Annotated in this window: 51 protein-coding genes (1 of these 51 running past the window's edge); 33 read left to right on the top strand and 18 right to left on the bottom strand. The window is 71.2% G+C overall.

Annotation, left to right across the window (positions count from 1 at the left end):
* Positions 1–498: the 3' portion of a DUF3109 family protein gene (locus tag ABD330_RS00255; protein ID WP_344459391.1), read on the top strand. It extends 411 nt beyond the left edge of the window; 498 of the gene's 909 nt are visible here — the last part of the coding sequence; the start codon falls outside the window, past its left edge; its stop codon occupies positions 496–498.
* 111 nt (positions 499–609) lie between these two features.
* Here the strand turns inward: ABD330_RS00255 and ABD330_RS00250 are convergent, their stop codons facing one another.
* Together ABD330_RS00250 and ABD330_RS00245 are read right to left on the bottom strand one after the other, a co-directional pair.
* Entirely contained in the window at positions 610–1,773 is a 1,164-nt protein-coding gene (locus tag ABD330_RS00250; protein WP_344459389.1) for an NADH-quinone oxidoreductase subunit D, read from the bottom strand.
* Positions 1,770–2,783, bottom strand: coding sequence for an SAM-dependent methyltransferase (locus ABD330_RS00245; protein WP_344459387.1), 1,014 nt, complete (start codon positions 2,781–2,783; stop codon positions 1,770–1,772). The genes ABD330_RS00250 and ABD330_RS00245 overlap by 4 nt, the downstream gene beginning before the upstream one ends.
* A gap of 104 nt (positions 2,784–2,887) precedes the next feature.
* Between ABD330_RS00245 and ABD330_RS00240 the strand changes: the two genes are divergently transcribed.
* The 14 genes from ABD330_RS00240 (at position 2,888) to ABD330_RS00175 (ending at position 15,312) form a co-directional block, all read left to right on the top strand.
* On the top strand, positions 2,888–4,087 hold the full coding sequence (locus ABD330_RS00240) for a sensor histidine kinase (protein WP_344459385.1): 1,200 nt from the start codon (positions 2,888–2,890) through the stop codon (positions 4,085–4,087).
* Positions 4,088–4,133: 46 nt separating this feature from the next.
* Positions 4,134–4,823, top strand: coding sequence for a response regulator (locus tag ABD330_RS00235; RefSeq protein ID WP_344459383.1), 690 nt, complete (start codon positions 4,134–4,136; stop codon positions 4,821–4,823).
* A 136-nt stretch (positions 4,824–4,959) separates the two neighbouring features.
* The gene (locus tag ABD330_RS00230) at positions 4,960–5,895 is read left to right on the top strand and encodes a Rossmann-like and DUF2520 domain-containing protein (RefSeq protein ID WP_344459381.1); all 936 of its coding nucleotides are present in this window, start codon (positions 4,960–4,962) and stop codon (positions 5,893–5,895) included.
* Positions 5,895–6,791: a pantoate--beta-alanine ligase gene (gene panC / locus ABD330_RS00225; protein ID WP_344459379.1), complete on the top strand. Its 897-nt coding sequence runs from the start codon at positions 5,895–5,897 to the stop codon at positions 6,789–6,791. The genes ABD330_RS00230 and panC overlap by 1 nt, the downstream gene beginning before the upstream one ends.
* A 93-nt stretch (positions 6,792–6,884) precedes the next feature.
* The gene (gene panD / locus ABD330_RS00220) at positions 6,885–7,337 is read left to right on the top strand and encodes an aspartate 1-decarboxylase (protein WP_344459377.1); all 453 of its coding nucleotides are present in this window, start codon (positions 6,885–6,887) and stop codon (positions 7,335–7,337) included.
* 19 nt (positions 7,338–7,356) lie between these two features.
* Positions 7,357–9,033: an L-aspartate oxidase gene (locus ABD330_RS00215; protein ID WP_344459375.1), complete on the top strand. Its 1,677-nt coding sequence runs from the start codon at positions 7,357–7,359 to the stop codon at positions 9,031–9,033.
* Between the two features lie 4 nt (positions 9,034–9,037).
* The gene (nadC, locus tag ABD330_RS00210) at positions 9,038–10,009 is read left to right on the top strand and encodes a carboxylating nicotinate-nucleotide diphosphorylase (protein WP_344459373.1); all 972 of its coding nucleotides are present in this window, start codon (positions 9,038–9,040) and stop codon (positions 10,007–10,009) included.
* A gap of 27 nt (positions 10,010–10,036) precedes the next feature.
* Positions 10,037–10,828: a type III pantothenate kinase gene (locus ABD330_RS00205; RefSeq protein ID WP_344459372.1), complete on the top strand. Its 792-nt coding sequence runs from the start codon at positions 10,037–10,039 to the stop codon at positions 10,826–10,828.
* 219 nt (positions 10,829–11,047) lie between these two features.
* Complete coding sequence (locus ABD330_RS00200) at positions 11,048–11,755, top strand: hypothetical protein (RefSeq protein ID WP_344459370.1); 708 nt, start codon at positions 11,048–11,050, stop codon at positions 11,753–11,755.
* 234 nt (positions 11,756–11,989) lie between these two features.
* The gene (lysX, locus tag ABD330_RS00195) at positions 11,990–13,597 is read left to right on the top strand and encodes a bifunctional lysylphosphatidylglycerol synthetase/lysine--tRNA ligase LysX (protein ID WP_344459369.1); all 1,608 of its coding nucleotides are present in this window, start codon (positions 11,990–11,992) and stop codon (positions 13,595–13,597) included.
* A 4-nt stretch (positions 13,598–13,601) separates the two neighbouring features.
* Complete coding sequence (locus ABD330_RS00190; RefSeq protein ID WP_344459368.1) at positions 13,602–13,766, top strand: hypothetical protein; 165 nt, start codon at positions 13,602–13,604, stop codon at positions 13,764–13,766.
* Positions 13,767–13,892: 126 nt separating this feature from the next.
* Entirely contained in the window at positions 13,893–14,294 is a 402-nt protein-coding gene (locus ABD330_RS00185) for a BlaI/MecI/CopY family transcriptional regulator (protein ID WP_344459367.1), read from the top strand.
* A gap of 10 nt (positions 14,295–14,304) precedes the next feature.
* Positions 14,305–14,841 (top strand): amino-acid N-acetyltransferase, encoded by a 537-nt coding sequence (locus ABD330_RS00180; RefSeq protein WP_344459366.1) that lies wholly within the window; start codon positions 14,305–14,307, stop codon positions 14,839–14,841.
* A 117-nt stretch (positions 14,842–14,958) separates the two neighbouring features.
* Entirely contained in the window at positions 14,959–15,312 is a 354-nt protein-coding gene (locus tag ABD330_RS00175) for a histone-like nucleoid-structuring protein Lsr2 (protein WP_344459365.1), read from the top strand.
* A gap of 144 nt (positions 15,313–15,456) precedes the next feature.
* On the opposite strand, the gene ABD330_RS00170 is transcribed toward ABD330_RS00175, so the two are convergent.
* Positions 15,457–16,017, bottom strand: a complete 561-nt coding sequence (locus ABD330_RS00170) for a hypothetical protein (RefSeq protein WP_344459363.1) — start codon at positions 16,015–16,017, stop codon at positions 15,457–15,459.
* Positions 16,018–16,524: 507 nt separating this feature from the next.
* On the opposite strand from ABD330_RS00170, the gene ABD330_RS00165 reads away from it, so the two are divergent.
* Positions 16,525–19,041 (top strand): ATP-dependent Clp protease ATP-binding subunit, encoded by a 2,517-nt coding sequence (locus ABD330_RS00165; RefSeq protein WP_344459361.1) that lies wholly within the window; start codon positions 16,525–16,527, stop codon positions 19,039–19,041.
* A gap of 398 nt (positions 19,042–19,439) precedes the next feature.
* Positions 19,440–21,773 carry an immune inhibitor A domain-containing protein gene (locus ABD330_RS00160; protein WP_344460007.1) on the top strand — a complete coding sequence of 778 codons (2,334 nt, stop codon included), beginning with the start codon at positions 19,440–19,442 and terminating at the stop codon, positions 21,771–21,773.
* A gap of 186 nt (positions 21,774–21,959) precedes the next feature.
* On the opposite strand, the gene ABD330_RS00155 is transcribed toward ABD330_RS00160, so the two are convergent.
* Complete coding sequence (locus tag ABD330_RS00155) at positions 21,960–23,150, bottom strand: threonine aldolase family protein (protein ID WP_344459359.1); 1,191 nt, start codon at positions 23,148–23,150, stop codon at positions 21,960–21,962.
* Positions 23,151–23,358: 208 nt separating this feature from the next.
* Positions 23,359–24,969, bottom strand: a complete 1,611-nt coding sequence (locus tag ABD330_RS00150) for an aldehyde dehydrogenase family protein (RefSeq protein ID WP_344459357.1) — start codon at positions 24,967–24,969, stop codon at positions 23,359–23,361.
* 709 nt (positions 24,970–25,678) lie between these two features.
* On the opposite strand from ABD330_RS00150, the gene ABD330_RS00145 reads away from it, so the two are divergent.
* Positions 25,679–26,569: a M23 family metallopeptidase gene (locus ABD330_RS00145; RefSeq protein ID WP_344459355.1), complete on the top strand. Its 891-nt coding sequence runs from the start codon at positions 25,679–25,681 to the stop codon at positions 26,567–26,569.
* A gap of 145 nt (positions 26,570–26,714) precedes the next feature.
* On the opposite strand, the gene ABD330_RS00140 is transcribed toward ABD330_RS00145, so the two are convergent.
* A complete protein-coding gene (locus tag ABD330_RS00140) occupies positions 26,715–27,380 on the bottom strand; it encodes a TetR/AcrR family transcriptional regulator (RefSeq protein WP_344459353.1) in 666 nt (221 codons plus the stop codon).
* A gap of 224 nt (positions 27,381–27,604) precedes the next feature.
* Between ABD330_RS00140 and ABD330_RS00135 the strand changes: the two genes are divergently transcribed.
* The gene (locus tag ABD330_RS00135) at positions 27,605–29,182 is read left to right on the top strand and encodes an MDR family MFS transporter (protein WP_425555387.1); all 1,578 of its coding nucleotides are present in this window, start codon (positions 27,605–27,607) and stop codon (positions 29,180–29,182) included.
* A gap of 146 nt (positions 29,183–29,328) precedes the next feature.
* On the opposite strand, the gene ABD330_RS00130 is transcribed toward ABD330_RS00135, so the two are convergent.
* Positions 29,329–30,222 carry an HhH-GPD family protein gene (locus tag ABD330_RS00130; RefSeq protein ID WP_344459351.1) on the bottom strand — a complete coding sequence of 298 codons (894 nt, stop codon included), beginning with the start codon at positions 30,220–30,222 and terminating at the stop codon, positions 29,329–29,331.
* A 310-nt stretch (positions 30,223–30,532) separates the two neighbouring features.
* On the opposite strand from ABD330_RS00130, the gene ABD330_RS00125 reads away from it, so the two are divergent.
* The gene (locus ABD330_RS00125) at positions 30,533–31,414 is read left to right on the top strand and encodes a hypothetical protein (protein WP_344459349.1); all 882 of its coding nucleotides are present in this window, start codon (positions 30,533–30,535) and stop codon (positions 31,412–31,414) included.
* Between the two features lie 451 nt (positions 31,415–31,865).
* Here ABD330_RS00125 and disA read toward each other — a convergent pair whose 3' ends face one another.
* Both disA and radA read right to left on the bottom strand, forming a co-directional pair.
* Positions 31,866–32,924 (bottom strand): DNA integrity scanning diadenylate cyclase DisA, encoded by a 1,059-nt coding sequence (disA, locus tag ABD330_RS00120; protein ID WP_344460003.1) that lies wholly within the window; start codon positions 32,922–32,924, stop codon positions 31,866–31,868.
* A 171-nt stretch (positions 32,925–33,095) separates the two neighbouring features.
* Positions 33,096–34,631 carry a DNA repair protein RadA gene (gene radA, locus ABD330_RS00115; protein ID WP_344459347.1) on the bottom strand — a complete coding sequence of 512 codons (1,536 nt, stop codon included), beginning with the start codon at positions 34,629–34,631 and terminating at the stop codon, positions 33,096–33,098.
* Positions 34,632–34,815: 184 nt separating this feature from the next.
* Between radA and ABD330_RS00110 the strand changes: the two genes are divergently transcribed.
* Positions 34,816–36,666, top strand: a complete 1,851-nt coding sequence (locus ABD330_RS00110; RefSeq protein ID WP_344459345.1) for a BACON domain-containing protein — start codon at positions 34,816–34,818, stop codon at positions 36,664–36,666.
* 108 nt (positions 36,667–36,774) lie between these two features.
* On the opposite strand, the gene ABD330_RS00105 is transcribed toward ABD330_RS00110, so the two are convergent.
* A complete protein-coding gene (locus ABD330_RS00105) occupies positions 36,775–37,455 on the bottom strand; it encodes a GAP family protein (protein WP_344459343.1) in 681 nt (226 codons plus the stop codon).
* Between the two features lie 48 nt (positions 37,456–37,503).
* The gene (locus ABD330_RS00100) at positions 37,504–38,859 is read right to left on the bottom strand and encodes a DUF1254 domain-containing protein (RefSeq protein ID WP_344459342.1); all 1,356 of its coding nucleotides are present in this window, start codon (positions 38,857–38,859) and stop codon (positions 37,504–37,506) included.
* A gap of 312 nt (positions 38,860–39,171) precedes the next feature.
* On the opposite strand from ABD330_RS00100, the gene ABD330_RS00095 reads away from it, so the two are divergent.
* Positions 39,172–40,185, top strand: a complete 1,014-nt coding sequence (locus ABD330_RS00095) for an NAD-dependent epimerase/dehydratase family protein (RefSeq protein ID WP_344459340.1) — start codon at positions 39,172–39,174, stop codon at positions 40,183–40,185.
* 117 nt (positions 40,186–40,302) lie between these two features.
* Here the strand turns inward: ABD330_RS00095 and ABD330_RS00090 are convergent, their stop codons facing one another.
* The 4 genes from ABD330_RS00090 to ABD330_RS00075 all read right to left on the bottom strand — a co-directional run bounded on the left by ABD330_RS00090 (position 40,303) and on the right by ABD330_RS00075 (position 44,159).
* Complete coding sequence (locus ABD330_RS00090) at positions 40,303–41,352, bottom strand: family 2 encapsulin nanocompartment cargo protein polyprenyl transferase (RefSeq protein ID WP_344459338.1); 1,050 nt, start codon at positions 41,350–41,352, stop codon at positions 40,303–40,305.
* A gap of 148 nt (positions 41,353–41,500) precedes the next feature.
* On the bottom strand, positions 41,501–42,931 hold the full coding sequence (locus tag ABD330_RS00085; protein ID WP_344459336.1) for a family 2B encapsulin nanocompartment shell protein: 1,431 nt from the start codon (positions 42,929–42,931) through the stop codon (positions 41,501–41,503).
* 314 nt (positions 42,932–43,245) lie between these two features.
* On the bottom strand, positions 43,246–43,812 hold the full coding sequence (locus ABD330_RS00080) for a methylated-DNA--[protein]-cysteine S-methyltransferase (RefSeq protein ID WP_344459334.1): 567 nt from the start codon (positions 43,810–43,812) through the stop codon (positions 43,246–43,248).
* Between the two features lie 113 nt (positions 43,813–43,925).
* Positions 43,926–44,159 carry a hypothetical protein gene (locus tag ABD330_RS00075; protein WP_344459332.1) on the bottom strand — a complete coding sequence of 78 codons (234 nt, stop codon included), beginning with the start codon at positions 44,157–44,159 and terminating at the stop codon, positions 43,926–43,928.
* Positions 44,160–44,382: 223 nt separating this feature from the next.
* Between ABD330_RS00075 and ABD330_RS00070 the strand changes: the two genes are divergently transcribed.
* Complete coding sequence (locus tag ABD330_RS00070) at positions 44,383–44,973, top strand: DUF6197 family protein (RefSeq protein ID WP_344459331.1); 591 nt, start codon at positions 44,383–44,385, stop codon at positions 44,971–44,973.
* 193 nt (positions 44,974–45,166) lie between these two features.
* Here ABD330_RS00070 and ABD330_RS00065 read toward each other — a convergent pair whose 3' ends face one another.
* Positions 45,167–45,658: an Lrp/AsnC family transcriptional regulator gene (locus ABD330_RS00065; RefSeq protein WP_344459330.1), complete on the bottom strand. Its 492-nt coding sequence runs from the start codon at positions 45,656–45,658 to the stop codon at positions 45,167–45,169.
* A gap of 187 nt (positions 45,659–45,845) precedes the next feature.
* Between ABD330_RS00065 and ABD330_RS00060 the strand changes: the two genes are divergently transcribed.
* Positions 45,846–47,573: a PLP-dependent aminotransferase family protein gene (locus tag ABD330_RS00060; protein ID WP_344459328.1), complete on the top strand. Its 1,728-nt coding sequence runs from the start codon at positions 45,846–45,848 to the stop codon at positions 47,571–47,573.
* A gap of 130 nt (positions 47,574–47,703) precedes the next feature.
* A complete protein-coding gene (locus ABD330_RS00055) occupies positions 47,704–48,267 on the top strand; it encodes an HD domain-containing protein (protein WP_344459326.1) in 564 nt (187 codons plus the stop codon).
* On the opposite strand, the gene ABD330_RS00050 is transcribed toward ABD330_RS00055, so the two are convergent.
* The gene (locus ABD330_RS00050; RefSeq protein ID WP_344459324.1) at positions 48,255–48,722 is read right to left on the bottom strand and encodes an NUDIX hydrolase; all 468 of its coding nucleotides are present in this window, start codon (positions 48,720–48,722) and stop codon (positions 48,255–48,257) included. The two genes, ABD330_RS00055 and ABD330_RS00050, sit on opposite strands and share 13 nt — an antisense overlap.
* Positions 48,709–49,479 (bottom strand): XRE family transcriptional regulator, encoded by a 771-nt coding sequence (locus ABD330_RS00045; protein ID WP_344459322.1) that lies wholly within the window; start codon positions 49,477–49,479, stop codon positions 48,709–48,711. The genes ABD330_RS00050 and ABD330_RS00045 overlap by 14 nt, the downstream gene beginning before the upstream one ends.
* Positions 49,480–49,574: 95 nt before the next feature.
* Between ABD330_RS00045 and ABD330_RS00040 the strand changes: the two genes are divergently transcribed.
* The 8 genes from ABD330_RS00040 (at position 49,575) to ABD330_RS00005 (ending at position 56,170) form a co-directional block, all read left to right on the top strand.
* Positions 49,575–50,267, top strand: coding sequence for an HAD family hydrolase (locus ABD330_RS00040; protein ID WP_344459320.1), 693 nt, complete (start codon positions 49,575–49,577; stop codon positions 50,265–50,267).
* Positions 50,268–50,372: 105 nt separating this feature from the next.
* A complete protein-coding gene (locus ABD330_RS00035; protein ID WP_344459318.1) occupies positions 50,373–51,275 on the top strand; it encodes a radical SAM protein in 903 nt (300 codons plus the stop codon).
* Positions 51,268–51,909: a P-loop nucleotide/nucleoside kinase family protein gene (locus ABD330_RS00030; protein WP_344459316.1), complete on the top strand. Its 642-nt coding sequence runs from the start codon at positions 51,268–51,270 to the stop codon at positions 51,907–51,909. The genes ABD330_RS00035 and ABD330_RS00030 overlap by 8 nt, the downstream gene beginning before the upstream one ends.
* Positions 51,827–52,504, top strand: a complete 678-nt coding sequence (locus ABD330_RS00025; protein WP_344459314.1) for a class I SAM-dependent methyltransferase — start codon at positions 51,827–51,829, stop codon at positions 52,502–52,504. Before ABD330_RS00030 ends, ABD330_RS00025 begins: the two co-directional genes overlap by 83 nt.
* Positions 52,501–53,115 carry a class IV adenylate cyclase gene (locus ABD330_RS00020; RefSeq protein ID WP_344459312.1) on the top strand — a complete coding sequence of 205 codons (615 nt, stop codon included), beginning with the start codon at positions 52,501–52,503 and terminating at the stop codon, positions 53,113–53,115. Before ABD330_RS00025 ends, ABD330_RS00020 begins: the two co-directional genes overlap by 4 nt.
* A gap of 15 nt (positions 53,116–53,130) precedes the next feature.
* Entirely contained in the window at positions 53,131–53,502 is a 372-nt protein-coding gene (locus tag ABD330_RS00015; RefSeq protein WP_344459310.1) for a hypothetical protein, read from the top strand.
* A gap of 694 nt (positions 53,503–54,196) precedes the next feature.
* Positions 54,197–54,661, top strand: a complete 465-nt coding sequence (locus ABD330_RS00010; protein ID WP_344459308.1) for a hypothetical protein — start codon at positions 54,197–54,199, stop codon at positions 54,659–54,661.
* 438 nt (positions 54,662–55,099) lie between these two features.
* On the top strand, positions 55,100–56,170 hold the full coding sequence (locus ABD330_RS00005) for a hypothetical protein (RefSeq protein ID WP_344459306.1): 1,071 nt from the start codon (positions 55,100–55,102) through the stop codon (positions 56,168–56,170).
* Positions 56,171–56,519: the final 349 nt, after the last annotated feature.

The raw sequence follows: 56,519 nt of genomic DNA, 5'->3' as shown, positions 1-56,519 counted from the left end.
AAGGGCCGGATCAGGATCGACGGCGGCATCACGATGTTCGACGAGGACGGCGACCGCCAGACCCGCCGGGTCGACGGCGCGTGCATCTTCCTCAACCGCCCCGGCTTCGCCGGCGGCGAGGGCTGCGCCCTGCACACCCTGGCCCTCAAGGAGGGCAAGGAGCCGCTGGAGACCAAGCCGGACGTCTGCTGGCAGCTGCCGGTCCGCCGCACGTACGACTGGATCGACCGCCCGGACGACACCCGCTACCTCCAGGTCACCATCGGCGAGTACGACCGCCGCGGCTGGGGGCCGGGCGGCCACGACCTGCACTGGTGGTGCACCGGCAGCCCCGAGGCCCACAACGGCCCCGACCCGGTCTACGTCAGCTACCGCCCGGAGCTCACCGAACTGATGGGGCCGGAGGGCTACGCCGTCCTCGCTGGCCTCTGCGAGCAGCGGATCGCCTCCGGCGCAGACCGGAACCTCGCTCCGCACCCGGCGGATCCCAAGAGTTAGGGCTCCCGACAGTAAGGGCGAACCTCAAGGGGCGCGGGGAACTGCGCGATCAACCGTGCACCTTCGTCGTGCCCTGGTCGCGCAGTTCCCCGCGCCCCTGTGGGTTCGCCGTTACTTGTCGATGTCGCCGACGACGAAGAACATCGAGCCGAGGATCGCCACCATGTCCGCGATCAGCGTCCCGGGCAGCAGTTCGGTGAGGGCCTGGATGTTGTTGTAGGAGGCCGACCGCAGCTTGAGCCGCCAGGGCGTCTTCTCGCCGCGCGAGACCAGGTAGTACCCGTTGATCCCGAGCGGGTTCTCGGTCCAGGCGTACGTGGTGCCCTCGGGGGCCTTGAGCACCTTCGGCAGCCGCAGGTTGACCGGGCCCTGCGGCAGCCCGGCCAGGCGGTCGAGGCACGCGTCGGCGAGGTCCAGCGAGTTGGCGGTCTGCTCGATCAGGCACTCGAACCGGGCCAGGCAGTCGCCCTCCTCGCGGGTCACCACGGTGAGGACGTCCTGCAGCTCGCCGTACGCGAGGTACGGCTCGTCCCGCCGCAGGTCGAAGTCGACGCCGCTGGCGCGGGCGATCGGGCCGCTGACGCCGTACGCGTGCACCTGCTCCCGGGAGAGCACGCCGACCCCGGCGGTCCGGCCCCGGAAGATCTCGTTGCCGAGGACCAGGTCCTCGAAGACCGGCAGCTGCGCCCGGACGGTCGCGACGGCGGCCCGCACCCGGCCGAGCCACCCCGCCGGGATGTCCTCCTTGAGGCCGCCGACCCGGTTGAACATGTAGTGCATCCGGCCGCCGGAGGCCTCCTCCAGCACGTGCTGGAGCTCCTCGCGGCCGTGGAAGGCGTGGAAGACCGGGGTGATCCCGCCCAGCTCCAGCGGGTACGAGCCGAGGAACATCAGGTGGTTGAGCACCCGGTTCAGCTCGGCGAGCATGGTGCGGATCCAGACCGCGCGCTCGGGCACCTCCATGCCGAGCATCCGCTCGACCGCGAGCACCACGCCCAGCTCGTTGGAGAAGGCCGACAGCCAGTCGTGCCGGTTCGCCAGCATGATGATCTGCCGGTAGTCCCGGGCCTCGAAGAGCTTCTCCGCGCCCCGGTGCATGTAGCCGATCACCGGCTCGGCGGCGACGATCCGCTCGCCGTCCAGCACCAGCTTCAGCCGCAGCACGCCGTGGGTGGACGGGTGCTGCGGGCCGATGTTGAGCACCATGTCGGTGGTGCCCAGCTCTCCCTGGAAGTTCTCTGCACCCGCGCCGATGCCGACCGTGGTCTCCCTCATGGGGTCAGAGTCTGCCATCCCGGCACCCCTTGCAGGGCCTGCGGTACCGACATCCGGACGGTCTGCGCCAGCCACCCGAAACCGCCGAGCCCGGACGGCTCGGTCAGCTCGGCGGCCTCGCCGGCGCCGCCGAGCGCGCGCAGGTACGCCGCCGGGTCGCTGGAGGCCAGTGCGAGCGGGGGGCGTGCGCCGCTCACGCCGAGCGCGCGCAGGGCCTCGCGCTGCGTTGTCCACAGACTGTGCAGAGCGGGCACGGCCACCGCGTCGAGGGCCACGTGCGCGGTCACGTCGCAGGTCCCGTCAGGGACGGGCCGCACCTCGCGCCCGGCCCGGAAGCCGGTCAGCGAGCCGAACAGCGGGCGGTCGGGCCGGGCGTGCGCGTAGTCCACCGCCACCGCCAGCCCGCGGTCGAGCCCGCCGACGGCCGCCGCCCAGGCGGCGTCCCGGGGGGCGCCCAGCTCGACCCGCGCACCCGGTTCGCCGGCCGGCCACCACCGGGCGGCCCACTCGGCGTCGGCCCCGGACACCGGCTCGCCCGGCCGCTCCTCGCCGTCCGCGGCGACCTCGACGTAGCGGAGCACCCCGTCCTCGTCCACCTCGGCGACGTCCAGCGGCACGTTGTCCAGCCACTCGTTGGCGAACAGCAGGCCCGAGACCCCCTGCGGCATCCGGTCCGTCCACCGCACGGCGGCGGGCAGGCCGTCCGGCCGGTCCGCCAGCTCGACCGCGTACGGGCGCAGCCGTCCGGCCAGTTCCGGCCCCACGGCGCGCAGCACGCCCGCCAGCAGCTCGCCGCGCCCGGCGCCGAGATCGACCAGGGCCAGCTCGGCGGGCCGGCCGAGGGCCTCGTCGACCTCCCCGAGGAGGCGGGCGACCGCCCCCGAGTACAGCGGCGACGCGTGCACGGAGGTCCGGAAGTGCCCGGCCGGGCCCTCCGGCTTGCGGTAGAAGCCGCCGCCGTCGGCGTACAGGGCCTGTTCCATGGCGGGACGCCACCGCTGCCAGCTCATGTGACGGACGTTACCGGGGAAGGGTCGGTCTCCACCCTGCGGAGTAGGACGGATCGCCCTCCCGGTGGACCTGGACGGCTTCCACGGCTGCCTAGGCTTGAGAGGTGCATCGACTCAACGCCTGGCTCCGCCGTCACCCCATGGTGGTCGACTCCGCCTGGGCGCTGCTGGTCTTCTCCCTGAGCGCGCTCTCCGCCGTCCAGTCCGTCGGCGGGGGGCCGGACCTCGAATGGGCCGTCGTCGGCCTGATGACCCTGCTGATGGTCTTCCGCCGGCGCAATCCGGACGTCACCAGCGCCGTCGCCGTCGGGCTCGGCCTGGCCGAGATCGCCCTGCACGTCACCCCGGGTGCGTCGAGCATCGGGTACCTGGTGTTCGCGTACACGGGTGCCGCCTTCGGCTCGGCCTGGATCTCCCGGCTGGCGCTCGGCGCCGGGCTGGTGGCGGGCCCGCTGACGGTCCTGCGGTTCTACCCGGGCAGCGGGTCCGGCCCGGGGAACAGCTGGCAGCACGCGGTGTTCTACTCCGTCCTGCTGTCCACCCCGTTCGTGCTGTGCTGGGCCTGGGGGCGGCTGACCCGGGTCCGCCGGGCCTACCTGATCGAGCTGGAGGACCGCGCGGCCCGGCTGGAGCGCGAGCGCGACGCCCAGGCCAAGGTGGCCGTCGCCGCCGAGCGGGCCCGGATCGCCCGCGAGCTGCACGACGTGGTCGCGCACAACGTCTCGGTGATGATCGTGCAGGCGGACGGCGCCGCGTACGTGCTGGACAACTCGCCGCAGCAGGCCAAGGAGGCGCTGTCCATCATCGCCTCCACCGGGCGGCAGGCGCTGGTCGAGATGCGCCGGCTGCTCGGCGTCCTGCGGACGGCCGACTCCGCCGAGGAGTACGTGCCGCAGCCCGGGGTCGAGGAGCTGCCCGAACTGCTGGATCAGGTCCGCACCGCCGGGCTGCCGGTGTCCTACCGCACCTCCGGCGAGGCCCGGGAGCTGCCGCGCGGGGTGGAGCTGACGGTGTACCGGATCGTCCAGGAGGCGCTGACCAACGTCCGCAAGCACGGCGGGCCCGACGTCCGCGCCAACGTCGCGGTGGACTTCCGCGAGCGCGAGCTGGAGGTCCTGATCGAGGACGACGGCCGGGGCACCACGGACGAACAGCTCACCACCGGCGGAACCGACGGACTCGGGCATGGTCTGATCGGCATGCGGGAGCGGGTCGGGATGGTCAGCGGCAGTCTGACCGTCGGCCCCAGGCCCGGGGGCGGCTTCCGGATCCGCGCGATCATGCCCCTCAAGACAGCCAAGTGAGCAAGTGGGCCGGACCGACCGGCCGATGAGAGCGAAGGAAGCCTCTGTGACCATCCGGGTGATGCTCGTCGACGACCAGGAACTGCTCCGCACGGGCTTCCGGATGGTCCTCCAGTCGCAGGGCGACATCGAGATCGCCGCCGAGGCGGGCGACGGCCAGCAGGCGCTCGCCGTGCTGGAGCAGACCGAGGTGGACGTGATCCTGATGGACGTCCGGATGCCCAGGCTGGACGGCGTCCAGGCCACCCGCCGGATCTGCCTGGCCGAGGACGGCACGCCGCGGCCGGACGCCCCGCACGTCCTGATCCTCACCACCTTCGACCTGGACGAGTACGCCTTCGCCGCGCTCAAGGCCGGGGCCAGCGGCTTCCTGCTCAAGGACGTCCCGCCGCCCGAGCTGGTCGCCGCGATCCGGTCCGTCCACGCGGGCGACGCGGTGGTCGCCCCGACCACCACCCGCCGCATGATCGACCGCTTCGCCGAGGTCCTCCCCACGCAGCAGTCCACCCCCGGCTCGACCGTCCTGAGCCCGCTGACGGACCGTGAGCGCGAGGTTTTCCTGCTGGTCGCCCAGGGCCTCTCCAACAGCGAGATCGCCGCCAAGCTGGTCCTCTCCGAGGCCACCGTGAAGACCCACGTCGGCCGCATCCTCGCCAAACTCGGCCTCCGCGACCGCGTCCAGGCCGTCGTCCTCGCCTACGAGGCCGGCCTGGTCCGGGCGGGCGCCTCCGACTGACCGTCCGGGTCCGGCCCCGGCCCCGCGCACGCCTGTGGGCGGGGCCGTCCCACAGGTTCCGGCCGACCGTAGAATGGCCCGGTACGTCTGGTACCCGCGGAGGACCGGAACGGAAGCTAAGGACGAGAGCCGAACCGTGAGCACGTCCGACCACGCATTCGCCGATCCCTTCGGCGACCCGTCCGACCCCGGCAACCGTCCGGCCCGGCTGGCCGTCGGGGTGGTCGGCGCCGGGCGGGTCGGCCCCGCGCTGGGGGCCGCGCTGCAACTGGCGGGCCACCGGGTGGTGGCGGCCTCCGGGGTGTCCACCGCCTCGCGGCGCCGGGCCGAGGCGCTGCTGCCGGGGGTGCGGCTGGTCAGCCCGCCGCAGGTGCTGGCCGCCGCCGACCTGGTGCTGCTGACCGTGCCCGACGACGCGCTGGCCGAGCTGGTCGCCGGACTGGCCGCGACCGGCGCCGTCCGCCCGGGCCAGATCCTCGTCCACACCTCCGGCGCGCAGGGCTGCTCCGTCCTGGAGCCCGCGGCCCGGGCCGGCGCGCTGCCGCTGGCCCTGCACCCCGCCATGACCTTCACCGGCACCTCCGTCGACCTGGCCCGGCTGGCCGGCTGCCCGTTCGGCGTGACCGCGCCGCCGGAGCTGCGGCCGGTCGCCGAGGCGCTGGTCGTCGAGATGGGCGGCGAGCCGGAGTGGGTGCCCGAGGAGGTCCGCCCGCTCTACCACACGGCGCTCGCGCACGGCGCGAACCACCTGGTCACCCTGGTGGCGCAGGCGCTGGAACTGCTGCGCACGGCGGGTGTCGCGGAGCCCGGCCGGCTGCTCGGCCCGCTGCTCGGCGCCGCCCTGGACAACAGCCTGCGCTCCGGCGACGCCGCCCTCACCGGCCCGGTCGCCCGCGGCGACACGGGGACGGTGCTGCGGCACCTGGAGCAGCTCAGTACGGTGTCCCCGGACATCGGGCAGGCCTACCGCGCGATGGCCCGGGCCACCGCGCAGCGCGCGGTCCGGACCGGATCGCTGAAGGAAGAGTCGGCGGCGGCTCTGCTGGACGTACTCAACGAGGAGAAGCACTGATGGCACGTGGCAAGCAGCCCTCCAAGGCCCCGAAGGTCCGCAAGGCGGTCCTGACCCACACGATCGCCGACTTCGAGCCCGCCTTCTGGCCGGACGAGCAGCCGGTGGACAACGCGGTCGTGATGACCATGGGCGCACTGCACGAGGGCCACGCCGCGCTGATCCGCGCCGCCCGCAAGCAGGTCGGGCACGACGGCCGGGTGGCCGTGACGGTGTTCGTGAACCCGCTGCAGTTCGGCGAGGGCGAGGACCTGGACCGCTACCCGCGCACACTGGCCGCCGACGTCCGGCTCGCCGAGGAGAACGGCGCGGACGTGGTGTTCGCGCCGCTGCCCGAGGAGGTCTACCCCAACGGCACCCCGCAGGTCCGGATCGCGGCGGGCTCGATGGGCGAGCGCTACGAGGGCGCCACCCGCCCCGGGCACTTCGACGGCATGCTGACGGTGGTCGCCAAGCTGCTGCACATCACCGACCCGGACTTCGCCTTCTTCGGCGAGAAGGACGCCCAGCAGCTGGCGATCGTCCAGCGGATGGTCGCCGACCTGGACTTCGACGTCGAGGTGATCGGCGTGCCGACCGTCCGCGAGGAGGACGGTCTGGCGCTCTCCTCCCGCAACCGCTTCCTCTCCGAGACCGAGCGCGAGCAGGCGCTCGCCCTCTCCCGTGCCCTGCTGGCGGGCCGCGACGTCGCGGCCCAGGGCCCCGAGGCGGTCCGCAAGGCGGCCTCGGCCGTGCTCGCCGACGCCGACGGCATCGCCCTCGACTACCTCGCCCTGATCGACCCGGAGGACTTCACCGAAGCCGCCGACGACTTCCAGGGCGAGGCCGTGCTGGCCGTGGCCGCGAAGGTGGGCGCCACCCGCCTGATCGACAACGTCCACCTGATCGTCCGCTAGGACCGCCGGACGCGTCCGGCCACCGGACCGCCCGACCCGCTAGACCGCACCCGCCGAAGTACGGCATGCACTCATCTCTGGAGGCGTGACCCCATGCTCCGCACCATGCTCAAGTCCAAGATCCACCGCGCCACCGTCACCCAGGCCGACCTGCACTACGTCGGCTCGGTGACGGTGGACGAGGACCTGCTGGACGCCGCCGACCTGCTCCCCGGCGAGCTGGTCCACATCGTCGACATCAACAACGGCGCCCGGCTGGAGACCTACACCATCGCCGGGCCGCGCGGCACCGGCGTGATCGGCATCAACGGCGCCGCCGCCCGGCTGGTCCACCCGGGCGACCTGGTGATCCTGATCGCCTACGGGCAGATGGAGACCGCCGAGGCCAAGGGCTACCAGCCCAAGGTGGTCTTCGTGGACGAGCGGAACCGGATCACCGGCTACGGCTCGGACGCCGCCGAGGCCCAGGACGGCAGCGGGCTGCTCCGGGGCGACCAGGCGTACGGTGGCGACACCACCGCGGCCACGACCACCGCCGCGCGCTGAAGGAGCCACTGAGAACACCATGCCCGTCTCACACCGCCTGACCGCCCCCGCCCCCGGCTGGACCACCACCACGGACGTGGTGGTGGTCGGATCCGGCGTCGCCGGTCTCACCGTCGCGCTCAACGTCCGCAAAGCCGGTCTACGGGCCGTGGTGGTCACCAAGGCGATGCTCGACGACGGGTCCACCCGGTGGGCCCAGGGCGGCATCGCCGCCGCCCTGGGCGAGGGTGACACCCCCGAGCAGCACCTGGACGACACGCTGGTCGCGGGTGCCGGGGTCTGCGACGAGGAGGCCGTCCGGGTCCTGGTGACCGAGGGCCCGGACGCCGTCCGGCGTCTGATCGCCATCGGCGCGGCCTTCGACAAGGGCGCCGACGGCGAGATCCTGCTCACCCGCGAGGGCGGCCACCACCGCCGCCGGATCGCGCACGCGGGCGGCGACGCCACCGGCGCCGAGATATCCCGCGCCCTGGTCTCGGCCGTCCGGTCCGACCCGGGCCTCGAACTGATCGAGCACGCGCTCGTGCTCGACCTGCTCACCGACGCCGACGGCCACGCCGCCGGACTCACCCTGCACGTGATGGGCGAGGGCCAACGTGACGGAGTCGGCGCGATCCGCGCCAAGGCCGTCGTGCTCGCCACCGGCGGGATGGGCCAGGTCTTCTCCGCCACCACCAACCCGGCGGTCTCCACCGGCGACGGCGTCGCGCTCGCGCTGCGCGCCGGGGCCGAGGTGACCGACCTGGAGTTCGTCCAGTTCCACCCGACCGTGCTGTGGCTCGGCCCGGAGGCCGAGGGCCAGCAGCCGCTGGTCTCCGAGGCGGTCCGGGGCGAGGGCGCCTACCTGGTGGACGCCGACGAGACCCGCTTCATGGTCGGGCAGCACGAGCTGAACGAGCTGGCGCCGCGCGACATCGTCGCCAAGGCGATCACCCGGCAGATGCAGCTCAAGGGCACCGAGCACATGTACCTGGACGGGCGGCACTTCGGCGCCGAGATGTGGGCGGAGCGCTTCCCCACCATCCTCGCCTCCTGCCGTTCGCACGGCATCGACCCGGTCACCCAGCTGATCCCGGTCTCCCCCGCCGCGCACCACGCCTCCGGCGGCGTCCGGACCGACCTGCGCGGCCGCACCACCGTCCCGGGCCTGTACGCCTGCGGCGAGGTCGCCTGCACCGGCGTGCACGGCGCCAACCGGCTCGCCTCCAACTCCCTGCTGGAGGGCCTGGTCTTCGCCGAGCGGATCGCCGCCGACCTGGCGGACCGGCACCGCTCGGGCGACCTCCCCGAACGCGCGGTGGACGTCGCCGGGGCCCGTGCGGCCCGCAGCGTCCCGCTGCCGGCGCCCGAGGCCCGGGCCGAGATCCAGCGGCTGATGTCGCGCGGCGCGGGCGTGCTGCGCTCGGCCGACAACATGGCCGCCACCGCCGCCGGGCTCGCCCTGCTCGCCGAGGAGGCGCACGCCCACGCCGCCGAGGAGAAGCCCGCCGACCCCCGGGTGGAGACCTGGGAGGCCGCCAACCTCCACCTGGTCGCCACCGCCCTGGTCGCCGCCGCCGCCCAGCGGCGCGAGACCCGGGGCTGCCACTGGCGCGAGGACTTCCCCGAGCGGGACGACGCGCACTGGCAGCGCCACCTGATCACCACTCTCTCCGTCGCCACCGGCGCCCCCGTCAGCACCCCCGAGGAGCACTAGCACCATGACGACCCACTCCCACGAGGACCTTCCGATGGCCGACCAGGACGGCTGCGGCGACGGCTGCGCCTGCGGGGACGCCGAGGCGTACGAGACCGGGCTCGACCCGGCGCTGGCCGAGATGCTGGAGGCCGCCGGTCTCGACCCGGTCGAGGTCGAGGACATCGCCACCCTGGCGCTGGCCGAGGACCTGGCGGGCGGCGAGGACGTCACCTCGGTCGCCACCGTGCCGGCCGACGCCGTCGCCACCGCCGACTTCACCGCCCGTGAGGCGGGCGTGGTCGCGGGTCTGCGGGTCGCCGAGGCCGTGGTCTCGCTGATCTGCGAGGAGGAGTTCGAGGTCGAGCGGCACGTCGAGGACGGCGACCGGGTCGAGGCCGGGCAGGTGCTGCTCTCCGTGCGCAGCCGCACCCGCGACCTGCTGACCGCCGAGCGCAGCGCGCTCAACCTGCTCTGCCGCCTCTCCGGCATCGCCACCGCCACCCGTCAGTGGGCGGACGCCCTGGAGGGCACCGGCGCGGTCGTCCGGGACACCCGCAAGACCACGCCCGGCCTGCGCGCGCTGGAGAAGTTCGCGGTCCGCGCGGGCGGCGGGGCCAACCACCGGATGTCGCTCTCGGACGCGGCCCTGGTCAAGGACAACCACGTGGTCGCGGCGGGCGGCGTCGCGGAGGCGTTCCGCGCCGTCCGCGCCGCCTACCCGGACCTCGAGGTCGAGGTCGAGGTCGACACCGTCGAGCAGATCGCGCCCGTCCTGGAGGCCGGCGCGGACCTGATCCTGCTGGACAACTTCACCGTGGCCCAGCTGAAGGAGGCCGTCGCACTGGTGGCGGGCAAGGCCAAGCTGGAAGCTTCCGGCGGCCTGACCCTGGCCACCGCCCGCGAGGTCGCCGAGACTGGTGTCGACTACCTCGCCGTCGGGGCTCTGACACACTCCTCGCCGATCCTGGACATCGGCCTGGACCTGCGCGCCTGATCCCCCACCCCCTCCGGAAAGCAGCCCATGCTCCTCACCATCGACGTCGGCAACACCCAGACCACGCTAGGCCTGTTCGACGGTGAGGAGATCGTCGAACACTGGCGGATCTCCACCGACCCGCGCCGCACGGCGGACGAGCTGGCGGTGCTGATGCAGGGGCTGATGGGCTCTCACCCGATCGTCTCCGCCGAGGACCAGATCGCCGGGCTGGCGATCTGCTCCTCGGTGCCGGCCGTCCTGCACGAGCTCCGCGAGGTGACGCGCCGTTACTACGGCGACGTCCCCGCGGTGATCGTGGAGCCGGGGGTGAAGACCGGGGTGCACGTCCTGATGGACAACCCCAAGGAGGTCGGCGCCGACCGGATCGTCAACGCGCTCGCCGCCAACCACCTCTACGGCGGCCCGTGCATCGTGGTCGACTTCGGCACCGCGACCACCTTCGACGCGATCAACGAGCGCGGCGACTACGTGGGCGGCGCGATCGCCCCCGGCATCGAGATCTCGGTCGAGGCGCTCGGCGCCCGGGGCGCCCAGCTCCGCAAGATCGAGCTGGCCCGCCCGCGCAACGTGATCGGCAAGAACACCGTCGAGGGCATGCAGTCCGGCATCCTCTACGGCTTCGCCGGCCAGGTCGACGGCCTGGTGACCCGGATGGCCAAGGAACTCGCCAAGGACCCCGAGGACGTCCAGGTCATCGCCACCGGCGGCCTCGCCACCCTCGTCCTCGGCGAGGCCACCGTCATCGACGTCCACGAGCCGTGGCTCACCCTGATCGGCCTCCGCCTCGTCTTCGAACGCAACAAGCCGACCACCTGAGCCTCGTACGCACCCGGAGCAACCCCCCCCCCAGGGGCGCGGGGAACTGCGCGCACGACCATGCACCTCCGTAGAGCCCTGGTCGCACAGTTCCCCCCGCTCCCTCGGGTTCCCGTCTGCAAGGGTTCCGATCCGATCGGATCAACGCACGATCGGCCAATCGGTACAAACGCGCCGCCAATCGTCATAAATCGGACGCCCCCCACGTAGTGTCGAGCCATGCCTACGCCACACGGATCGCGCGGCGGCATGGCCTTCAGCGCCGACGAAGTCCGCGTGCTGCGCCGTGCCCTCGCCCAAGCGCTGTACCCCGTCCACTCGCCGGACCCGGCCACCCTCCGCGACCTGTGGACCGAGGACGTCCAGGAGTCGCTGCGCCTCGCCGAAGCCGTGGACGAGGCGGTGCACGAAGGCGGCAGGCTCCGCACGTTCCTGCTCGCCGACCTGGCCCGCTACCGGACCGCGCTGCCCGGCAGTGCCGCCGGCTACCTGGAACGCCTGGAGGAGGCCGTCTCCGACGGCTACCTGCCCTCCGCCGAGGATCTCGCCGCCTTGCGGGCACTGGCCCGGCTGCCCTGCGGCACCACCGAGCGCCACCGCCGCTCCCGGCTGGCCGGCCGCTGCCACGCGCTGGCCGAGGCGGACATCCGCGAGCGGCTCGCCCTGGGCGCCGGACCGCGCCACCTCACCGCCGTGCCGAGCCCGGCCTCCGAACCCTTCCCCTCGGCATTCACCAGCAGTACCCCTACCCCAGTTGGAGGACGGATCCCGATGAGCAACTCCGCCGGCACCACCACCCCCAAGGCTCCGACCCCCGCCGGCCGCACCCAGCCGCACCGGATGCCCACCCCGGCCGAGCTCTTCGGCCGCCGCCCTCAGCCGCAGCCCGCGCCCGAGGAGGTCGAGCTCGCCACCGGCACCGGCTGACGGGCCGACAGGCCGGGGGGAGGCGGTTCCACCCGCCTCCCCCCGGGTCATTTCTTGGCAAAGAGCTGTCTAAGCCGCAGACCGGTCCCGCCCCGCAGCGGCCGTCGCCCCAACCGGGGAAAGTGCCGCGGGCGTGGGAAAAGCGCAGCCGCCGCACCCGGTGCGCGACCCGGTGGCGCCCTCACCGGATATACCCGTGGCGGGGCACCCCCGGCTGGTGGCTACCCTGGGGGGGTGAGCGATCAGAACAGCGTCCCCGCGACCGACGACCTCCCCGAGCAGATGCGCGTCCGGCGCGAGAAGCTGGACCGGCTCCGGGCGGCCGGGGTCGACCCGTACCCGGTCGGATTCCCCCGGACCACCACCATCGCCGACCTGCGGGCCAAGCACCCCGACCTGGAGCCCGACGTGGCGACCGGCGAGCGCGTCGGCGTGACCGGCCGCGTCGTGCTGGCCCGTACCGGCGGCAAGCTGTGCTTCGCCACGCTGCGGGACGGCTCCGGCGACCTCCAGGTGATGTTCTCCCTGGACAAGCTGGGCGACGAGCGCCTCGCCGCCTGGAAGGCCGACATCGACCTCGGCGACCAGGTCGGCGTCGAGGGCGAGGTGATCACCTCCCGTCGCGGCGAGCTGAGCGTCATGGTGGACCGCTGGGAGCTCACCGCCAAGTGCCTGCGCCCGCTGCCGGACAAGCACAAGGGCCTGACCGACCCGGAGGCCCGGGTCCGCCAGCGGTACGTCGACCTGATCGTGAACCCCGAGGCGCGGGACATGATGTACCTGCGCAGCAAGGTGGTCCGCTCGATCCGCCGCACCTACGAGGAGCGCGGCTACATCGAGGTCGAGACCCCGATGCTGCAGCCGGTGCACGGCGGCGCCAACGCCCGCCCGTTCAAGACCCACATCAACGCGTACGGCATCGACCTGTTCATGCGGATCGCCCCCGAGCTGTACCTCAAGCGGCTGGTGGTCGGCGGCGCGGAGAAGGTCTTCGAGATCAACCGGAACTTCCGCAACGAGGGCGCGGACTCCACCCACAACCCGGAGTTCACCTCGCTGGAGTCGTACGAGGCGTACGGCGACTACGACACCCAGGCCGAGCTGATCCGCGCGACGATCGTCAACGCGGCCCGCGACGCGCTGGGCACCACCGTCATCCGGGGCCTCGACCCGCACGGCGTCGAGCACGAGATCGACCTCGCCGAGCCGTGGGAGGAGATCACCGTCTACGGCGGGATCTCCGAGCGTCTCGGCGTGCAGGTCACCCCGGAGACCTCGGTCGAGGAGCTGCGCAAGCTCGCCGACGAGGCCGGTGTGCCGTACGAGGCGAAGTGGGGCCACGGGCAGATCGTGCTGGAGATGGTCGAGCGCCTGCTGGAGGAGAACGCGATCCGGCCGACCTTCATCAGGGACTACCCGACCGAGGTCTCCCCGCTCACCCGCGAGCACCGGACCGACCCGGGCGTGGCCGAGAAGTGGGACCTGATGATCTTCGGTACGGAGATCGGCACGGCCTACTCCGAGCTGGTCGACCCGGTCGAGCAGCGCGCCCGGCTGACCGCGCAGTCCCTGCTCGCGGCCGGCGGCGACGTCGAGGCGATGCAGGTGGACGAGGACTTCCTGCGGGCCCTTGAGTACGCGATGCCGCCCACCGGTGGTCTCGGCCTCGGCGTGGACCGCCTGATCATGCTGCTGACCGGCAAGAACATCCGCGAGACGGTGCTCTTCCCGATCGTGAAGCCGGAGCAGAAGCGCACCGCCGCGGACAGCACCGCCGCGGGCGAGGGCGCCGCCAAGGACGGCGGCTCCACCGATGACGGCTCCACCGACGAGAAGGAGTGACCTGATGGCGTATGTCAGTGCGATCGTGCCCCCGCTGGTGATGGCGATCGGCTTCGGATTCCTGGTGCGGGCCATCATCCGCAGCCAGGGCGGTGCCCAGAAGGGCAAGGAGGACGCCGCGGCCGAGGCGATGGCCCGGGTCGGCGCCACGGCCCCCGTGGCCGAATAGCACCCTCGCGACACCGCTGATCTCCGCACGTCCGGCGCGCCGCCATCCCTCTCCGGGGGTGGCGGCGCGCCGGTTTGCTCCGTGTTAGCAAATTTTGTCCGAATCATTCCCTATCCTGGCCCGACTATGGTGCGGCAACTCGGAGAACTAGAGAACGACGTCATGACCAGGGTCTGGCAGTGGAACCGCCCGGTCACCGTTCGCGAGGTTCTGCTCGATCTCCGGTCGGAACGCGATATCGCCTACACCACCGTGATGACGGTGCTGGACAAGCTCTTCAGAAAGGGCTGGCTACGGCGCGACCAGGTCGGCCGGGCGTACCGATATGAAGCCGTCTCCTCGCGCGAGGCGTACACCGCCGCGCTGATGAACGACGCGTGGGGCACCAGCGACAATCCGGCCGCGGCCCTGGTGCACTTCTTCGGCATGATGTCCCCCGAGCAGCGCGAGGCACTGCGCGACGCACTGCGTGTCGTCCCGGATGCGGACCCCGATACCGAGGAGACCCCGGGCCCGCCGACGCGATAACGTCCCCGCCATGGAGGTCACCATCCGCCGGGCGCGGACCACGGACGTACGAGCGGTGCGGCGGCTCATCGACGGGTACTCGCGCAACGGCATTCTGCTCGACAAGCCCACCGTGACGTTGTTCGAATCCGTACAGGAGTTCTGGGTCGCCGAACGCGACGACAACGGCCTGGTGGTCGCCTGCGGCGCACTGCACGTGATGTGGGAGGACCTGGCCGAGGTGCGCACCCTCGCGGTCGATCCGTCCTGCAAGGGGCTCGGCCTCGGGCACCTGGTACTGGAGAAGCTGCTGCAGACCGCACGCTGGCTGGGCGTACGTCGGATTTTCTGCCTGACGTTCGAGGTGTCGTTCTTCGCGAAACACGGTTTCGTCGAGATCGGCGAGCTCCACGAAACGGACGATGGTACGACAGATCCGGCAGCGATCGCTACGGATGTCTATGAGGAACTTCTGCGGTCGTACGATGAAGGCGTCGCGGAGTTCCTCGACCTGGAGCGGGTGAAGCCCAACACGCTGGGCAACTCGCGGATGCTGCTGCACCTCTGAACCGGCCCGCTGAAGGGGGCCTTGTCCGGCCCCGAGTCACCAGGGGTTTGTGTTTTCCGGAGAAAGACGCTTTCCTTTCCCTAAGGCATTGGATCGTTTAGGCGGAAAGGGAAGCCCGTGGCACAGAGGGTGCAGGTCATTCTTGAAGACGATCTCGACGGCGGTTCGGCGGACGAGACGGTGACGTTCGCTCTCGACGGCGTTGCCTACGAGATCGACCTGACGAGCACGAACGCGGAGAAGCTGCGCAACCTGCTCACTCCGTACGTCGACAAGGGTCGCAAGCAGAGCGGCCGGCTCACCAGCGCCCGCCGCACCAGCGCCGGTCGCAGCGCGGGCCGTACCGCGGTCGGCGCGGCGGACACCGCGAAGATCCGCTCCTGGGCCAAGGAGAACGGCCTGGAGGTCAACGACCGGGGCCGCGTCCCGAGCACCGTGCGCGAGGCGTACGAGCGGGCCAACGTCGCCTGACTCCGTCATCCACCCGGATCCCGGATCCCGGACGAATGACGAACGACGAACGACGAATGGGACGAGACCGGCGGGTCCGGCCGATCCGGCCGGTTCGCAGGGGGGTCGCGTCGCGTCGGGCCCGATCGGGCCGGGCGGGCGCTCTCAGTCGGCCGGCGCCAGGCCCATGAGGTCGCGGGCGCAGGCGTCCGCCAGGCAGTCGAGCAGCCGCAGCAGGTCGGGTGAGCACAGGTCCAGACCCGGGCCGGGCTCCCCCTGCCGCAGCCAGACCGCCGGGACGGCAGCGGGACACCATTCGGGGCGCGGAGGTTCCTCCTCCGCGCCCCGCGCCCGTGGCAGCAGGACGGCCGGGCCCGGTGCGGCCGGGCCGGTCCGGGCGGCCGGTTCCGTCCAGGCGGCCCGGGCGGTCAGGCCGAGGCCCAGTTCGGCGCCCCAGCCGAGCCAGTGCAGCAGATCCGGCACGGTCTCGGCGGCCCCGGGGGCGAGCAGGAACGCCGTCACCGCGCCGTGGCCGATCACCGGCCCGTACGGCCGCCGCAACCGGTCCAGCCGGCCGAGTGCGGCCGCCCCGGCCGGTCCGGGCACCTCGACCCGGTCGGAGCCGAGCAGGGCGGCCAGCGGAGCTCCTCCCGGAGCCCGCGCGGCCGGAGCGGGCGCGGCGCCGACGGCCGGCCGGAGGTCCGGCGGGGGCGGCGCGGCGGTCATGGGCTGTGCAACGCTGTAGGTGTGGAGCGGTAACGCGGCTCCACCTGTTCGGCCGCACCGGCGTACCCCGTCGACCTGCGGCGGACCCTCCCGGGGCCGGGCTGACCCGCCGTCAGCCGGGCCGTTCCGACGGGCGGTCAGCCGGCGGACTTCTCGCCAGGCGAACACGGCCGCTGCGGAAAGTACGCGAATCTCACCGTGATACCGGGTATGAATGCAGGTGGGCAGGGTCATGGACACTGCCCGACGAAGAACTGCGGGACCAGTTGCCCGATCCTCGGCGGGGCTTGTTCGCCGATGGCGTAGCGGTATCGGGTGCATCGGGCCCAGCTGTGGGAACACCGTCTCCCAGCATCAGGTTGGGAATGGTGTCGGCTGGTCGCGCAGCAGTTTCTCCCACGCGAGTGGGAGTGATCCTGAGCCGCGCCGCTGAGCGGGACTAGCATGCGGAAGGACAGGGCGGGGACAGTCCCCGAACTGCCCGACCGCTCTGAGGAGCGATAAACGATGTTCGAGAGGTTCACCGACCGCGCGCGGCGGGTTGTCGTCCTGGCTCAGGAAGAAGCCCGGATGCTCAACCACAACTACATCGGCACCGAGCACATCCTCCTGGGTCTGATCCACGAGGGTGAAGGTGTCGCCGCTAAGGCCCTGGAGAGCCTCGGGATTTCGCTCGAGGCTGTTCGTCAGCAGGTCGAGGAGATCATCGGTCAGGGCCAGCAGGCCCCGTCCGGCCACATCCCCTTCACCCCGCGGGCGAAGAAGGTCCTGGAGCTGTCGCTCCGCGAAGCCCTCCAGCTGGGCCACAACTACATCGGCACCGAGCACATCCTGCTCGGCCTGATCCGCGAGGGCGAGGGCGTCGCCGCCCAGGTCCTGGTGAAGCTGGGCGCCGACCTGAACCGGGTGCGCCAGCAGGTCATCCAGCTGCTCTCCGGTTACCAGGGCGGCGGCAAGGAGTCGGCCACGGCCGGCGGCCCCGCCGAGGGCACCCCGTCGACCTCGCTGGTCCTCGACCAGTTCGGCCGCAACCTGACCCAGGCCGCCCGCGAGGCCAAGCTCGACCCGGTGATCGGGCGCGAGAAGGAGATCGAGCGGGTCATGCAGGTGCTGTCCCGCCGCACCAAGAACAACCCGGTGCTGATCGGTGAGCCCGGCGTCGGCAAGACCGCGGTCGTCGAGGGCCTGGCCCAGGCGATCGTCAAGGGCGAGGTCCCGGAGACGCTGAAGGACAAGCAGCTCTACACCCTCGACCTGGGCGCCCTGGTCGCCGGTTCCCGCTACCGCGGTGACTTCGAGGAGCGCCTGAAGAAGGTGCTCAAGGAGATCCGCACCCGCGGCGACATCATCCTGTTCATCGACGAGCTGCACACCCTGGTCGGCGCGGGCGCCGCCGAGGGCGCGATCGACGCGGCTTCGATCCTGAAGCCGATGCTGGCCCGTGGCGAGCTGCAGACCATCGGTGCCACCACGCTGGACGAGTACCGCAAGCACCTGGAGAAGGACGCCGCGCTGGAGCGCCGCTTCCAGCCGATCCAGGTCGCGGAGCCGTCGCTGCCGCACACCATCGAGATCCTCAAGGGCCTGCGGGACCGCTACGAGGCGCACCACCGGGTGTCCATCACCGACGCCGCCCTGGTCGCCGCGGCCACCCTGGCCGACCGGTACATCTCGGACCGCTTCCTGCCGGACAAGGCGATCGACCTGATCGACGAGGCCGGCTCCCGGATGCGCATCCGCCGGATGACCGCGCCGCCGGACCTGCGCGAGTTCGACGAGAAGATCGCCGACGTCCGCCGCGAGAAGGAGAGCGCGATCGACGCGCAGGACTTCGAGAAGGCCGCGTCCCTGCGCGACGACGAGAAGCAGCTCCTGACTGCCAAGGGCAAGCGGGAGAAGGAGTGGAAGGCCGGCGACATGGACGTCGTCGCCGAGGTGGACGAGGAGCTGATCGCCGAGGTGCTGGCGACGGCCACCGGCATCCCGGTCTTCAAGCTCACCGAGGAGGAGTCCAGCCGGCTCCTGCGCATGGAGGACGAGCTGCACAAGCGCGTCATCGGCCAGACGGACGCCATCAAGGCGCTCTCCAAGGCCATCCGGCGCACCCGTGCGGGCCTCAAGGACCCGAAGCGTCCCGGCGGCTCGTTCATCTTCGCCGGCCCGTCCGGCGTCGGTAAGACCGAGCTCTCCAAGACGCTCGCCCAGTTCCTCTTCGGTGACGAGGACGCCCTGATCTCCCTCGACATGTCGGAGTTCAGCGAGAAGCACACCGTCTCGCGGCTCTTCGGCTCGCCCCCCGGCTACGTCGGGTACGAGGAGGGCGGCCAGCTCACCGAGAAGGTGCGCCGCAAGCCGTTCTCGGTCGTCCTCTTCGACGAGGTCGAGAAGGCCCACCCGGACATCTTCAACTCGCTGCTGCAGATCCTGGAGGACGGTCGCCTGACCGACTCCCAGGGCCGGGTGGTCGACTTCAAGAACACCGTCATCATCATGACGACCAACCTCGGCACCCGGGACATCTCCAAGGGCTTCAACCTGGGCTTCGCGGCCACGGGTGACGCCGCCACCGGGTACGAGCGGATGAAGGCGAAGGTCAGCGAGGAGCTCAAGCAGCACTTCCGCCCCGAGTTCCTGAACCGTGTCGACGACATCGTGGTCTTCCACCAGCTGTCCGAGGACGACATCATCCAGATCGTCGACCTGATGATCGACAAGGTGGACGGCCGCCTCAAGGACCGCGACATGGGCCTTGAGCTCAGCATCGAGGCCAAGAAGCTGCTCGCCAAGCGCGGTTACGACCCGCTGCTCGGCGCCCGTCCGCTGCGCCGCACCATCCAGCGCGAGATCGAGGACCACCTGTCGGAGAAGATCCTCTTCGGCGAGCTGCGCTCCGGCCACATCGTGGTCGTCGGCGTGGAGGGTGAGGGCAAGGAAGCCAAGTTCACCTTCCGCGGCGAGGAGAAGTCGCCGGTGGCGGACACTCCGGCGGCGGTGGCCTCGACCGGTCCGGACCTGACGAAGTAAGCACCACCTGGCGATCGGTCACCTGACGCGATCGGCCGCCTGACGCACTACCAGCTCCTGCCCCCGGTGAACAGCCGGGGGCAGGAGCTTTTTCACGCCTCTTTAGGTTTACATGGCTTCATCTTTGCTGTGATGAAACCCACGACGATCCCAGCCGTTCGGCGGGTTCCCCTGGTCGTTCGAATACGACGGATACCCCTGCCTAGCAGGTCGACATGAGAGTCGAATGATCGTCAGATGAACGAAATCGGCGGAGGATAGCGCCGTGCCATGTCATGGTCAAGGTCTTTCTTTTTTACCTTCTCTTGGATCAAATGTGCCCCACCTGTCTTTCATAGGTTCACCGGCAGGCCAAGAGCGTGCCGGCATGGGGAGGACGTCACACCTTGAAGATATCCATGAGGAGCGTCGCGGCCGGTGCCGCCGTGGCGGTCATCGCCTCACTCGGCATACTGCCCGGATCGGCCACCGCCGCGCCGGCCAACATCTCCGCACACGACCCGTCGGGGACTGCCCAGGGCCCTGCCGACTACGACCTGCCCGGCCCGCTGACCGAGAAGGTCAAGGCCGAACAGAAGGAGGCCACCCAGCAGCTCCTGGCCGGCACGGCCAAGGTCGAGCAGCACGGTGGTGGCACCAGCGTGAAGCTCGGTCCCGAGAAGTACGTGGAGCTCAGCCGTCAGCGCACGGACAAGATCTTCACAATCCTGGTCGACTTCAGCGACCAGGTGGACAACACCACCAAGACCGCCGACGGCAAGATCAAGTACGGCGGCACCCCCGGCCCGCAGCACAACCAGATCGAGAAGCCGGACCCGGCCACCAACAACTCGACCGCCTGGCAGGCCGACTACAACCAGCAGCACTACCAGGACCTGTACTTCAGCAAGACCCAGAACTCGATGAAGACCTTCTACGAGCGGCAGTCCTCGGGCCGCTACTCGGTCGACGGCCAGGTCTCGGACTGGGTCCGGGTGCCGTGGAACGAGGCCCGCTACGGCTCCGACTTCTGCGGCGCGCACATCTGCAACAACGCGCAGGACCTGATCCGCGACGGCATCAACGCCTGGGTCGCCGACCAGAAGGCCAAGGGCCAGACGGACGCTCAGATCAAGGCCACGCTCTCGCAGTACGACCAGTACGACCGGTACGACTACAACCACAACGGCAACTTCAACGAGCCCGACGGTTACATCGACCACTTCCAGATCGTGCACGCCGGCGAGGACGAGTCCGCCGGCGGCGGCAAGCAGGGCACCGACGCACTCTGGGCCCACCGCTCGTACGTCTACGGCACCCAGGCCGGCCAGACCGGCCCGGAGGGCAACAAGCTCGGCGGCACCCCCGTCGGCGACACCGGCATCTGGGTCGGCGACTACACCATGCAGCCCGAGAACGGCGGCCTCGGCGTCTTCGCCCACGAGTACGGCCACGACCTCGGCCTGCCGGACCTCTACGACACCACCGGCAAGGACGACAACTCCGTCGGCTTCTGGTCGCTGATGTCCTCGGGTTCCTGGCTCGGCGCGGGCAAGAACCAGATCGGCGACACCCCCGGCGACTTCGACGCCTGGAGCAAGCTCCAGCTCGGCTGGCTGAACTACGACAAGGCCACGGCCGGCACCACCTCGACCCACACGCTCGGCCCGGCGGAGTACAACACGGACAAGGCCCAGGCCCTGCTCGTCACCCTGCCGAAGAAGACCGTCACCACCGAGATCAACACCCCGTTCGCGGGCACCGGTGAGTGGTGGAGCGGCAGCGCCGACAACCTCGACGTCTCGCTGACCCGTGACCTCGACCTGACCGGCAAGACTTCGGCGACCCTGGCCGCCAAGGGCTGGTACGACCTGGAGCAGGACTTCGACTACGGCTACGCCGAGGTCTCCACCGACGGCGGCGCCCACTGGAACGTGCTGGACGGCACCTTCAACGGCACCGCCATCGCGAAGAACGCGGCGGGCAAGGCCGGTCTGACCGGCTCGTCCAAGGGTGCCTGGGGCGACCTCTCGTACTCGCTCGACGCGTACGCCGGCAAGGCCGTCAAGGTCCGCTTCCACAACACCACCGACGGCGGCGTGCACAACCCGGGCTTCGCGATCGACAACGTCGTGGTCACCGCCGACGGCGCCACCGTCTTCACCGACGGCGCGGAGAACGGCGACAACGGCTGGACGGCGACCGGGTTCTCCCGGATCTCCGGCAAGTTCTCCAAGGACTACGCCCAGTACTACCTGGCCGAGAACCGCCAGTACGTGTCGTTCGACACCACCCTGCAGGTCGGCCCGTACGTCTTCGGCTCCGCCAAGAAGGCGGGCTGGGTGGACCACTACGCCAACCAGAACGGCCTGCTGATCTGGCTGTGGGACACCTCGCAGTCCGACAACAACGTCACCGACCACCCGGGCCAGGGCCTGATCCTCCCGATCGACGCGCACCCGACCCCGCTGAAGTGGGCCGACGGCACCCTGATGCGCTCGCGCCTCCAGGGCTACGACTCGACCTTCACCTTCGACAAGACGGACGGCCTGAAGCTCCACAAGGCCGACCAGCTCACCACGATCTACCCGACCGGTGGCGTCCGTGGCTTCAACGACCACACGCACACCTACTGGGACCCGTCGACGCCGTACAGCAGCGTCAAGGTCCCGGACACGCACACCGGCATCTCGATCCTGAACGAGAGCCCGGACAAGATGGAGACCACCGTCCAGGTCAAGGTCATCCGCTAGTCCCGGACCGGCCTCCGGGCCAGCCCGGCCTGACTTCGCCTGACCTGGTGTCACTTGGCCTGGCCTGGTGTGGCCTGGCCTGGTGTGACTCGACGACAGCTGCTGCGGCCCCGGTGCGACATGCCGGGGCCGCAGTGCTGTCCGGACAGCAAGGTCCGGACCTTGCCCGGACCGGGCCCGGAGGTGTCAGAGCAGCGCGAGGAAGGAGGAGGCCGCCTCGGTGATCTCCTTCGGGGTCCACTCCAGGGCCGCGGCGGCGATCGTCACCTCGGTGTACGAGAGACCGGGGAGGCCGGGCTCGGTCCACCTCCCGAACAGGCCGATGCCCTGCTCGTCGGCGAGGCGCAGGTTCGCCTCGTCGAGGACGTCCGCCGGGTACGGGAGCCAGAGTTGGAACTGGTGCGTGTGCGGGGGCTCGGGGTTGACCCGGGCGCCCGGGAGGGCCGCCAGGACCTCCGCCGCCACCTTCGCGTGGTCCACGTACGCCTCCAGGCGCGGCAGTTCACGATCCAGCCCGGCCAGGGCGGAGAGCGCGGCGGGCCACTGCTGGAAGAGCTGGCCGCCGTACCGGTGGCGCCAGATCCTCGCCTCGCGGACGGTGTGGACGTCCCCGGCCAGCGCCGCGCCGCTGATCCCGCCGAGCGTCTTGTAGAACGAGATGTAGACCGAGTCCGCCAACTCGGCGATCTCGGACAGGGAGTGGCCCAGGTGGTAGACCGACTCCCAGAGCCGGGCACCGTCCAGGTGGACGGCCCGGCCGGCCTCCCGGGCCGCCGCGACCGTCGCCGTCAGCTCGTCCCAGGTCGGCAGGACGAACCCGGCCTCACGCAGCGGGAGTTCGAGCATCAGGACGTCGTAGTCCTCCTCGATGTCCCGGACTTCCTGTGCGGTGGGGAGACGCGGCGCCGTGGTCGGCCAGACCGACTGAAGGCCGGTCAGCCGGGAGTAGGCGCGCCGCTCGTGCTGCTCGGGGTGGGAGAGCGGGTGCATCGCCACCGTCCGGTGCTCGCTCGACCAGCACCGCAGCGCCACCTGCTGGGCCATCGTCCCGGTCGGGAAGAAGGCGGCGTCCGGCATGCCGAGCAGCCCGGCGACCCGCTGCTCCAGCGCCCGCACCACGCCGTCCCCGTAATGGTCGGGAGACTCGTCCAGGTCGTACGCCGCTTCGGCGTCCGTGGTCAGGCCGGCCAGCCGCTCGCGCAGGTTCTGCGGGCGGGCACCGGAGAAGAACCGGTCGCACCGGCGCAGCGCCGCGAACCGGCGCTCCTTCAGACCGGCGGTCGGGACCGCGTCGGCGGGGACCGCGTCGCTGAGGACCGCGTCGGCGGGGACCAGGGTGGGGGTGTCGCCGGGCGTGGCGCTGGGTGTGTCGGTCATCCGTTGATCATCCCGCAGGAGCAGGGACGCGCAACCGCATAAACCGTCGGAGGTGATGTCCCCGGCGGTTGCCTGAGCGGCCGCCGGGGGTGTCGGGGATATCGAGGGCGTTGGAGAGTGCCAGGGGACGTTGGAGAGTGCCAGGGGACGTTGGGGAGTGCCAGGGGGCGCCGGGAACCGCCGGGGCAGGGGTCCCGGGCCCGGTGGCTCAGCGCACCGGGTAGAGGGAGTAGGACGGGAAGTTGCCGTAGAGCTTCTCGTCCGGGCCGTCGGCGCCGTAGGTGACGGCCCGGACGAGCAGGTCACCGCCGACGAACGCGCCCTTCCAGGAGGCTCCCAGCCCGCCGAAGACCTCCTCACGGTCGCCCCGGCTGCGCGGCTTGTTGATGCCGACCTTGAAGGCGAGCAGGTCGGGGGCCACCCGGTCGGCGAACTCCTGGTCGTCGGTGGCGAGCGAGGCGACCAGCGAGCCGTTGCCCGCGTTCATCGCGGCCAGCAGCTCGGACTCGGTGTCCACCAGCACGATGGAGTCGAGCGGGCCGAACGGCTCGGAGTGGTGCAGCGCCCAGCTGGCCGGCGGGTTGAGGACGGCGGCCGGGGCCAGGTAGGCGGCCCGGGACTGGCCGGGCAGGAAGCTGCCCTGGTCGAGGTCCCCCACGTGCAGCGGGACGGCGCGGGCGGCGACGGCGCTGTCGAAGTGGGCCCGGAGCTCGGTGGCCTTGGCGGCGTGGATGACCGGGCCGAAGTCGAGTTCGGGCAGCGGGTCGTCGGGGGCGGCGACGGCCAGCGGGTGGCCGAAGCGCAGGCTGCCGAGCACGCCGAGGTAGGTCTCCAGGAAGGCCGGGAAGAGCGAACGCTGCACGACGTAGCGCGGGTACGCGGTGCACCGCTGCTTCGCGTACTCGAACCCCTTGCGCAGGTGCGCGGCGAGCGCGGGCCAGTCGCTGTAGCGCCAGACGCCCCAGGTGTTGAGGCCCTCCTGCTCCAGGAAGTGGCGGCGGTTCAGGTCCGCGAGCGAGGTGGCGGCCTTCCGCCCGTTCGCCCGGCCGCCCACGAAGGCCAGCGCCCCGAGCCCGTCCGCCCGGATCAGCGCGTCGGCGATCTTGCTGCCCTCGCCGGAGAGCAGGGTGACGGGCAGCCCGGCCCGGAGCATCACGGCGTGGGCGAGGGTGAGGCAGTGGAAACCACCCTGCGAGGGGGTTTTGGCGACCACCGCGTTGCCGGCCAGCAGCTGGACCAGCTCGGCGTGCACCTGCACGCTCATCGGGTAGTTCCAGCTGGCGATGTTCGAGACCGGGCCCGGCAGCGGCGTACGGCCGTCCAGCTGCCGTTCGATGTTGTCGAGGTACCAGCGGACGCCGTCCAGGGCCCGGTCGACGTCGGCGCAGGCCAGCCGCCACGGCTTCCCGATCTCCCAGACCAGCAGCAGTGCCAGCAGGTCGCGCTGCTCGGTGAGACCGTCCACCGCCGCCGCCACCCGTGCCTTCCGCTCGTCCAACGGGACCTTCCCCCAGGCGGTGTGCTGCTCGATCGCGAAGGCGACGGCGCTCTGCGCCTCGTCCATCCCGATCCGGGGCGGTCCGGGGATCTCGGTGCCGTCCAGCGGCGTGGTGTGCTCGCCGGGGGCGCCGACGGCCCGCCACTCGCCGCGTACGAGGTTGAGCAGGCGGTCGGCGGCGAAGGCTTCGGGGGCCTGCTGGACGCACCGGGCGTAGGTCTCGGACCAGGAGGTGCCGGGCTTGAGTTGTGCGGCGGCCGGGCGTGGGGGTGTCGCCTGCGGGTTCGTCGGCTGCTGGGCTGTCGTCTGCGGTGCCGTCATGAGGAGGTCCTCCGGTCGGGGAAGGTTTCTCAGGCAGGTGGGGTGAGACGGGTGCGGTCGGGCGGGTGCGGTCGAGCGGGTGGGTCGGTCCGGGCGGGTGGGCCGGTCCGGGCGGATTGCCGCCCGTGCGGCGCGGGCTCAGCCTGGCACGTGGCCCTGCGCCTGGACAGCCCGTCCGTGGAATGCCGTCCGGCGGGGCTGTGGCCCGGGCCACGATTGGCCTCCCGACAACCAGGGTAGGCACGCGCCGTCCCGGCCGCCGAGGACCGGTGGACGACGCGCTCCCGGTGGCGATTGTCACAGGGCGCCACGGTGTTACGAGGCGGAGTAGTCGTGGAGTGGTGGACGAGCGGCGCGCGCTCCGGCGGCGGCGCTACGGCGGTCCAGCAGTGGCCCAGCCGTGGCCCAGCGGCGGCATCGCGGCCGCCCGCCGGGGGCGGTGGCGGGCATCGCGGGCGCGCCACCATCCGATCAGAGGGATTAACCATGATCGGATCAACTGACCATTAGGCCGACGGCTTGAAGTTGGCGGGCGCGGACACTACACGCCGTAGTAGGTACGTGATTTGGGGCAGGACGTTATGACCGTATTACATCTGTTTGGTCCTACCAGCCCGGCGAGCCCCAGCGGCTCGGCCCCGCGCTGCCCCCGACCACGAGGTGCCGTCACTTGATGCCTTCCCCGCAACCCGCCCGCCACCGACTCGCCATGGCAGTCCCCCACCGCACTCCGGCCCTGCTCCGGCCGGCTGCCTCCTGGCTCCGGGAGCGCCGCTCGGTGGTGGCCTGGAGCGGAGCGATGACGCTGGCTTTCGGTGCACTGCTGATCCCGGTCTCGGCCTCCGCCCAGACCGTCCGGCCGACCGCTCCGGGCGGCTCGGTCTTCACCGCCGCCCTCGCCTCGCCCCCCGCCTCGGCGGAGGCGGCAGCGGGTGATGCGGCAGCCGGTACGGGCGCCGCGCGGGAAGGAGCGTCGGGGGCCACGACGGTGGGAAAGCGGGCCCGGCCGGGGAAGGCCGTCACGGGGAGCCTGGTCCAGATCGCGACGCCGATCGCGTACCAGCTGCCGAGCTCGGCCTCCCCCCAGGACGCCGTGGCGGTGGCGCGCGACCTGGCACCCGCCACTCCGGCGGCCCCGCCGCCCGCGCCCGCCCGCGCGGCCGAGCCCGCACCGGCGCCCGCGCCGCCACCCGCCTGGTACGCACCGGCCCCCGGCGCGCCGATCACCAACCCGTACGGGGTGCCCAACGCCGAGTACGCGGCGGGGTACCACACGGGTGTCGACTTCGCGGTGGACAGCGGCACGCCACTGCACGCCGTGGGCGACGCCACCGTGGTCTCGGCCGGGTGGGCGGGCGCCTACGGCAAGGAGGTCGTGCTGCTCCTGCCGGACGACCACTACGCGCAGTACGCACACCTGTCGTCCCTCTCGGTGAGCGCGGGGGACACGGTGGCGGCGGGACAGGAGATCGGGCAGTCGGGGAGCACCGGCAACTCCACGGGACCGCACCTGCACTTCGAAATCCGGACCAGCAACCACTACGGGGCCGTGGTGGATCCGATCGGCTACCTGTCGGAGCACGGTGCGACCGACTTCTAGAGGTTGACGGAGGCGCGATGACGGATGACAGATTTCAAAATCTGTCATCCGTCATCTGCCGACCGTCATCGGTCATCCGCAGTCGCCCAGCCGTCAGCCGTCAGCCGTCAGCCGTCAGCCGTCAGCCGTCAGCCGCATCCTCTACCTACCGCGCCGGCTGCGGCTCGATCCGCCCGGCGATCTCCAACGCGACCTCCAGGGCCGCCGTCATCGCCTCCGCCAGCGTGGTGTCGTTCACGTCGACCCCGACCCCGCAGGCTTCGGCCACGGCGCCCTGCTCGGCTCCCGCCGCACCCACGACCTCCGCCGCCGCCTGCTGGTCGTGCTTCAGCAGGAAGAACGCAGAGTTGATCGCGAACAGCGACATGGTGGCCCGCAGCCGGTCCTGGAAGTTCGCGTCGGGCCCGTGCACCAGCCCGATCATCGCCAGCATCCGGGACTTGAACTCCAGCCCGGCCGGGGACTCCCGCAGGGCCGGCTGGTTGTCGTGGAAGAACCGCAGCAGCGGCATCCGCTCGGCCATCCCGTCCGCGAACCGGCGGACGGCCTCGTCCCGCAGCTCGGGCGACCACTCCTTGCCCTCGCCCCACGCGATGGCCTCGTCGATCGGCGCCGCCATGCTCTGGACGATGCCGAGGACGATGTCGTCCTTGGTCTTGAAGTGGTAGTACAGCGCGGCCTTGGTCACCCCGAGCCGGTCGGCGATCTCCCGCAGCGAGGTCTTCTCGTACCCCTGGCCGGCGAAGAGTTCCAGCGCCACGTCGATGATGCGCGCCCGGGTGTCACTGCGGGGGCTCTGCGTCGTACTCATGGCTTGCTGGCCTGCCTCATGACTGCGTGGTCGGTGACGGGGACGCCGATCTGCGGGAGTCCGCCCGGAGTGCATTCTCCCTGCCCGCGGGCCTTCGGCCGAAACCGGCTTGACGCCCGCCTTATGGACAACTTACCGTGCGACCGGACGATTCACTAGCCGGTCGTCAAGTAAGTGTGCCGAGAGGCCCGGCAACCGGCACCACGCTCACCGGGAGACGCACCATGTCACAACAGCAGGTCGAGACTGCGGCGGAGAACCCTCCCGCCGGAGTCGAGGGGGCCGACCCCACCCCCAGGTCGCCGCGCGAGATCCGCCTGGTGATGATCGGGCTGGTGGTCGCCATGCTGCTGGCCATGCTCGACAACCTGATCGTCGGCACCGCGATGCCGACCATCGTCGGCGACCTGCACGGCGCCGAGCACCTGTCCTGGGTGGTGACCGCCTACACCCTGGCCACCGCCGCCTCGACGCCGATCTGGGGCAAGCTCGGCGACCTCTACGGCCGCAAGGGCAGCTTCCTCACGTCCATAGTCATCTTCCTGGTGGGCTCGGCGCTCTCCGGCCTGTCCCAGTCGATGACCCAGCTGATCGCCTTCCGCGCGATCCAGGGTCTGGGCGCCGGCGGTCTGATGGTCGGCGTGATGTCGATCATGGGTGCCCTGGTGGCTCCGCGTGACCGTGCCAAGTACCAGGGCATGTTCGCCGCCGTGATGGCGCTGGCCACCGTCGGCGGCCCGCTGGCCGGCGGGTTCATCACCGACCACTTCAGCTGGCACTGGATCTTCTACATCAACCTGCCGCTCGGCCTGGTCGCCCTCGCCGTCATCGTGGTCACCCTGAAGCTCCCGAAGGTCCGCTCCACCGCGAAGATCGACTACCTCGGCGCCGTCCTGCTCACCGTGGGCATCACCTCGCTGGTCCTGATCACCACCTGGGGCGGCCAGCAGTACGCCTGGGGCTCGAAGGAGATCCTCGGCCTGGCCGCGCTCGCCGCCGCCTCGCTGATCGGCTTCTGCTACGTCGAGCAGCGGGTCGAGGAGCCGATGCTCCCGCTGGCGCTCTTCAAGAAGCGCAACTTCTCGATGGTCTCCATCATCGGCTTCATCGTCGGCTTCTCGATGTTCGGCGCCGTCACCTTCCTCCCGCTCTACCAGCAGACCGTCCAGGGCGCCTCGGCGACCAACTCGGGCCTGCTGCTGATGCCGATGATGTTCGGCATGCTGGTGGTCTCGCTGGTGGTCGGCCAGGCCGTCAGCAAGACCGGCAAGTACCGGATCTACCCGATGATCGGCACGACCGTGATGGCCGGCGGCTGCCTGCTGCTCTCCACCCTCGGGGTCGGCAGCAGCAGCTTCACCTCGGCCTGCTTCATGGTCGTGCTCGGTGCGGGCATGGGCTTCCTGATGCAGATCACCATGCTGGTCGCCCAGAACAGCGTCGAGCTCAAGGACATGGGCGTGGCCAGCTCGACGGCCACCCTGTTCCGCACCATCGGCGGTTCGTTCGGTGTCGCGCTGTTCGGCGCTCTCTTCAACGACCGGGTCACCGCGACCATGAAGGCGGCCGGCGGCAGCGGTGCGGTCAAGGGCTCCGGCCAGCTGGGCCCGGCGCAGCTGCGGAAGCTGGACCCGGCCGTCCAGGACGCCTATCACCACGCCGTCTCCAACGGCATCCACACCGTGTTCCTGTGGGGCGCCGTGATCAGCCTGGTCGCGGTCGCCGCCGCGGTCTTCCTCCGCGAGATCCCGCTGCGCGGCGGCCCCGGCCAGCAGGCCGAGGCGCAGCTCGAAGGCATCTGACCGCCCGCAGTACCTGAGACCGCGCCCGCCCTGGTCCCCCCGGGGCGGGCGCTTCCATGTCCCGCCGCGGCCTGCCCCGCCCCGCCCTGAGCGGATCCGTCCCGAGCGGATCGGCCCCGGACGGATCCGTCCGGAACCGGCAGCCGTCAGACCGGCAGCCGGTACACCCCGGGGGCGACCGGGTCGACCAAGCCGTCCTTGACCAGTCCGTCCAGCGCCCGCGCCCGCTGCACCGGCTCGGGCCACACGGCGTCCAGCCGGGCCTGCGGCACCGCTCCGTGCGCCTCCCGCAGGACGGCCAGCAGCTTGCCGCGCACCTGGCGGTCCGTCCCCTCGTACGTCTGCCCGCGCCGGGCCGGGCCCTGGTACGGCGGCTTGCCGGCCGCCTGCCAGGCGCAGTGCCGGAGCAGCGGGCACTCGGCGCAGTCGGGGTTGCGGGCGGTGCAGACCAGTGCGCCCAGCTCCATCACCCCGACCGCCCAGGTCGCGGCGGTCTCGGCGGTGGCGGGCAACAGCTCGGTCGCGGCCCGGCGCTCGGCGGCCGTGGTGGCCTGCGCGGGGAACTCGACCCCCGTCACGGCACGGGCGAACACCCGGCGGACGTTGGTGTCCAGCACCACGTGGCGCTGCCGGTAGGCGAACGAGGCGACGGCCGCGGCGGTGTACTCGCCCACGCCGGGCAGCGCCAGCAGCGCGGCGTGGTCCTCCGGCACCTGGCCGCCGTGCTGCTCGGTGATCGCCACGGCGGCGGCGTGCAGCCGCAGCGCCCGGCGCGGGTAGCCGAGCCGGCCCCACATCCGGACCGCCTCGCCCGCCGCGTCGGCGGCGAGGGCGGCGGGGGTGGGCCAGCGTTCGAGCCAGGCGGCGTAGGCGGGCAGCACCCGCTTGACCGGGGTCTGCTGGAGCATGAACTCGCTCACCATGACCGCCCAGGGCGACGCCTCGGCGGTGCGCCAGGGCAGGTCGCGGGCGTTGGCCTCGTACCAGTCGAGGACGGTCGAGTGGAGCAGTGCGGCGGGGGCGGGGGAAGTGGCAACCATGGCTCCTCGATCCTCCCATGTCCGCGCCGCGCGGTCGGTCGGAAGCCGGTTCTCCCCACGGAACCCCGGTGCTGCGGGGTGCCGCCGGGGTGCCCGTTCGCGCGGCCGAGCCGGTTCGGGGACGGTACGGACCCGATCTGCGAACCGGTCGCGACCGTTCCCCGGAGCCCTCGCAGGGATGATCGCCGACGAACGAGGCGGTCTGCGTCCGGCTCCCCCATCCGGAGCAAATGGCGGATCATGTGAAGGAAGCGACGCCAGAACAGTGTTGATGCGTCAACGGGTGCACACAGTCTCGTAGAGTTTGCGCGTGCCCTCTCTGCGTCAACCCGTGGGACCGCTGCCGGCCTCGATCTACTGGCGGCGGCGCGTCGTCGTGCTCGGCGCGCTGGTCGCCGTGCTCGCCGTGCTGCTCTGGTTGACGTCGGGTCAGGGCGGTGGCGGAAAGTCGGACAAGACCGCGCTGCCGGCCCCGGCGCAGTCGATCACGCCCGGTGCGACCCCGAGCGGCCCGGCGATCACCAGCCGCCCCGGCGGGACCGGCGGCGGCGGTTCGGGCTCCACCGACGCGCCCAGCGGCAGTGGCGGCGTGTCGGGCAGCGGCGGCGGCGAGGTCAGCCTGACCGGTGGCGGCTCCGGCGGCAGCGGTACGGCCGGCACCGGCACGACGGCCGGCGGTACCGGCGGCTCCTCCGGCGGAACGGGCGGAGCAGGGAGCAACGGCGGCGCGGGCGGCGGGTCCACGGGCCAGCCTCCGGTGAACACCGCCGAGGTGATGGCCCTCCCGGTCTGCACCGCCTCCCAGGTGACCCTGGAGCTGGCCGGTTCGCAGAACTCGTACGAGCTCCGGGACAAGCCCCGCCTCGCCCTCACCGTGCGGAACGCCTCCGGCTCCAACTGCCGGGTGGACCTGGGCCGCGCGGCCTCGACCATCGTGGTGACCTCGACCACCAACGAGCGGATCTGGTCCTCGGGCGACTGCCCGACGGACCACCAGAGCACCTGGGTGCAGATCCCGGCGGGCACCGGCCTGACCGAGACGTTCAGCTGGGACCGCAGCCGCAGCAAGCCGCAGTGCGCCACGGCCGACGCTACGGCCGCCCCCGCCGGGAACTACCTGGTCCAGGCCTACCTGAACGGCCCGGCCGGCGGCCCGGTCACGGCCCGCACCTCGGTACGCCTGGAGGGCTGACGACGCCCGCCCCGGCCTGAAACCAGCCTTTCCGGTCATCCGGCGGGGTGGTCCGGCGGCATCGGGGCGGTCCGGCTGTGACGCCACGGTGAACACGCCGAACTGATCGTCACACCGGAGGGTCGCAGGCAGCCGCCGCGGACCGTTCTGTCCGGGTTCGCGTCGGCGGCGCAGGTGCTCCGATGTCCGCCGGATGTCCGGGACATGACGACGCGAAAGACACCTTGTCCCGTCCCGGTGGAGCCATCACTCTGGTGACAGCAGCTCGGCGGGCCGCCCCACCGGCCCGTCGAGAAGCCCCCTGGCCAGGTCGGCCGCCACCCGCGCCGGGCACGGCTTCAGCACCGAGCCGAGCCCGGGGCCGGGGCCGACCCAGGCCCGATCCGGGCCCTCAGACGTGGCGTTCTCAGACCCAGCGCTCTCAGACCCAGCGCTCTCAGACGCGGCGTTCTCAGACGTAGCGTTCCAGGATGGACGATTCTGCGAGCCGGGACAGCCCCTCGCGGACCGATCGCGCCCGCGTCTCGCCGACGCCCTCGACGGTCTGCAGGTCGTCGATGCTCGCCGCGAGCAGCTTCTGCAGCCCGCCGAAGTGCTCGACCAACCGCTCGATGACGGTGTTGGGCAGCCGGGGGATCTTGGCCAGCAGGCGGTACCCGCGCGGCGAGACGGCGGAGTCCAGCGACTCCGGGGAGCCGGAGTAGCCGAGCGCCTTGGCGACGGTCTGCAGGTCCAGCAGTTCGGCGTGGGTGAGCGCCTCCAGGTCGGCGAGCACCTCGGGCACCGTGCGGCCGCGCTTGGCGGCCCGCTCGGGGAAGTAGTCGCGGGCGACCAGTTCCCGCTCGGGCTCGACTCCCTGGATCAGCTCGTCCAGCTGGAGCGAGAGCAGCCGGCCGTCCGTACCGAGCTCCAGGACGTACCCGGCGATCTCGGTCGCGATCAGCCGGACCATCTCCAGCCGCTGGGCAACGGCGGTGACGTCCCGGACGGTGACCAGGTCCTCGATCTCCAGGGCGGAGAGCGTGCCGGCCACCTCGTCCAGGCGCAGCTTGTAGCGCTCCAGGGTGGCCAGTGCCTGGTTGGCACGGGAGAGCACGGTCGTCGAGTCCTCCAGGACCCGGCGGGTGCCGTTGACGTACATGGCGATCAGCCGCATCGAGTGCGAGACGGCCACCACCGGGTAGCCGGTCTGGCGGTTGACCCGCTCGGCGGTGCGGTGGCGGGTGCCGGTCTCGTCGGTGGGGATGGTCGAGTCGGGCATCAGGTGCACCCCGGCCCGGACGATCTTGGTGATGTCCTTGTCGAGCACCACCGCGCCGTCCAGCTTGCACAGCTCGCGCAGCCTGGTGGCGGTGAACTCGACGTCCAGCACGAAGCCGCCCGTACAGACCGACTCGACGGTCTTGTCGAAGCCCAGCACGATCAGACCGCCGGTGTTGGCCCGCAGCACCCGCTCCAGTCCGTCGCGGAGCCCCGTCCCGGGGGCGATGGCACTGAGGGAGGCCCGCAGCAGGGCCTCCTCGCGGGGGGACTTGTCCACCCGGTCGCTGGCTGCCACGTGACTCCTCCGGTCGACCCGGACCGTGTGGCGTGGCGCCCGACGGCCTGTCGCTAATTACTGCACTTCATGCCAATTAGACAGGGCAAAGTCTAACTGCGTGCGGCAATAACAAGGTCTGGGTCAGGCCAGTTCGTCGGAATCGATCGGATCCCACCCCTCCATGAGCTCCTCCGGATAGGCCGGAACGGGCTGCACGGCAACCGACTTGGACTCCGTACGGCCCCCCGCCCGAGCCGCTCCGGCGCCGCCCGGGCGAGCCTCCGCGCGCGGCTTCGCGGCGGCCCGGCGACGGCCCGGGATGGCCTGCAGCGCCTCGCCGATGTCCGAGACCTCGACCACCGTCATGCCCCGGGGGACCTTCCCCGGATCCGGTGGAACGAGGGCGTGGGTGAAGCCCAGCCGGTGCGCCTCCGCCAGGCGGCGCTGCACGCCCGTCACCCGGCGGACCTCGCCGGCCAGGCCGACCTCGCCGATCGCCACCAGGTTGCTGGGCAGCGGGGTGTCGGAGGAGGAGCTCGCCACGGCGAGCGCGATGGCCAGGTCGGCGGAGGGCTCGCTGAGCTTCACGCCGCCGACCGTCGCCGTGTAGATGTCCTGCTTGCCGAGCTTGACGCCGCCGTGCCGCTCGACCACGGCGAGGATCATCGCGATCCGGGGCGACTCCAGCCCGGAGGTCGTCCGGCGCGGCGAGGGGATCTGCGAGTCGACCATCAGCGCCTGTACTTCGGCGACCAGCGGACGGCGGCCCTCCAGAGTGACCGTCAGACAGGTGCCGGGCACCGGCTTGTCACGCCGGGTCAGGAACAGCCCGGACGGGTCGGCGAGACCGGCGATGCCCTCGTCGTGCAGCTCGAAGCAGCCGACCTCGTCCGTCGCGCCGTACCGGTTCTTGATGCCCCGGATGATGCGCAGCCGGGCGTGCCGGTCCCCCTCGAAGCTGAGGACGACGTCGACCAGGTGCTCCAGCAGGCGCGGGCCCGCGATCGAGCCGTCCTTCGTGACGTGGCCGACCAGCAGGGTGGCCATGCCGCGCTCCTTGGAGACCCGGATCAGCGCCCCGGCCACCTCGCGGACCTGGGCCGGGCCGCCGGGCGCGCCGTCCAGCTCGGCGGAGGCGATGGTCTGCACCGAGTCCAGGATCAGCAGCCCGGGGTTGACCTGGTCGATGTGGCCGAGGACGGCGCCGAGATCGGACTCGGCGGCCAGGTAGAGGTGGTCGGAGAGCGCGTTGATCCGGTCGGCGCGCAGCCTGACCTGCCCGGCCGACTCCTCGCCGGTGACGTACAGCGTGCGGTGCCGGTCGCTCGCCGCCTTGGCCGCCACGTCCAGCAGCAGGGTGGACTTGCCGACACCGGGCTCGCCCGCGAGCAGCACCACCGCCCCCGGGACGATGCCGCCGCCGAGCACCCGGTCCAGCTCGGGCACACCGGTGCTGCGGGCGGTCGCGACCTGGCCGTCCACCTGCCCGATCGGCTTGGCGGGCGAGCTGACCGGCCCGGCGGCCGTCGTCCGGATCGGCACCGCGCCGTACTCCTCGACGGTGCCCCAGGCGTTGCACTCCGGGCAGCGGCCGACCCATTTGGGCAGCTGGTTCCCGCACTCGGTGCAACGGTAGGCCGGGCGCGGCTTGGCGGTGGTCTTCGTACGGGCTGCCATGCGGCCCACCGTAGCGGGTGGGTACGACAACGCCGGACGGGACGGCGGGCGGCGGGCGGCCGCGGGACGCGGCGGAGGGATGCGCGGACAGCGGCGGGCACGGATGACGGTGTTGTTACCCGAAAGAAGTACAACAGCAGGGAATCGCCCGGGCCCGGCCCGCCGTCTCTCTACCGTCTGTCGGGTGACCACCAGACTGGCCCCCCAGGCTTCCCCCACGCTCCAGGGCTACGAACACCACGTCGACGGGCTCTTCACCTACTGCCTCTCCGTCCTCTGCGAGCACGACGCGGCGGTCGCCGCCGTCCGAGAGGTGCGGGATCTCGCGCTGCGGCACGGTGCCCGGCTGGCCGAGCCGGGGCTGCTGCGGGCCTGGCTCTACTCGCTGGCGCGGCACTGCTGCCTGCGGCGGCTGGGCCCCGGCCCCGGGCGCGCCGAGGCCGCCAGGGGGCCCGGGGGCGTTGGCGGACCGGCCCCACAGGCCCCGCAGGCCGCGCAGGCCGCCGAGCGGCAGCGGGAGCTGGCCTCGCTGGCCTGGCCGGAGGCGGCGGGCACCACGGCCGAGCAGCGTGAGGCGTTGGAGCTGGCGGTCCGGCACCGGCTGCGGCCCGAGGAGATCGCGGCCGTGCTGGGGCTGTCCGGTGCGGCGGCGCAGGCCCTGCTCTCGGCGGCGGGCGCCGAAGTGGGCCGGACCAGGGCCGCGCTGCTGGTGCTCGGCGTCGGCAGCTGCCCGGTACTGGCGCAGCTGGGCGGGGTCGGCGCGGAGAGCTGGCGCGGCTGGGTGCTCGGCCCCGCACTCCGCCGTGAGCTGGTGCAGCACGTGCTGGACTGCCCGACCTGCCGGGGCACCGCCGAGCGCGTCGCGGAGGTTCCGACGGCACCCGGGACGCCCGGGCCGACGGGAACGACGGGAACGGCCGGGGCAGGCGGCCGGACGGACGGGCCGGACACCCCGGACGGGCTCGCCGACCTCTCCGGGCTGCCGATGCTGCCGGCCCCTGCGGCCGTACGGGCCGGGTCCGGCGGGTCCGCCGTCCTCGGCGGACCCGGCATCCCCGAGTCGCACGGGGCGCACGAGTCGGCGGGGGCCGCCTTCCTGGCCGGGGCGGCGGCCGGGCGGCGGGCGGTCCGGGCCGACGACGCTGCGGACCTGCTCGACCTGCGGTTCGACCAGCGCGGTTTCCCCCGGCACCGGGCCCCCGGCCCGGGGCGGGGGCTCACCGGGCGCGGGCTGGCGGTGCGTCAGCGGATGGTGACCACGGGGGTGCTCGCCGCCGTGCTGACGGCGCCGGTGGTGGCGCTCTGGGTCGCCCATCGCGGGGGCGACCCGGCCGGGACGGTCTCCTCGGTGCGGGTGGACAGCGCGGTTCCCACCCAGGCCGCTTCGGCGGTGCCGGAGGCCGCCGTGCGTCCGGCAGGCGGCGGGCTGCAACTGGCCGGGGCGGCGGGTGCAGAAACGTTGCTGCCGATGGTCCAGGGCGCGGCCGTGCCCGTACCGTCCCGGGGCGCGTCCGCGCCCGCGGCTCACCCCGCGCCACCGGCCTCCGGCGGTACGGCCGCCGACCCGGCTCCGGCGCCCGCACCCGCGCCGGCCGCCGGGCAGCTGACGGTCGAGGCCAACGACTACGCGGGCCGCACGATCCTCACCCTGACCAACTCCGGCGGCACCGCGATCGATTGGCACGCCGTGGTGGACGCCGCCTGGCTCCGCCTCAGCCGGGACTCCGGCTCGCTCGACCCGGGCCAGCGGATCACCGTGACGGTGACGGTGGACGAGAGCCGCGCGCCGCAGACCCACTGGACGGCCCGGATCGCCCTCCCGCCGTCCGAAGCGGTGGTCACGCTGGAGGGCGGCCCCCCGGCGCCGACCGGGCAGCCCACCCCGCCGCCCACCTCGTCGGCGCCCCCGAGCACCGGTCCGTCGCCGTCCCCGTCCGCCAGCCCCTCCAGTGCCCCGCCACCGACCCAAACCCCGACGCCGACCGCTCCGGCCACCGCCTCCCCGGCTTCGCCGTCCGCACAACCGGCGTCGTGACACCCGTCGTGACACCCGTCGTGACGGCCGTCGTGACGGCCGTCGTGACGGCCGTCGTGACGGCCGTCGTGACCAGCAGCGCCCCCGAGGGCCCGGGGGCGCGCTCCGTCACCTGGTCAGGCCCGAGAGCGCGTCACCCACGTACCCGCTGCCGAGCACGACCAGCACCACCGGCGTGATCGCCGAGCTGTGGACCGACGCCCAGGCCTTCCACTCGCCGAGCACCTTCGCGGACCGTTCCCCGTCGAAGAGCCCGAGCAGGTGGACGGCGAGCGGGAGCAGCGTGCCCATCGACCCCAACAGCACCATCAGCATCACGGCCACCGCCTTGTCACCGCCGTCCGCAGCGGACGTGGCGATGGCGGCCCCGCCACCGACCGCCAGCACGAGGTTCTTCGGGTCGGCCGCGACCAGCGCCACGGCCACCCCCGCCGCCCGCGCCGGGCCGAGGCGGTCGACGGCCCGCAGCCAGACCGGCGGACCGTGCACCCGTCCCTCGCGCGGCCGGGCCCGCCATGCGGCCGCCCCGAGCCCCAGCAGCACCCCGCCCAGCGCCAGGCCGAACCAGGACGACCAGGCCGGGTGCGGGCCGCTGGTGTCGAGGCCGGAGCCCACCAGCACCGCCGCCGTGGCCACCGCCGACAGCGCCGCGACCCACCCCAGCGCGAAGGCCGCAGCCGCCGTCCGGCCGCGCGGCCCGGCCAGCATCAGGACCACCGCCGTCAGCGGCAGCGGGCTGAGCGCGATGCCCACGGCCGAGGCCAGCATCCGGCCGACCGCGTCACCCACCGGCGGGCCGCCCGGGCCGGGGCCCCGCCGGGTGGGACGAGCCGCGCCTCACCTGGGCCGGATCCCCGGCAGCCGGTAGGAGCCGTCCAGCACCTCGGCTCCCGGCTGGTACATCCGGATCACCGGCCGGAACTCCCCCGCCGGGGCGGGCAGCCAGTTCGCCGCCTCCGCCGGGTCGGCCGGCGGCCGGTGCCGGAGGTGGAGGGTGAGCGAGCCGTCCGCGCCGTACACCAGGCCCGGGGTCCGGTCGCCGACCGAGTAGCGGCCGGCCGGGTTGGCGACCAGCGCCAAGTCCGGGAGGTCGTACACGGTCACCGACCAGAAGGCGCCGACCGGCGGAGTGGCGTCGAAGCGCAGGGTGTACGAGCGGGCGCCGGTGAGCACCCCGCCCTCGGTGTCCTCGACGGTGCTCGCGTACGCGGCTTCGTAGGCGTGGTTGCCCCAGAGCCCGGTCCGGGCCGCCACCGCCCGGGTCAGGTAGGCGGCGCGCCGGTCGGCGATCCGCCACCGCGGGTCGTCGAGGGTGCCGGGACCGAGCTGGTCCAGGTTGTAGTCGAAGAGGTGGAGGTTGGCGTTCCACTCCCCCGCCGGCTGCCCGGCCGGGCGGTCCTCGGGCGGCCTGCTCGCCTGCTCGACCCGGTCCTCCCCTGCGGCCAGCCCCTCGGCCAGCGCAGCCGTCCACTCGGCCGCGGCCCCGGGGTAGGGGGAGGCGCCGGTGTCCAGCAGTCCGAGCGGTGCGAAGCGCTGCTGGTACTCGATGTCCGGCGCGGCGGGCGGGAAGGCCGCCATCCACCGGCGCAGCCGCTCCAGGAACAGCAGCTCCGCCGGCGTCCCCGGGTCGGGCTGCGGGAGCCCCGCGTACACCCCGCCCGGCTCCAGCGGCGCGAGTGCCAGCCGCTGCTGGAGGGCGCGCACGCGCGGCAGGTCCGCCGGGCCGTCGCAGGCATAGCGGCCGACGATGCTCGCGACGGTGGTCGGGCAGGTCATCACACCGACGCCGGGCGGGGGTGTGCCGTGCCAGTGCGGCGGGGTGAGCAGCAGGCGCTGCTCGGCGGTCCCGGTGGCCCGGCGGCCGACGTAGGCGAAGTTGTTGGTCCAGGCGTCGACGAACTGGAGCACGTAGTACGCCCCGCCGCTGTCCGGGACGTCCAGCAGCAGCGGACCGCCGGAGAGGTCCAGCAGCGCGACCGAGTACACGGTGTCGTTGTTGACCGGGACGACCCCGGCTCCCGCGACGGTCGGCCCGCCCGAGTGCCCGAACCGGTTGAAGTCGGTGGGCGGCGTGCTGCCGATGCCCCGGGTGCGGAAGGTGTCGACCCTGGTCAGATCGGCGACCAGCGCGGAACCGTAGACGTACGCGTCGGCGGCGAGTGCCACCAGGGCGGCCGAGGCGGCATCGGTCATGCGGGTCCCTCCACTGTCGCTGCCTTCCGGTGCCGCCGACCGGGCCGCAGCGGCAGGCCCTGCCTGGTCGGCGTTCGGCCGTGGTGCAGACCGACGGCCGGTCGTTCGACCGGCCGGGTCCGACATGGACATACGGGTCCGACATGGACATAGGGGATATAACGCCCCGGGTGGATGCTATGCGCAGTCCGCCGGGCCGGCACCTCGACCCCGGCTCGGGCCGGGCCCCGTCCGGGTCCTGCCCATGCCCTGGGCGCTCAGCTCGCAGTGAACCTCAGTTCGAGTCGGGCCGATCCGGGTGAAGCTTGCGCCATGGACATCCTGATCATCGGCGGCTCCTCCTTTCTCGGGCGCGCCTACGTCTCGGAGGCGCTGCGCCGCGGCCACCGGGTCACCACCTTCAACCGTGGGATCTCCGGCGCCGACCAGCCGGGTGTCGAGGCCGTCCGGGGCGACCGGAACCTCCCCGCCGACCTGGAACGGCTGATCGCCGACCGGCACTGGAACGCCGTGGTGGACACCGCCGGCCAGCAGCCGCACGCCGTCGGGCTGGCCGCCCGGCTGCTGCGCCCGCACACCGGCCACTACACCTTCGTCTCCTCCGTGCACGCCTTCGCGGACTGGGGGAAGCTGCCGGTGGACGAGAACTCCGGCACCCACCCGTGCCCGGCCGACACCCCGCCCGACCAGCCGCCCGGCAACCACCTGAAGGCCGGGTGCGAGCGCGCGCTGCTGGAGGAGTTCGGCGCCGATGGGTCGCTGATCCTGAACTGCGGCCTGCTCATCGGCCCGTACGAGAACATCGGCCGCCTGCCCTGGTGGCTGGAGCGGATCGCCCGGGGCGGGCAGGTGCTGGCCCCCGGCGACCCGGCACGCGGGATGCAGCTGATCGACGCCCGGGATTTCGCCGCCTTCGGCCTCGACCTGGTCGAGCAGGGCCGGACAGGCCGGTACATCACCACGAACCGGCCCGGCAGCAGCACCTTCGGCGAACTGCTCGACGCCTGCGTGCAGGCCACCGGAGCCGAGGCCGAGCAGGTCTGGACCGACGAGGAGCTGCTGCACTCCGCCGGAGTGCAGCCCTGGACGGAACTGCCGATCTGGGCTCCCGACCAGTCCGACTGGGCGGCGATCTGGCACGCGGACAGCTCCCGGGCCCATACCGCCGGGCTCCGCTGCCGCCCGCTCGCCGAGACGGTGCGCGACACCTGGGGCTGGCTCCAGGAGCGCGGGCCCGCCGCGCAGCCGTACCGGCAGGGCACGATCCCGCTCGGGATCACTCCCGAGAAGGAACGCGAGATCCTGGCGGACAGCGCCGGCCGGTAAGAAGTTCCGCGGTGGAGCCTCCGCCCGGAACGGCTCCAGGGGGCGTGTGCGGGGACACACCCACACGCCCCCTGGTCAGCCTGCCGCTCCGGCCTACTGCTCCGGCCAGCGGCCCGGTCAGCGGCTCCGGCGGGTGACCAGCTCGGCCAGTGCGAGCAGCTCGTCGGCGTCGGCCGGGTCGGGCACGGCGTCGGCCAGGTGGCTCATCGCGGCCGCCATCCGCTCGCAGGACTCGCTCTGCGCCCAGGCCCGGCCGCCGGCCGAGTCCACCGCCGCCGCGGCGGTCAGCAGTTCCTCGGGCGTCAACGGACGGTCGAGCGCATACAACTCGGCGAGCACCGCTCCGGCGGCCGTACCGGACTGCAGTGCGAAGACCACCGGCAGGGACTTCTTACGCGCCGCGAGATCCGCACCGACCGGCTTGCCGGTGACGGCCGGGTCGCCCCAGATCCCGATCAGGTCGTCGATCAGCTGGAAGGCGAGTCCGATCTCGCGTCCGAAGGCCTCCATCGCGTTCGCCGTCGGCTCGTCGCCGCCCGCGTACAGCGCCCCCAGCGCACAGGCGCAGCCCAGCAGGGCCCCCGTCTTGGCGTCCGCCATGGCCAGGCACTCGGCCAGCGAAACGTCACTGCGTCGCTCGAACGCACAGTCGCTCTGCTGCCCGGCGCAGAGCTCGACCACGCAGTCCGCCAGGCGGCGGACTGCTGCCGAGGAGGCCGGGTGGCCGTCCTCGGCGAGGAGCCGCAGCGCCAGCGCGTGCATGGCGTCGCCCACCAGAACGGCGTCGGTGGTACCGAAAACCTTCCAGGCGGTGGGCCGGTGGCGGCGGGTCTCGTCCCGGTCGATGACGTCGTCGTGCAGCAGGGTGAAGTTGTGCACCAGCTCGACGGCGGCCGCCGCACGTACCGCGTCGGCGGGCCGGCCGCCGACGGCCCGGGTCGCGGCGAGCACCAGGGCCGGGCGGATCGCCTTGCCCGCGCCGGCCTCGGACGGCTTGCCGTCCGCCTCCCACCAGCCGAAGTGGTAGCCCGAGATGTGCCGCGCGGACTCCGGCAGGGAGTCGACGGCCTCCCGCAGCGCCGGATCGACGACCGCCCTGGCACGGGCCAGCACGGCGGCGGCCTCGTGGCCCTCCCGCTGATCACGCTCTAGCGCGAAAATCCCCATGTCTGTCTGCCCCCACGTTCGCTCGGCTTGGTTGTCCCCGCCCGGGCAGCCGTGCGCGAGCGCCCCGGCCGACCCGGCCGGACCGCCGCACACGGCTGCCCGTACTCGCTCAGGTTTTGCGCTCAAGTTTTGCGCGCAGGTTCTGCTCTCAGTCGCGTCCGTGGGCGATATCGACGTTCTCCAGCACGCCGACCGCGTCAGGAACGAGAATGGCGGCGGAATAGTAGGCGCTGACCAGGTAGGAAATGATCGCCTTTTCGTTGATGCCCATGAACCGGACGGAGAGGCCCGGCTGGTACTCGTCCGGGATACCGGTCTGGTGCAGGCCGACGACGCCCTGGTTGTCGGCTCCCGTACGCATCGCGAGGATCGAGCTGGTGTGACCGCCCACGATCGGGATCTTGTTGCAGGAGAAGATCGGCACCCCGCGCCAGGCCGGGACGTGGTGCCCGTGCACTTCGACCGGCTCCGGATAGAGCCCGCGCCGGTTGCACTCCCGGCCGAAGGCGGCGATCGCCTTGGGGTGGGCCAGGTAGAACTTGGTGCCCCGGCGGCGGGTCAGCAGCTCGTCCATGTCGTCCGGAGTGGGCGGGCCGGACCGGGTCTGGACCCGCTGCTCGTAGTCGGCGTTCTGGAGCAGGCCGAACTCGGGGTTGTTGACGAGCTCGTGCTCCTGGCGCTCGCGGAGCGCCTCGATCGTCAGCCGGAGCTGCTGCTCGGTCTGGTTCATCGGCTCGTTGTAGAGGTCGGCGACCCGGCTGTGCACCTGGAGCACCGTCTGCGCGACGCTCAGCTCGTACTCACGCGGCGCGAGCTCGTAGTCGACGAAGGTGCCGGGCAGCTCGTGCTCGCCCCGGTGGCCGGCCGACATGTCGATGGCGGCCTCACCCTTCTTGGTCTGCGGCTGCCCCGCGGCGGTGAGGTAGCCGAGCACCTGGTCGCGCAGCCCGGCGGAGCGGCCCACCAGCTCCTCGAAGGCGGTCAGCGGCAGTGCGAGCACGGTGCCCGCGGTGACCGCCTTGACGGAGTGGCTCCAGAGCGCGTCGGCCTGCGACAGGGCCTCGTCCCCCAGCCGGTCGCCGTCGGCGAGCACGCCGAGCAGTGCGGGCTCGCCGTACTTGCCGAGGCCGACCCGGTTCGCCTTCCCGTGGGCGATCAGGAAGATCTCGTCGATCGGACGGCCCGCCTCGGCCAGCACCTCACCCGCCGCGAACTCACGCCGGCTGAACCGGCCGGCGAGCTCGACCAGCAGCGCGTCGTCCTCGAAACCGCTCAGCACCGGCAGCTCGCGCAGCGACGGCGGCACGATCCGCACCTCGGAGCCGGTCTTCACGAAGCTCACCCGGCCGCGCCCGACCGCGTACGTCAGCCGCCGGTTCACCCGGTACGTACCCCCGGGGACCTCCACCCAGGGCAGCATCCGGAGCAGCCACCGCGAGCTGATCTCCTGCATCTGCGGGGCGGACTTGGTGGTCGTCGAAAGGTTCCTCGCGGCTGCGGTGCCGAGGCTCGACTGCTGCGCTTGAACGTCCGGCGGCCCGCCCGGTGCGGGAATGCCGATACCGGTCTCGGTGGACATGAAAGAGAGCCCTCCCCATGAGCGCATGACGCATCGTCACTTTTCACTCACCATTGTTGGGCCGTCCGGGGCGCCCGTGCAATCACTCGTTCGAGTGATCAATGCCGGGGGATAATTAGTACGAGACGATCATTTGGTCGATTTTATTTCGATCACTTGATCGACCGCTCCGATCGTTTCCGCATGTCATGGCGGTGGAACCCGCACACCCGTCCCCAAACCCTCGAACACCACCCGCCGCACCTCGTCGGCCCACCGACCATCCGACCGTACCGGCGTACGGGCGTACCGGCGTACGGCCCAGGGGCAGAGGATCAGGGGGCCGCGTCGGGCCCATCCCAGTCGAGGGTCGCCGGGAGGACCCCCTCCAGGGTGAGCAGCCAGCGCTTGATCTCCATCCCGAGCGGTCCACCGCCGAAGCCCCCGAGCCCGTCCGCCGCGACCACCCGGTGGCAGGGGACCAGCAGCGCCAGCGGGTTCGCCCCCATCATCTGGCCGACCGCCCGCGCGGCGACCCCGCCGACTCCGGCCAGGTCGTCGAACACGCCGCTGCGCCTGGCGAGTTCGCCGTACGTGATGGTGGCGCCGTACGGGACCTCGGCGAGCAGCGTCTGGAGCACCACCCGGTGCGGGCCCGAGGTGAAGCGCCAGTCGATCGGCAGGGCGAAGGTCCGGCTGCGCCCCTGGAAGTACTCGTCCAGCCGGGCGGCGACGGTGCGTGCGCGCGCCTCATCGGTGCAGTCCGGCGTGCCGGCCCGGCCCGGCACGCCGGCCACCGACTCCCCGGCGAACGAGCAGGCGGCGACGCCGAGGTCGGTGACCGCGAGGCGGACCGGCCCGCTGGGCAGCGGGGTCCCGACGGTGACCCAGGAGATCGACATGACCGGCACGCTACCGGGCCGGCTGACGACCGGTGGGGCGGACCTGTGATCAGCCCCGGAACCTGCCGGGGGCCCGCCGGGGAGCCGGTGAAGACCGGGTGGCCGGGCGCAGGTCAGAGATGCGCCTTGAGGTACTCGGACAGCTCCTTCGCCCACTGGGCGAGCTCGTCCCGGTGCTGCACCCGCCCCCCGGACAGCGCGCCGATCTGCGCGTCGGTCAGCCGGTCGGGCCCCTCCATCGCCAACAGTCGCGGGATCTCCCGCAGCATCGTCGTCAACCGCTCCGCATCGGGGTGGCTGAGCATCACCAGCGCATCGGTGTGGCTGATCGTGACGGAACCAGGCATCGCGGCCTCCTACAGTCGGCCCCCGGTCCACCGTACGACCCCCGCCCGCCCGCCGCCCACCCGCGCCGCCTGCTCGCTCGGCGCACCGTCGGAGCGCTCCGGACCACCCCGTGCGGCGCCCGACACGTCCGCCCCACAACGGCCGGCTACCGGACGCCGCGCCTGGTTCGAGTTATCAACAGATGAGTCACAAACTGGGACAAACTCGACACAAGGAGTCAGCGTGCCGCTCGACGCCCCGCGCCCGGACCTGCTGTTACCGCCCCTCGCCGGGACCGGACTGGTCACCGAGATCGAGGCCTACCTCGCATCGCTCCAGCCCCACCCGTCGGCCCCCGAAACGGGCCCGAGCCCACGCCCGGCGGCCGCCGCACCACCGCCGGGGCCGGCCGTGCCGTACATCTGCTCCTTCGGCAGCGTCCCGCAGCCGTGGAACGCCGACCACCCCCTGCCCCGGCCGACGCTGCTGGACCGGCTGGCCCGGCGGCCGGCCCGGCCCGCCCAGGTCAGCGTCGCCACCCAGCTGCGGCTGGCCTCGCGGTACATCGCGTTCCACGGCTGGATCCAGGGCGCGCTGCGGGACAGCACCGGCCGGGTCTGCCTGCTGGGCGCCCAGGCCGCCGTGCTCGCCCACGGCTACGGCACGCCGGACGGCGCGCGCCGCGCCCGGACGCAGGTGATGGAGGTCCTGCACGCCACGGGACGCCCGGTCAGCTCGCCCGACGAGTACAACGACGCGCCGGGCACCCGGCAGGCCGACATCCACCACCTCCTCGACCACGCAGCGGCCCGGGCCCTGAGCCTCGGCATCTGAGCACCCGACGGCCGCGTCCCGAGCGCGCCGGGCGCCCCGCCTCCCGCAGGCCCGGAGTCCTCCCGCGGTTCCGGAAGCCACCGGGTGGCGGCGGACGCCCGGCGGCCCGCTCCGCGGGCGCTGCCGAGGGTCCGGTCCGCCTCGCTCCCGGCGCATCGGACGCGCGTGCCGCGTCCGCACGATGCGCCCGTCCTCACAGGCCGGAGGCCAGCTGCCGGCGTCCGGGGATCTGCTCGAAGATCAGGTTGGTCCGGGTCTGTGCCACCGCGGGATGGGTGGTGAGGTGGTCCACCACGAAGTCGCGCAGGGCGTCGGGGTGCGCGAGGGCGACGTGGAGCAAGTAGTCGTCGGATCCGGCCATGTGGAACACCGCCACGACACCGGGCATGTCGGGGGCCGTCGCGCGGAAGCTCTCGTTCTGTTCACGGGTGTGGGCCCGGAGCCGGACCGAGATCATCGCCTGCAGCGGCAACCCGATCGCGGCGGGGGCGATCTCGGCCCGGAACGCGCGGATGACCCCGCGCTCACGCAGGGCGCGCACCCGGGCCAGACAGGTCGAGGGGGCGATGCCCACCGCGTCCGCGAGCGCATTGTTCGGGGTACGGGCGTTGTCGGCGAGAATCCGCAGGATCGCCCGGTCGACGTCGTCGATGGGCGCTCGGCGGGCTTCGGAAAAATTCGGCACGGCACCCAGGGTCCCCGCTCATACCGCCGATGTGCAAGGTATCGACCGCTGATTCCGAATCTTCTGCGGAAGACTTCCCTCTCCCACGTCACAGGTTCCATCCTGGCGTTCGATCGGACCGGCCATCGCCGGCCCCCCGGATGTGCCCGGCGGGTCCTCCGACCCAGCGAACCCGGAGTGCTGCGCCATGAGCCCAACCGACACCCTGACCGTTCGAGTCGGCCAGGACGAGGCCGCGCGACCGGACATCCTGATACCGCCCCTGGACGTGTCCGCCCTCCTCCCGCCGCAGGGCCCGGCCGAGGAGCCGGACGTCCAGGACTTCGAACTTCCGGCCGGCGGGCTGGACGACGCGCAGCGGCTGCGCGCCCTCGACACGATGGACGAGTACCTGACGAGCAAGCGCCGGTACCTGCTCGGCTACCAGGCGACCCAGGAGATGGGCGGCGGCGCCTTCGACCTCGGCCGGTTCCTGCACCACAACATCAACAACCTCGGCGACCCCTTCCAGAGCGGCGGCTACAAGCCGAACACCAAGGTCGTCGAACGCGCGGTGCTCGACTACTACGCCGCCCTGTGGCACGCCAAGGGGCCGTACGACGCGGAGGACCCCCAGTCGTACTGGGGCTACGTGCTGTCCATGGGCTCGACCGAGGGCAACATGTACGCCCTCTGGAACGCCAGGGACTACCTGGGCGGCAAGGCGCTGATCCAGTCGCCGGCCGGCCCGTCGGGCGCCCCGCGGTACGTCCGGGCAGCGGCCGAGCCGGGCAACCCCAACGCCTACCGCCCGGTGGCGTTCTACTCCGAGGACACCCACTACTCGTTCGCCAAGGCGGTCCAGGTACTGGGCGTCGAGACCTTCCACGCCGTGGGCACGGAGCAGTACCCGGACGAGTGCCCGCTGGCCGGACCGTCGGCCGCACCGCACGAGTGGCCGGCCGAGGTGCCCTCCCGGCGCGGCCCCTCGGGGCACACGTGGGACGGCACCGGCGAGATAGACATCGACGCCCTGGCGGTGCTGGTGGAGTTCTTCGCCGCGAAGGGGCACCCGATCTTCGTCAACCTCAACCTCGGCAGCACCTTCAAGGGGGCCCACGACGACGTCCGGGCGGTCTGCGAGCGCCTGCTGCCGATCTTCGAGAAGCACGGGCTGGTCCAGGGCGAGGTGACCTACGGCAAGGACCCGGGCACCGGCGAGCCGCTGACCGACCTCCGCCGGCGCTTCTGGATCCACGTGGACGGCGCCCTCGGCGCCGGGTACGCGCCCTTCCTGCGGATGGCCGACGCGGATCCGGCCGGGTACGGCTGGGCCCCCGACACCGTCCTGCCGGAGTTCGACTTCGGCATCACGCTGCCCACCCGGGAGTTCGGCAACCTCGACATGGTCTCCTCGATCGCCATGAGCGGCCACAAGTGGCCCGGCGCGCCGTGGCCCTGCGGCATCTACATGACGAAGGCCAAGTACCAGATCGAGCCGCCGTCCCAGCCGGAGTACATCGGCGCCCCCGACACCACCTTCGCCGGCTCGCGCAACGGCTTCTCCCCGCTGGTGCTCTGGGACCACCTGTCCCGGCACTCCTACCAGGACCAGGTGGACCGGATCCGCCGGGCCCAGGAGCTGGCCGCCTACCTGGAGCGCCGGCTCCGCCTCCTGGAGCAGGAGAAGGACGTCGAACTGTGGCCGGCCCGCACCCCGGGCGCCATCACGGTGCGGTTCCGCAAGCCCAGCCCCGAGCTGGTGGCCAAGTGGTCGCTCTCCTCGCAGGACGTCCTGCTCGTCCCCGGCGACGAGACCACCCGGCGCAGCTACGTCCACGTCTTCCTGATGTCGTCGGTCGACCGCTCCAAGCTGGACGCCCTGCTGGAAGACCTCGGCAACGACCCCGCCATCCTCCGCCGACCCGGGCGGTGACCTTCTCGATACCTGTGGATCAGCCGGAACTCGAAATGACCACGCACCGGCGGGAGTGCGCTGCCAAGGACCTCCGCCCCCGTCCGCGCCGGAGGACTGTCTCCCTTGACCTCGGGGAAGGCACTTGGTCATGAGCGAAGTCCTGAGTGAGTGGGCGTGGCAGGTAGCAGCGGCGGAACTGTCCGTGGCACTGCCCCGGAGGTGGACGCACTCACAAGGGGTCACAGCACGCGCGGCCGATCTTGCTCACATGCTGGGCAAGAACGCCGACATGCTCCGTGCGTCAGCTGTGCTCCACGATGTCGGGTACGCGCCACGGCTTGCGTTCACTGGGCTTCACCCGCTCGACGGCGCCCGGTTCCTCCGCGATGTTCACGGCGCTGACGAGCGATTGGTGCGGTTGGTAGCGAACCATTCGTTCGCGTTGTTGGAGGCCGAGGAACGCGGGCTTCGCGATGTGCTTGAGGCGGAGTTCCCGCTGCCAGAGGACCAGCTGTTGGTGGATGCGCTGGTCTACTGCGACATGACGACGACGCCCAACGGCGCGCTGACGACGGCCGAGGAGCGGGTGGCGGAGATCGTCGGCCGCTACGGAGCGGACAGTGTGGTGGGGCGGTTCATCCGTCGGGCGTCGCCGGAGATCTTTGCGGCGGTGGCGCGCGTGGAAGCGGCTCTGGCCGCTCAGCCGAGATAGGGGTACGTGCCGGTGAGGTAGTCGCCGATCTGCTGGCGCATGCTGGGGTGGATGTCGTACTGGTCGAGGTCAGCCGGCTGGATCCAGCGGACGCCGTCAGCCTCGTCGTTGATCGTGGGTTCGCCGCCGACGGGGCGGCCGATGTAGGCGTTCTCGTACTGCTGGCGGATCTCGCCGTCGGTGTAGGCGACGATGTGGTTCGGGTTGGTGTAGACGCCGAGGAAGCCGGTGACCTCGGCGATGACGCCGGTCTCCTCCAGGCATTCGCGCACCGCGCACTGAGCGGCGGTCTCGCCGATGTCCTGAGCTCCGCCTGGCAGGGCCCACTGGCCGGTGTCGCGGCGGCGCTGGAGCAGGATGGCGCCGGTGTCGTCTACGACGAGCAGGTTGCTGGCGGGGATGAGGGTGTTCGCCGCCGGGGCGTCGGGGTCGTTGAGGTACTCAGTCCTGCCCATGCGCGTTGGTCCCCTCCAGATCCGGTGTCCAGGGCTTTGAGTTTTCCCAGACGGCTTCGAAACTCTGAACGTAGTTGTCGAACCAGCCCGAAGCGTCAACTCGTTGGAGGTGGAGCAAAGGGTTGGCGCTGGCCGGCTGGCCCCACACGTGCGGGTTGAGCAGTAGGTCGTCGTCGTAGCGGAAGAGCGAGTTGTAGAGCGTGGTGTCATGGAGGCGCACTTCGCAGCCGGACATCGCGGGCAGGGGCCGGTAGTAGGTGAGGGAGGCGCGGATCTTCGCGGCGAGGGTGTCGCCGATCCCCTCCTCGCGGCCCCGGATGGCGACTGCGTGGCCGCTCGGGTCTCCGAAGCACAGACGAACCCGGACACCGGCGCCGGCGCGTTCGGCGAGCATCTTGGCGATGTGTGGGTTGGACTGGGCGAAGAACGTCCCGGAGAACACGAGTACGTCGATCTGCGTCTCGGCTTCCCGCAGGAGGGAGAGCCACATCTCGCGGGGGACGCTCGCGCGGTTGGCGTAGGTGCCGACAAGCTCGGTACCGGAAGTGGCCGACCGGCCCGTCCGGGGCTGTGTGGCAGGCCAGAGGAAGGCCTCTTCCACGCGTAACTGCTGCGCTGCCGTGAAGCGGTGCCGTGGGTGCGGCATTCGGCCGCTGAGCCAGCGGCCAACTGTTTTGGGGTCCACCTCGCATGCGGCGGCGAGCGACTCGGGTGAGACGCCGCGCTGGGCGAGTACGGAGCGAAGTCGCTCGTTCACGGAGGCAATACAAGCCGAGGCGGGCTCGGCTCGCAAGGACGTTGCGGGACGTTTCGCTTCACCTGACGCTGCAACAGGGTGTCTACGCTGGCGGTATGCCGCTCATCGTCCTGTGGGACATCGACCACACGCTCATCGACAACGGGGGTGTGAGCAAGGAGATCTACGCCGCCGCGTTCACCTCCCTCGCGGGACGTTCACCGACCGAGGCGGCACAGACGGAGGGCCGCACCGATCGGCTGATCATGCGTGAGATGTTCCTCCGGAACCATCTGCCCGAGCCCGACTGGGCGACTGTCCAGGCGGCTCTGGCGGGAGCGGGGGCTGAGCGTCTCAGCGATCTGCGCAGGCGCGGCACGGCCCTGCTTGGCGTACGCGAGGCGCTCAAGGCAGCAGCGGCCCGTGCTGATTGGGTCTCGTCGGTGCTGACCGGCAACATCGCGGCCAACGCGCGCGTGAAGCTGTCGGCCTTCGGCCTCGATGAACTGCTTGACCTGCCTGTCGGGGCATACGGGGCCGACGCCGTCCAACGCCCAGAGCTGGTAGCCGTCGCCCGTGAACGCGTGCAACGACACCACGGACTTCCCACTGACGCGCCTGTCGTGCTGGTGGGCGACACCCCACGGGACGTCGAGGCGGCCCTCTCCGCGGACGCAGGGATCATCGCGGTTGCCACCGGAGTCCACAGCCAGACCGAACTCGCAGCCGCCGGCGCGCACACCGTGCTCCCAGATCTGTCGGACACGGCCAACCTCCTGCGGCTCGTCGAATCGTTCGCGTCGCACTGAAACGTCCCAGGACGTCCCCGAACCGTCCCGGTACGCGGTGATGCGGTCCCATCGCTCTCCGTCACCATCAGGTCACCAACCAGACACTGGCCGAGGGAGGCCCACGTGATCGGTGAAGTGACCGGGATCCGCCGGATCCGGATGCTGTACCTGCAGCTGCTCTACCGCTGCAACTTCGAGTGCCTGTTCTGCTTCCACGGCGAGCGCCTCAAGCACGCCGACGCCTTCACCCTTGAGGAAGCGATCAACCTCCTCACCCTCATGCGCGACCAGTACGGCACCGAGGCCGTCACCCTGCTCGGCGGCGAACCATTCGTCTACAAGGACCTGACGCAGGTCGTCCGCCACGCCAAGCAGGAACTCGGCCTGCAGGTCGAGATCTGCACCAACGGCTACCGGATCGAGCGGCGCCTGACGGAGATCGCTCCGTACGTGGACCTCCTGCGAATCTCACTGGAGGGCATCGGCGCCACCAACGACCACCTCCGCAAGTTCGGCAGCTACCAGGGTGCACTCAGCGCACTGGACCTGGCCCGGGAGCTCGGCGTGGCCACGGGGGCGACCATGACGGTCAACGCGCGCAACATCGACGAGGTGCTGCCGCTCGCACGCACTCTTCAGGACTTCGGCGCACGACAGTTGAAGCTGCACTGCCTGCGGCCCGTCGGCCACGCCGCCGACCATCCCGAGCTGGTCGTCACGGACCCTGCCGCCTACGCCCGTCTCCGGGACCAGCTCCAGGACGCCCGGTTGACCATCGAGGTGATCGTGGACGAGGACCTGTCCACCGACGGCGCTCCAGAGATCTGCGTCCCGGCGGGCGGCCCGCGCGAGATCGAGCGGATCGAAGCCGACCCGCGCGGCGCGCTCACCATGTCCTGCAAGGCCGTCGGCAAGGACTCCCACGCCTTCTGGTACGACAAGGACGCCGGCCACATCATCCACCGTCCGAGCGCCACCGACGAGCTCACCCTCGCCGTGCCGGACGTGGTGTACGGCCGTGTCTGACCATCCCCCGTTCGAGAGCCTCGAAGGGCTGCGGGGCACGGGCAAGTCGACCATCGCGCCGATGCTCGCCGCAGCCCGCGAGGCTGTGCTGGTCCCCACCGTGCCGGACTTCTACCAGCCGCTCCGGCAGCAGGTCGACCACCGGACCAGCGTCGAGGCCCGGATGTCCCTCTACCTCTCCGCGCTGTTCACCGCCGCCGAGCAGGTACAGCGCTACCTGGATGTCGGGATCCCGGTAGTCGTGGAGAGCTACTTCGCCCGCTGCCTGGCCACTCACCAGGCCTGCGGCGCCCACCTGGGCATCACCCTGCCCCCCGACCTACCGCAGCCCGTCACCTACCAACTGGTCTGCTCGGACAGCGAGCGCCGACGCCGACTGGCCCGACGGGACAAGCCCATCTCACGGTGGGACGCCCTCGGCGAGAACGCCTCCGAACAGATCACCGCCGCCTACACCCAGTTCCCGATGTACCAGGTGGACACCACGGGCCTCGCACCGGACCAGGTCGTCCAGGCCATCCTCGCCACAGACACACAAGGAGCCCACCGCCGTGCAGACACGGAGCCTGTGGGAGCACACCCTCACCTTCTTCCCCCAGTTCCTCGCCGCGCTGAAGGAGCACGCCTCCCCTGACGCCACCGTCGCGGTCGTCGGTGCGAGCGACGGCAAGTTCGTCCTGCCGCTCGCCGCCGCCGGCTACCGCGTCATCGCCATCGAGTGCGACCCGCTCGCCCTCCACGGCGGAGAGGTCAACCTCCCGGGTGACGTCAATGCCCACGCGATGGGGCTGATCGACCGTCTCAAGCTCGAAGAGCTCTACGACCGAGTCCAGGTCGTAGAGGAGGACTTCCTCAACGCCGAGCCCCTCGACATGCTGTGCGACGCGGTCTGGACGAGCTGCTCGTGGCACTACAGCGCCAACCACCACCGCCCGCTCGCCGAGTTCGTGGCCCGCATGCAACTCCTGGTGCGCGCAGGCGGCCTGTTCGGCGCGGAGTTCATGATGCCGGTCGAGTCACGCCACCGCCTCGTGGAGCACTACACGTCCCCCGAAAAGCTCAGCCGTCACTTCACCAGCGCCTGGAACGTTCTACTCGCGCTGCGAACAGCCGAATTCACCGAGCGAGCGCACCTCGGCCGGCTCCAAGACCACACTCATCGCATGGGCCTGGTCCTCGCGGCCCGCACGCCCAACCCCTCTCCCCCCTACCAGAAGAAGGACTCATGAAGCACGAGTACGAGGCGAAATTCCTCTCCGTCGACGTCGCCGACCTCCAGGCCAAACTGACCGCCCTGGGCGCCGCCCAGGCGTTCCCCCGCACCCTGCTCACCCGGAAGATCTTCGAGAACGACGCGCTCGACGGCGGTCAGTGGGTCCGGCTGCGCGACGAGGGCACCCGCTCGACGCTGACGCTCAAGCACGTCACCGACGCCACCACAATCGACGGCACCACCGAGATCGAGACCGAGGTCACCGACCTGGCGGCCATGGCCGAGATCCTCCGCAGCCTCGGCCTGAGCGAGGTCCGCTACCAGGAGAACTACCGCGAGGAATGGCGCCTCGGCGAAGTCGCCTTCGACTTCGACACCTGGCCCGACCTCCCCACCTTCGTGGAGATCGAAGGCCCCGACGAGGCATCGGTCCGCCAGGCCGCTGCCCTGCTCGAACTCGACTACTCCGAAGCCCGGTTCGGCAGCGTCGACGAGATCTACAAGAGCGAGGCCGGCCGCGACATCCTCGCCGAGCCCACCCTCCTGTTCGCCGACGGCGACAAGAACAGTCCCGCCCGCACGCGCGACGGTGACCGCCCGACCCCTGTGACCGTCGAGGGCTACTGACCAGAGGGCCGAGCTGTGCTTACGGAACTGGCGCTGCCGCACAGGGTGGTGCCCGGGATCGCCGAGTTCGCCCGTGGTGGCCTGCCTGCTCAGGCGGCTACTGACGACGGCAACCACTGGGTCGACGGATTCTGCTGGCTCTACTGCGGCCAACAGTGGACCCGTGTGCTGTGGATCGGCCCGGCGATCGTCGCCGGCGCCCAGGCGGCGATGTTCGCCTGCGGGCCCTGCATCCAGGAACTCCATGAACGGGTCTGGCAGTCGATCCTCCTCAACGACGAACCAGCCCGACCCGACCTCGGAGCAGGCGAGGCCGAGGAGGGGTTGCCGACCGGTCGGCGAGCAGGACGCCACCGGAGCCGAAGGAAGCTGCTGCGCCGCTTCTGAGCATCCGATCCGGGCACGAAGGCGGCCAACCGCGTCCAGGGCCGTTCACCTCCGTGGTGAACGGCCCTGCAGGTAGGGGCCCTCCACCACGGTGTCCACCACGACCGGGCCATCCACTCACGCAGACGGCCCCGGACGAGTCGTCCGAGGCCGGCGATGGAGCTCCCAGAAGGCCAAACCTGCAGCTCATCCGAGGTGGTGCGCTGAGCCCCCTGTCGGGTTCGAACCGACGACCCCCGCTTTACAAGGATTGGCGTGGCTCACGTGCTCTGACCTGCGCCGTTGAGGCAACGGTCTGCAGCCTGACCGCCACCCGAACCCGACCGCAATTCCCCGGTGTTTCCCGCACGATCGGGCACGACTGGGGCACGTGGCAGAGACCCATTCGGGCTCTCCACTTGGCCCGTCCACGCCGTCGGACGCTGACCGACTGCCGGGACCGATCCCAGGCAGCCTCGGAGCTCCGGTCCGAAGCCGTGCACCTGGACCGAGTACGTCTCCGCCATCGAGCAAAATTCACACCAGCTGACAGCAGGTGGCTGGAATTCACCTTGGTTAATCCCAGGTCGCCTGCCAGCGTGGCTGTCCTACCGCCTGCGCATGCGGGCGATCCGAGGGGGTAGCCATGGCGGGGTCCGGCGATGTGAGTGCGGAGCCCACCCCCACCTGGGCTCTGATCCTCAGCGTGACGGTGATGACAGCGCTGCTAGCCGGCCTGACGGCGCTCACCCTCACGCTCCTGTACCGCCTGACGGTGGAGGAGATCGGGACCACGCTGTGGGGCACGCACGGGCAGTTCCAGGTCACCGCGACCGAGCCCCAGGAGAACGGTGACGGGGAGCCGGGATCCCACGGGACAACCCTGTCCGGGGACTTCACGTCCGACTCCGGCGACGAGCACTTCACGGGCATCAAGGTCGGGATCTCTCTCGACGAAGAGCACCAGGTCGGCGACACGCTGCAGGTGCGGCTGTGGACTCCCGTCGCCGACAGCGCCTACGAGCACCCCGGCATCCTGCACCCGCTGCTCCGGGCGCCGCTCTCGCAGGCCGTCGCACTTCCCGTGCTTTTCATGGGGTGGGTGGTCCGCAGTTCGTGGGTGACATTCAACGCGGAAGAGGCGGCGGCCGCCCGAGCCCGGAAAGCCGACAGCCCCTGACCGTTTCAGCTAGTCAGGGGTCGTTCTGCTGCGGAGAGCGTGGGATTTGAACCACGGTGCGGGGTCACCGCACGACAGTTTTCAAGAACACCCGGCGCGAGCCCCTGTCTTTCGGTGATGACCAGCCCTCATGCATGTGAGACCAGTCGCACCACCTACGCGTTCCACGCCCGTTCCACAGCCTCCGGCTCCCCATGGAGCAGCCCGCCATAGCGGGCGTCCAAGTCGAGTGCCTCGTCGTAGGGCACGATCTGCCCCAACAGTGTCCATGCGGTCCCCGTCGGTGGAATCAAGCCGACCCGGCTGCAGCAGGGAGGCCGGTTCCCAAACCACCCCGCTTGCTGGGAGGGCCCGGAAGCCTCCGGGAAGAGCTGCACTCAACGAATGCCTGGCAAGCATAACGCTGACTCGATTCGCGGCGGTAGCATTTCTACACGCATGCGTCAGGACTACGAGGGGTGTGGGTTAGTGATAGGCAAGGGCCAACGGGGGAAAAGTCGGCACCGTCCACAGTCAGAGCTGGAGGAGATCGGCGACTTCATCGAGGAAGAGGAGCGCCGAGCAGAAGCACAGCGCCTGACCCTCGACAACCTCCTGAAAGCATTCGGTGCAATCACTTTCGCGCTTGCCGTAGTAAAAATAATGCTCGTCGCACGCGGAGACTTGAACACCGCCTTGACACTAATCTCAAAGAACGGCGCGCTCCAGGTTGCCATCGGCGTGCTAATTCTAGAAGTCCCCATCTTGACGACTGGACTGTCTTCATTGGCCGCATCTATCGCGGCTCGCTCAAATCTCAACAAACGCCTAAAGAGAATCTATTGGGCGTGGTTCGCCGGACTCAGCCTCTTTGCCTCATTTATAGTTTCATGGTCGGCCATGGTAGCCATGGCCATGATCGTGGCATTCCTCATAATGACATCAAGTTACCTTGATTCCCGGCGAGAGGAAAAAGGAAAAGCGGCCCTCCGGGGGAAATCGGCAAACGGAGGTTCCATCTCCCCCGCCTCTCGCCTCGACAAAGAGACCAATGTGCTCCAGCAGAAGGCCGAAGATGCCAAACGGCGCGTTGATCAACTGTCGTCAGACAGGGTAGTTGACCTGGAAAAGCTCGCCGAGGCGCGGCAGCTGCACCATGAAAGTTTCAATTCATACCTTGATCGCCTTAAGCGGCTCAGTTCAACACTGACGAGCGGCAAGACTTCAATTCTTCCCGTTGCCCTCCTGGCCCTACTCCCACTGACCCAGGGCTTCTTCAACGACAGGCCCTGGCTTGCCGCCGAGCAGCTCAAACTTCGCAGTGGGGCTATCGTTTCAGGATACGTAATCGACGAGTCATTGAACTGGGTTACAGTTCTGATTGACAAGAGCCGAACCGTCGAGACATATCGCGACCAGGATATAGAATCACGCACGGCATGCATCCCGAATGGCCAATCCAAGAAAAGGGAAGTCACCATCTGGAGAATTGGAGAGATATCCAGACTGGACTATCCATCCTGCCAGTAGAATGCACATAGGTTAATTCTGGATCGACATCCCGTAGATTAGTTTTTTACGTATTATTTTGACGGCTCCCGAGGTGGCAGTACTGCGTGATCAATGGAGCCGGTCCGATCGGTGCAAATTACGTCCCCCCACTGCGTCGGCGTCCCCACCGGACCCACGCAGCCTCATCTACCGTTCCTTGCATTTTCACAGCCCGGGGCTGACAGTGAGACTGTCTACCCCGGGCTTTTTGCGTTTCCGTCAGGCTAGCCTCAATACCAGTGACTTAGTGGTCCCAGGCTCGTCTGACCGTGACGGGTGGGTTGATCGGGGCGGTCTTGTGGTGCGGCGCGATGGTGACTGCTTCGAC

It is taken from the genome of Kitasatospora kazusensis (assembly GCF_039529945.1).
Taxonomy (GTDB): domain Bacteria; phylum Actinomycetota; class Actinomycetes; order Streptomycetales; family Streptomycetaceae; genus Kitasatospora; species Kitasatospora kazusensis.
The sequence above is the reverse complement of the archived record's forward strand: the minus strand, read 5'-3'. Positions and strand labels throughout refer to the sequence as shown.

What these genes read in the sequence shown, in the direction of transcription:
- ABD330_RS00250 (WP_344459389.1), bottom strand. Translation starts at nt 1,773, where the DNA reads ATGAGGGAGACCACGGTCGGCATCGGCGCGGGTGCAGAGAACTTCCAG.
- ABD330_RS00245 (WP_344459387.1), bottom strand. Translation starts at nt 2,783, where the DNA reads ATGAGCTGGCAGCGGTGGCGTCCCGCCATGGAACAGGCCCTGTACGCC.
- panC (WP_344459379.1), top strand. Translation starts at nt 5,895, where the DNA reads ATGGCACGTGGCAAGCAGCCCTCCAAGGCCCCGAAGGTCCGCAAGGCG.
- panD (WP_344459377.1), top strand. Translation starts at nt 6,885, where the DNA reads ATGCTCCGCACCATGCTCAAGTCCAAGATCCACCGCGCCACCGTCACC.
- ABD330_RS00215 (WP_344459375.1), top strand. Translation starts at nt 7,357, where the DNA reads ATGCCCGTCTCACACCGCCTGACCGCCCCCGCCCCCGGCTGGACCACC.
- nadC (WP_344459373.1), top strand. Translation starts at nt 9,038, where the DNA reads ATGACGACCCACTCCCACGAGGACCTTCCGATGGCCGACCAGGACGGC.
- ABD330_RS00205 (WP_344459372.1), top strand. Translation starts at nt 10,037, where the DNA reads ATGCTCCTCACCATCGACGTCGGCAACACCCAGACCACGCTAGGCCTG.
- ABD330_RS00200 (WP_344459370.1), top strand. Translation starts at nt 11,048, where the DNA reads ATGCCTACGCCACACGGATCGCGCGGCGGCATGGCCTTCAGCGCCGAC.
- ABD330_RS00190 (WP_344459368.1), top strand. Translation starts at nt 13,602, where the DNA reads ATGGCGTATGTCAGTGCGATCGTGCCCCCGCTGGTGATGGCGATCGGC.
- ABD330_RS00185 (WP_344459367.1), top strand. Translation starts at nt 13,893, where the DNA reads ATGGTGCGGCAACTCGGAGAACTAGAGAACGACGTCATGACCAGGGTC.
- ABD330_RS00180 (WP_344459366.1), top strand. Translation starts at nt 14,305, where the DNA reads ATGGAGGTCACCATCCGCCGGGCGCGGACCACGGACGTACGAGCGGTG.
- ABD330_RS00170 (WP_344459363.1), bottom strand. Translation starts at nt 16,017, where the DNA reads ATGACCGCCGCGCCGCCCCCGCCGGACCTCCGGCCGGCCGTCGGCGCC.
- ABD330_RS00165 (WP_344459361.1), top strand. Translation starts at nt 16,525, where the DNA reads ATGTTCGAGAGGTTCACCGACCGCGCGCGGCGGGTTGTCGTCCTGGCT.
- ABD330_RS00160 (WP_344460007.1), top strand. Translation starts at nt 19,440, where the DNA reads ATGAGGAGCGTCGCGGCCGGTGCCGCCGTGGCGGTCATCGCCTCACTC.
- ABD330_RS00155 (WP_344459359.1), bottom strand. Translation starts at nt 23,150, where the DNA reads ATGACCGACACACCCAGCGCCACGCCCGGCGACACCCCCACCCTGGTC.
- ABD330_RS00150 (WP_344459357.1), bottom strand. Translation starts at nt 24,969, where the DNA reads ATGACGGCACCGCAGACGACAGCCCAGCAGCCGACGAACCCGCAGGCG.
- ABD330_RS00145 (WP_344459355.1), top strand. Translation starts at nt 25,679, where the DNA reads ATGGCAGTCCCCCACCGCACTCCGGCCCTGCTCCGGCCGGCTGCCTCC.
- ABD330_RS00140 (WP_344459353.1), bottom strand. Translation starts at nt 27,380, where the DNA reads ATGAGTACGACGCAGAGCCCCCGCAGTGACACCCGGGCGCGCATCATC.
- ABD330_RS00135 (WP_425555387.1), top strand. Translation starts at nt 27,605, where the DNA reads ATGTCACAACAGCAGGTCGAGACTGCGGCGGAGAACCCTCCCGCCGGA.
- ABD330_RS00130 (WP_344459351.1), bottom strand. Translation starts at nt 30,222, where the DNA reads ATGGTTGCCACTTCCCCCGCCCCCGCCGCACTGCTCCACTCGACCGTC.
- radA (WP_344459347.1), bottom strand. Translation starts at nt 34,631, where the DNA reads ATGGCAGCCCGTACGAAGACCACCGCCAAGCCGCGCCCGGCCTACCGT.
- ABD330_RS00100 (WP_344459342.1), bottom strand. Translation starts at nt 38,859, where the DNA reads ATGACCGATGCCGCCTCGGCCGCCCTGGTGGCACTCGCCGCCGACGCG.
- ABD330_RS00095 (WP_344459340.1), top strand. Translation starts at nt 39,172, where the DNA reads ATGGACATCCTGATCATCGGCGGCTCCTCCTTTCTCGGGCGCGCCTAC.
- ABD330_RS00090 (WP_344459338.1), bottom strand. Translation starts at nt 41,352, where the DNA reads ATGGGGATTTTCGCGCTAGAGCGTGATCAGCGGGAGGGCCACGAGGCC.
- ABD330_RS00085 (WP_344459336.1), bottom strand. Translation starts at nt 42,931, where the DNA reads ATGTCCACCGAGACCGGTATCGGCATTCCCGCACCGGGCGGGCCGCCG.
- ABD330_RS00080 (WP_344459334.1), bottom strand. Translation starts at nt 43,812, where the DNA reads ATGTCGATCTCCTGGGTCACCGTCGGGACCCCGCTGCCCAGCGGGCCG.
- ABD330_RS00075 (WP_344459332.1), bottom strand. Translation starts at nt 44,159, where the DNA reads ATGCCTGGTTCCGTCACGATCAGCCACACCGATGCGCTGGTGATGCTC.
- ABD330_RS00060 (WP_344459328.1), top strand. Translation starts at nt 45,846, where the DNA reads ATGAGCCCAACCGACACCCTGACCGTTCGAGTCGGCCAGGACGAGGCC.
- ABD330_RS00055 (WP_344459326.1), top strand. Translation starts at nt 47,704, where the DNA reads ATGAGCGAAGTCCTGAGTGAGTGGGCGTGGCAGGTAGCAGCGGCGGAA.
- ABD330_RS00050 (WP_344459324.1), bottom strand. Translation starts at nt 48,722, where the DNA reads ATGGGCAGGACTGAGTACCTCAACGACCCCGACGCCCCGGCGGCGAAC.
- ABD330_RS00040 (WP_344459320.1), top strand. Translation starts at nt 49,575, where the DNA reads ATGCCGCTCATCGTCCTGTGGGACATCGACCACACGCTCATCGACAAC.
- ABD330_RS00020 (WP_344459312.1), top strand. Translation starts at nt 52,501, where the DNA reads ATGAAGCACGAGTACGAGGCGAAATTCCTCTCCGTCGACGTCGCCGAC.
- ABD330_RS00010 (WP_344459308.1), top strand. Translation starts at nt 54,197, where the DNA reads ATGACAGCGCTGCTAGCCGGCCTGACGGCGCTCACCCTCACGCTCCTG.
- ABD330_RS00005 (WP_344459306.1), top strand. Translation starts at nt 55,100, where the DNA reads ATGCGTCAGGACTACGAGGGGTGTGGGTTAGTGATAGGCAAGGGCCAA.